We start from the raw sequence: 56,329 nt of genomic DNA on the forward strand, positions 1-56,329 counted from the left end.
TGGCCGTTATTCCCTGGGAGTGATGGCGCTACTGAAACACCGGCCGGCCGAGGGGGATTGTTCCCCTTCGGCGCACGCGGAAATCTTCGACGACGATTTCAAGGATATGATCATGGATGCCCCGAACATCGACACGCTGGGCGTTGCGCTTGTGGTGAAGGGCTTTGCGCCCAACCTTGCTATTCTCGATATCAACAACTCCCTGTCGGTCCCGCACAATTTCGATCTGCCTGCGCCGTGGAACCTGCCGTCGCGCATGTTCCGCTTTCCCATCGAGGTTTGCCGCCCCGATGACAATCAGCCGCGTACCCTCGGCCTTCGCCATCCTCTCTTGGCCGACCATCCCTATGTGCGCCACGTCGAGGCCATGCTGGGTTTGGAAATCGCCCGCAACGGCGCGCCGAACCGTCACGACTATTCCACCGCGCCGACCGCCTGCTGGTGGCACGCCGTCGATCTGATCATGGCGGGGAATTGGCGAGAATTGCTGGAAACGCGGGAATTCACCGAGCCGCACTGCATCATGCGGGCTGTGGCCTTCGGATGCCGCTATTCCCATCACGAGGACAAAAAGGCGTCCGGCTACATCTCGATTGCCGACACCCGAAAGGTCATGGACGCGGCCGGCGCGCAAGAACCCGGCGAGCGCAGCACCACCATCCGCGCCTTTTCGGCCCCGAGCCTTTGCCGTCAGGAAAAGGGCGCGGAGCATTGGCCGATTAATAGCGGCCGCTTGTCCGCCGAGATCGTGGCGTGGGGGATGATCTTCGGCATCGAGGACGGCTGGTTTCGCCATGATCGGGCCGGTTTCCTCCAATGGTCCGAGCTTGGGCGCGAGCGTTACGCAGCCGGCGATAGCGCCTCCTATGTGCAGGCAAGCGGTCAAGCCGCGTTCGCCTTTTAGTCGTTGGCACGAGCGGGAAAGGAAAACGCCAGTGAGCAAGCAGACGCTTACCATCATCCAAACATTCCGCGCCGAATGCAGGATCACCGTGGAGATCGATGCGGCCGGTCACGAGAGCGCCATCGAGGGGTTTCAAAGTGGCGACGTCGAGATTCCGGACTTTGACGATCCATGGTGGAAGATGGGAGTGAAATTTGCAAAGTGAGGACCACGAACGAGCCGCTACACGATCACCCTTCTGAAAGGCGAGAGGAGAGACGACGAGGCCGTCATCGGGTTCGACCCTGTCACTCGTCCCGTCGTGGAGGGGCAGCAGCGCCAGTGACCGCTTTGCGCCCGCATCGAGCGGGCGCAAAGCGGTGCGAGAGGAGCCCCAAAGGCCCTCCCCTGCTCGCCCGAGGCGAAGCGCGACGCTCCATTCGTTCGCTCAGCGCAGTGGCATCTTGCAACTCCGGCTCAAACGGACTAAATGTGGTTACGTAACCACGACTCTCGGAGGCTTGATATGGCCATCACCACACTTTCAGGCCGTGAACTCAATCAAGATCTTGGCCGCGCAAAGCGGGCCGCCAACGGGGGGCCTGTCATCATCACCGATAGGGGGCGGCCAGCGCATGTGCTTTTGTCGTTTGACGAGTACAAGCGGCTCACCGGCAAGATGCGGACGCTCGGTGACATGCTGGCCGCGCCAGGGGCGGAAGACGTCGACTTGCCGCTCCCGCAGCGCACCGAGCATGCCCGGCCGGTCGATCTGTCCTAATGCTGTTGCTCGATACCAATGTCGTGTCCGAACTGCGCAAGGTTGCGAGCGGCAGGGCGCATCCCAACGTCGTGGTCTGGAACGAAACCGTCGATCCGGCCGAGACCTTCATTTCGTCTGTTGTGCTGCACGAGCTGGAAATTGGTGTGCGGCTGGTGGAGCACAATGATCCCGCCGCCGGAAAAGTATTGCGCAACTGGCTCGAAAATACCGTCCTCACGACGTTTTCGGGTCGTATCCTGCCCCTGGACGAGGCGGCGGCCGTTCAGGCGGCCCGATGGCATGTGCCTGATCCCAAGCCGATCAACGACGCCTATATCGCGGCGACGGCCTTCACCCGTCGCATGACCCTGGTGACACGCAACATCCGGGATTTCGACGGCATGGGTGTCCCACTCGTCAATCCGTGGGACCTCTCAGAATAGCATTCCGACGATTCGATCCCGCCGTTATGTCCAACGGCGGATGGAGACGATGAAATCGATTCACGCTTTCGCTTCCAGCCAACACTCTCTTTGTGGCCGACTGTATTATGGTGATACAGACCGTTTTCCAGCCGCAGCGCCGTGAAGACGGCGCGGCCGCGGCCGCAGCGAGCCCCAGGCGAGCAGGTGGAGGAAACCCGCTCTTCCGCAATAGCGTCGAAGGGCTTTTCGGAGCCTCGTGGGAAACGGGTGGTTTTCGGTGGTGGTGGTCTTCTGCAGTGTTCCGCCGCGCCCGCTGCTATTCCCAGGCGACGGTTTTCGGCTTGTGAAATAGTCGATTTATTCGTATAATTCGACTTAGTTGAAGGAGGCCGCCCATGCAGAAATTCACCACCGTCGATCTGCTGCGCGACATCAAGACCGTCACCATGGCGGCGGACCGCCAGCCGGTCGCCATCACGCAGCACCGCAAGCCGCGCTACGTCCTCATGACCTACGATGAGTTCGAGGCGATGAAAAGCCGGGGAGATCCCCGGCGCGTTTATGCTGCGGGCGAAGCGCCGAAGGAATTGGTCGATCTTATCATGCCCGAACTGGACCGCCTGATCGCGGAAGGGCCGGACGCCGATGGCTGAGATTCCGGCCAACGGCTCCATCTTTCGCTATCCGTATCTCTGGGCGTGGCAGCGCGACAAGGGCGAAACGGAAGGGCGTAAGTCACGCCCCGTCTGCATGGTGCTGGCCATCCCCAAGGGTACGCAGACCCATCTCGTGATTCTAGCCATCTCCGGCACGCCGCCACGTCCCGATCAAGCCGCGCTCGAAATCCCGCAGCTCGAATGCCGGCGCGCTGGCATCCGTGACTGGAAGGACGCCTGGATCACCGTTTCGGAGTTCAACCACGATATCGCGGAAATGTCCTTCTATTACGATCCCAACGCCGAGATGCTGGGCAGCTTCAGCAAGGGTTTTCTCGCCAAGGTCGCCGCGGCCTTTAAGCCGTTCCTTGCCGAGCCGGCTGCGCGGGTGAGCAGGACGGAATAGACCGAGCCTCAATCTGTTGGCTCTTCTCTTCTTCGTGCTGATTTTTCCCGGTGATGCAGACCGTTTTCCAGCCGCAGCGCCGTGAGGACGGCGCGGCCGCGGCCGGAGCGAGCCGGCTTGTCGGTGAGCGGAGCAGGCGGAGGAAACCCGCGCTCCCCAATAGCGCCGAAGGGTTTTCCGGAGCCTCGTGGGAAACGGGCGTTTTTTCATGAATGTGATGTTCCTCGGTATGCTGTCAGGCCATCGCCCGTTCCGGTCGGCCGCGCTCTATGCCAATGGCACGGAGCCTGCCTGCGGCCGTCTCCGCCGATCCCGGTAACGATCGCTTGTCCGGTCGGTGGCTTGCGCCCCCGGCACTGAGGCCCGACGCCGGGCCGCATCTCTGTTTCCGCCCCATGACAGCGCCGGCCTTTCGGATCAAGGGGCAGGCGCGGCACAGCCGCTTGTCGCGCCGGCAAAAAAATGGCTTTCCGCCTGCGGCTGAACCTTCCGTTTTTTCCCCGTCACGACCCCTTGATCCGCCCGACCGGAGCCGCAGGGCGGGCTGTCGCCCTCCCCGCTCCGTCCGGGGGAATGTCAGAGGCCATTCCCCCGGAAAGACCGGGGAGGCTTCGCCCGAAAGGGGCTCCCCCTTCGGGAAACGGGAAAACAGGAGACAGACAATGAGCGCAGTCAAAGCCTTCCTGATCGAGCCGATGGCAGGCACCATTCGTCCGGTGACGATCAACCTTGAAGGCAGCTATGCCGAGATCAAGGATTTCGTGAAATGCGACATGATCGATATCGTGCGGGTGAACGGCTTCGACATCATCGTCGATGACAACGGGCTGGGCGACACCGTGCCGTGCCTGACGGAAGTCGCAGGCGCGCCGACGCCGCTGGCCGGAAATCTTCTGGTCACGAAATCCGACAGGCTGGGCGAGCTGGTGGACGTGACCGAGGCCATCGAGGGGGTTGCGACGCTTTTCGCCATTGTCCGTCCGGTCCTTCGCCCTGTCATCGTGGTGTCCGAGCGACCCGGCGTGATCGCAGCCGAGATCGCCCGCATCGAAATCATCCTCAACCGCAGCGCGCCGAGAGCCGTGGAAGCCGTCGAGGCGTAAGCGACAAGCCTCATTATAGAGCGGGGCGGCGATGTCGTCCCGTTTCGCACCCTCCCCTCCCCGCCAGCCGAAGTGATGCCATCGGAGGAACGGACATGGACGACCGGGAAGAACTGGACCGCCTGGTAGGCGAACGCGAGCTCCCTACCCTGACCCCCGATGGTCAACGGCGTGCCGACTATCGCAAGGCGCAGCGCCAGCGCCGGATTCCCAGCGTCCAGCCGGATATGTTCGGTGCGCCTGCGACCGAGCATTTCCATCGGAATCCGAAGCCGCCAAAGGCGGAGGACTGGCCGCTCGACTATAAAATCACGCGGTTCCACGATCTTTCGCCGGAGGAGCAGGCACAGCAGCTCGCCGCCGATCCTCACACGCCTTGGGCGCGCACGACCCGCAAGGCGCTGACACCGGAAGAAAAGGCCGCGATGATCGCCAGCGCGGCGAACTGGCTCCGCCTCGGCCAACGGGTGCGCATTACCGGCACGTCGCCGTCCATCGATGGCACCAACGAGCGGCGTGTCGGCCGCGTCGGCATCGTCTGGCGCTTGTGCGGCGAGCCATTTGCCGATTACGTCCATATCAATCTCGACCTGATCGGGGAGGAGCGCAGCGAGAAAGTCGTCCTTATCGAATTGCGCGACGTGGAGCCCACAGAGGGCGAGGACTAAGGAGGGGCTTGCTGGTGTTCCTCTCCCTCGGGGCCGCAGCGCGAGTGCCTGGTCCTCACCGCGTCGAGCGGGTCGGACCAGGACGAGGAGCGCCCCGAAGCCCCGCCCCTCCCCCTGCCCGCCCGACAAAGCGGCGCGCCGCGAGCGGGCGCAGTCGGTTCCGCCTCCCCTCCGGGACGTTATGCTGATGCTCCCGCGGCTGCGCTCATTCCGCCCGCGTCGCATCGAGAATTCCCGAAATCCCGACCGACGGCCGGCGCTATACTGATTTCTCCGATGCTCTCCTTCTCCCAGGATAGTGCAGTGCTCGCTCTGCTCCGCAATGGCCCGATCAGCAGCTATTGTCCGCGATCGCCGCCGTGGGGCGGGCGGCAAAAAGCTTGGGATCGCGCCGGCCGCTGTCATCGAGCCCGCGGTCAACGCGTCGATGCTCTTGACCGTGTCGATGACGGTCCCGTTCTCGGGCAGCAGGGCATTGAGCGGTCGCCGGTAGATGTCCGGGTTTTGCGGCACGAGGATCAGGCCCGAACCGACGCGCCGCGCTTCGCCGATCGTCATCAGCTTCTTGACGCTTGCACCTTCGCCGACGTCGAGCAGGCGATCACGGCGGTTCGGTCGATCCAGCTGAACGGGACGCCGCCGCCCGGCCTGCCGCGTAGGCGCGGATCGCCCTGTTGTAGGGCAGAGGCGAAAAATCTATCAAAATCAATGTGTAACCGTTCGATTTTGTCTGGGTTTCCTATCGGCGGGCTCTACGAAAATGCGGGCGAGCGAGATCAGCCCGTGCGTGATGGCACATAGGGGAAAATTGCTTCTGATAGGATTGTGTTCCTAGTTTGTTCCGCTTCGGATCTGTAGTCAGTCTGCTTGGGGTCCGTCGCCCTTAAGAAAGCTGGGACACCGCCTTTTCAGGGCGGCCGCGCTCTATGCGCGCACGGAGCCAGCCTGCGGCCGTCTCCGCCGATCCCGGTGACGATCGCTTGTCCATCGGGCGCTGCGCACCCGAAGGAGAGGCCCGTTCCGGGCCGCGTCTTCGTTTCCGCCCCATGACATCGTCGGCCGCTCGGATCAAGGGGCAGGCGCGGCAAGCCGCTTGTCGCGCCGGAAAAAAAGCGGCTTTCAGCCTGCGGCCGAACCTTCCGCTTTTTCCCGTCACGACCCCTTGACCCGAACGACCGCCGCCGTGGGGCGGGCTTTCGCCCTCCCCCCTCTGTCGGGGGGAATGTCAGAGGCCATTCCCCCGGACAGACCGGGGAGGCTTCGCCCAAAGGGGGCTTCCCTTCGGGAAACGGGAAACCAAGGAGACCGACAATGACCGACACCAATACAGGAACCGAAACCATCACCGTGGCCCTGAACAAGCTGGACCGCGATCCTCTGAACGTGCGCAAGACCTACACCAGGGAGGGCATCCAAGAGATGGCGGCGACCATCCGTGCCGATGGCTACCGCATTCTGCAGAACCTGATCGTTCGCAAAGGCGACAAGCGCGGCCGCTTCTATGTCATCGCTGGCGGTAGACGCCTCGCCGCCCTCGACCTTCTGGCCGACCTGGGCGAAATCGCCAAGGATTTTGCCGTCGAATGCAAGGTGCGCAGCGTCGAGGACGCCACCGAAATCAGCCTGATCGAGAACACGCAGCGCGAAGCCATGCACCCGGTCGATGAATACGAGGCCTATCGCGTCTTGGCCGAGGCCGGAAAATCCGTCGAAGACATCGCGGCCCGCTTCGGAACCACCGAAACCATGGTCCGCAAGCGTATGGCGCTCGGGCGGGTTTCGCCCATCTTGCTCGACCTCCATCGGCAGGAGGAAATCAGCTTCCAGCAGCTTTCGGCCTTTACCGTGGCCGACGATCACGAAAGGCAGGTGGAGGTCTGGAATAGCCTGCCATCGTGGAATTGCGATCACCGCGCCATTCGTGCGACCCTGCAAGGCGAGGCCGTAAAGGCCACGGACAAGCGCATGAAATTCATCGGCGGGCTCGACGCCTATGAAGCCGCTGGTGGAGCCGTCAAGCGCGATCTCTTCGATGAGCAGAACGGCGGCTATGCGCTCGACGTCGCTCTTGTCGAAAAGCTGGTCGGCGACCGGCTTGAAGCCGAGGCTGAAACGGTTCGCGAGGAAGGCTGGAAATGGGTGGAGGTCGTGCCGGTCATCCCGGACGAAGCCCATCGCATGCACCGGGTCTATCCCACTGACGTTCCGTTGACGGACGAGGAACAGGCCGAGGAGGAACGGCTGGAACACGAACATGACACGCTGGCGGAGCAGATCGAGGCAGGGGTGGCCGACGGCGAGGCCGAGCCGCGCATCGAAGCCATTCGGGCGAGGCTGACGGTTTTATCGATGGCGCAGGAAGCCTACGCCCCGCAGGACATCGCCAAGGCCGGTTGCTATGTCACGATGGACTATTACGGCAATGTCGAAATCGAGCGCGGTCTTGTCCGGCCCGATGATGAAGGCGTGGACGGAGACGAGGGGGAAGACGGCGACGAAAGCGCCGAAGGCGATAACGAGGAGACGGAAGCAGGTGAGATGACGGTTGCGCAGCAGCCCGAACAGCGCGCCGAACCGACGTTCAAAATTCCCGCCCTGCTTGTGCAGGACCTTACGGCGCAGAAGACCGCCGCCATTCGGGCCGAGCTTGCGCATAATCCGGACGTCGCCCTCGCCGCCGTGGTGCATGCCATGCTGGTGAACCTCTTCGGCAACTACGGCGGCAATGAATATACGTCCCTGGAGGTGACGGTGAAAAGCGAAAGGCTGGAAAACTGCATTGCCAATCCAGCGGAGTGCAAGGGCATCGTAGCGCTGGACGAACTCAAGGAAAACTACGGGCATATCATTCCGGGCAAGCCGAGCGATCTTCTCGAATGGTGCCTTGAGCAGCCGACGTCAACGCTCCTCGACCTCTTGGCCTATGCGGCGGCAAAGTCCGTCAATGCCGTGCAACACCCGCACTATGACCGGAAGTCGCAGCGCGCCCATGCTGAACGGCTGGCACAGGCCCTCAAGATCGACATGACGCAGTGGTACGCCGCGACCGGCGAAAACTACTTCGGCCGGATCAGCAAGGCGGGGATCAAGCAGGCGGTCACCGAAGCCGCTGGCGAGGATTTCGCGCTCGGCGTTCCCGGTATGGAGAAGGCGAAAGCCGTGGAATATGCCGAACGGAAGATCACCGGAACCGGATGGCTTCCCGCGCCGGTGCGGATTGCTCTCACCGCCGAGCAGGAGCGCGAGCGGATGGCGGAGGCCGATGGCGAAGATGACGGCGTTTGCCCGTTCGACATCGATGACAAGCCGAACGCCGACCACCAGCAGTTCCCCGAAGCAGCCGAGTAATCGGTTGCGACAGGTCGCGCCAGTCTCCGGCGCGGCCTGTTCCACTCGCTGAATTTCCCAAAACCAGCCGCAACGAAACGCCGGCATTGCTCCGGCGATTGGCGAAGTGAGCCCTGCGGCCCGGCCCGGACAGGTGATCCTATGACCTCCCCCCGTCTCAATTCCATCGTGAAGCTGTTTGAAACCTGCCGCTACAAGCATGATCTCTACACCGTCTTTGGAGACTGGTGCGAATGCTCCGCCATATCCATGAGCAATGCCGTCGATCTGGTGAACTTCGAGAAGCGCGAGGCTCGATATGTCGAAATCGCTCGAAAATACGGGAGCGAAACCATGGCGACATTCTCGAAAATATTCGGTGAGGTGGTCATGGCGCTGGAGGAAAAGCCGCAAGATATTTTGGGCATGACATTTCACGCGCTCGAATTGCACAACAAGGCGAGGGGACAATTCTTCACGCCGCACCCCATCTGCCAATTGATGGCCCGCATCATCGCCGGGGGCGCCGAGGACATGCAGAAGGCGATCGCGGAGCGTGGCTTCATGCTTGCGCAGGAACCCGCCGTAGGGAGCGGCGCAATGATCGTCGCGCTTGCCGAGGCCATCCTTGAAGCGGGCTTCAACTACCAGCAGCTTCTCCATGTGACCGCCGTGGACATCGACCCGCGCGCCGTCCACATGGCCTATATCCAGTTTTCGCTCCTTCATATTCCGGCGACCGTCATCGTAGGCGACAGCCTGGCGATGCGGTTCCGGGAGGAATCGCACACGATGGCCCATGCCATGGGCGGTTGGTCGACCAAGTTGCGGCGCGCAAGGGAAAACGCCGGGGCAGGGGTAGGGGAAGAGGAAAGGGCTCTTCCTGTTGCCGTACCGCGACGGGCTGCGGTGGTTGCCGCTGGCACTGCCGCACCGAAGCAAGGAGCCTCCGCCCCGGCCGTTGAGGGGAATGGGCAATTGCGCTTGTTTTAGACCGCAGCGCATAGGCTAGAAGCTCCGACCGGATTGACCGGCCGGAGCTTCTTTGAGAGGGGGGGCTAGCCGGCCCCTCTCAATCTCTCCCCCATGAAAGGGGCAGGGCAGAGCCCCGCCCCTTCAAGCCCCACCCATGAAGGGGGTGGTCCACCCCCTCCAAACCTCCCCGGCCCAAGCGGTCGCGGCCCCTTGCCGGGGCCGCGGGCTCATCTCTCTCTCTGAATTCCTAGAGTCGCATTCGCCCCTGCGCCGTAAAGGACGAGCGGTCCCCCCATGTGTGGACGGCCCGTGGAATGCAAGACTTTTGCTTGTAAGCGACCAATTAGGTTCAGTCATGTGTCCGGCCTATAATCGTGGCATCAACGCCACTGGCCCTGATGAGATCCGCAGACGGAGAGCCAATCAAATTGTCGCGCTCGAGGCGCTGGGGGAACCCCGGCTTTCCTCCGTCCCCGGTCTAACCGGTTCGCCATCAAACTAAGTCCTTCACTCCTCCATCCGGCCACACTTGGGCCGAATGGATCTTTTCAGGCGGTGGCAAAACGATAGTTTTCCCTCCGCCTGAGTATTGCCCACGCGATGCGTGCGGTTTTGTTTGCGATCGCTACCGAAACCAGCTTGGCGGGCTTGCGATCTAACAAGCGAGCGATCCAGGGAAATGACGCAGCGTCAAGACGGGCTCTGCGCACGACGGCGGTGGCGCCGACTACCAGCAACCGTCGGATCGTGCGATCGCCTTGTTTGCTTATCCGGCCAAGCCTCTCCTTCCCACCGCTACTGTTTTGTCGTGGGGTCAATCCAAGCCAGGCTGCGAACTGACGGCCAGATTTGAACTCGGTGGCGTCACCGACCGAAGCTGCGATCGCCGCTGCCGTTAGGAAACCGACGCCGGGAATGGTCATCAAACGCCGGGCAGCCGCTTCGTTGCGGCACCACCGCAATATAATCCTATCGAGTTCAGCGATCTTGTGGGTCAGCTCCTCCAATTGCTTCCTTATGTGTTCGAACGGTTGCCAGGAGGGCTCTGGAAGGAATTCCTGGGCAGCGCTCAGCGCTTCAATTGCCGCTCTCAAGCCTAATCTTCCTTGCGACGTGACAATCCCGAATTCCGCGAGATGCCCACGCAAGGCGTTGATAAGAGCGGTCCGCTGCCGCACCAGCAGATCCCGCGTCTTATGCTGCATCAGGAGTGCCTGACGCTCACAGCTCTTCACGGGAACGAAACGCATCGTGGGACGAGTCACGGCTTCGCAAATGGCCTCGGCATCCGCCGCATCATTCTTGCCGCGCTTGACGTAGGGCTTCACATAAGCTGGCGGCATTAGCTTGACCTCGAAGCCCAGGCGGACGAGCTCACGTGCCCAATAGTGTGACGTCGAACATGCTTCCATGCCGACAAGGCAGCGGGGCAGGTGCTCGAAGAATTGTAGAAGCTGATTCCGGCGGAGCTGGCGACGGATGATGACATCGCCGGCTTCATCGACAGCATGTAGCTGGAAAACATTCTTGGCCAGATCGAGGCCGATAACACTTATCTTCTCAAAAGCCATGACGTGGTTCCTTGTCCGAATTGTGCCGACTGAGAATAGCACCTTTGCGCTGAGGTCTCGGAGGGCCGTCCACATCATCAAAATGCTGACGCATTTCGGTTCCCCCACCCGCCGCCTCCGGCGGTCGCTTCGCGATCCTTGACTGCTTGGGGCGCCAATGCGGGCTCCTTTTCGTCAGAGCGAAAAGGAGGCTTCTATGACGGAACGAAAAATCACCATTATCGACGGTGGCAGCGCAGAATACTGGAGGCAACGGACAGAAGGCTTCCGGTTGATCCACGAAGCGGAGCATGCTGCGCGGCGACTAGCGGATGCGCCGATGTATCTTCACGGCGGCTGCGACGAGGACGGCGACGTGATCGCCATCGAAAACCTCAGCCCCCATGACGGCATGGAAGATGCGATCCGGGCGATCGAGGCAAACGAGACTGCCGTGAGCATCCTGGTGGCGCAAGGTCGCACCAAGATAGGCAACTGCGAGATCAGGGCGGTGCTCATTGCGATGGCGCCCGATTACGATGGCATCTAGGATCCGGAACGCAATCCGCTCTGGGGACCGGACACCGACTGAGATGCAGGCGAAAGGCGGCTACGGCCGCCTTTTGCCTTTACCTCGACAAGTGAGCCTGATCAGCCGGTTCGACCGGCCGCCCAGGCTGATGAAAGAGGGCAAGCCCCCTCTCAACGCTCTCCCGATGGAGGAAGGGGCAAGCCCCCGCTCGCGTATGTGATATCGTTTGAGGCGGGGCGAGATGCGGTCGTCAGTCACGATTTCTGCAGCTTAACAGCTGTTAAGTTGCGTCTGGATTTGGCCAACTTGTCAGCTGGAGGAATCCGGCGTCACGTCAGCGCGAACTTAACAGCTGTTAAGCCGCTCAGGTCTGGTCACTGGAATACCATTTTACAGAACCGAGCGCCTCCGCAGGATCCGCCATGTTAATCTTTCGTTAACAAAAAACACCTTGAAGAATCGGAGTCTGTCTGGCATCCATGACGGAAATGATCGCGTATCGCGTCCAAAACCGTCAAGAGGAATAAATGCTTCAACCGGCTTCTCGAAGCGTCACCGATACCGCATCGAAGATCGGCAATTACACGTCGAAGCTGTCGGCGGAACTGCATGAGATGCGCGAAGGCTTCTATCCGCCGACCGCGAAGAAGACGTTTGCGCGCACCTTCTCGACAACAGACCTCGTTCGACTGCTGAAAGTTCCTGAAAGCACGTTGCGGCAGCTCACCATCGAGGGGAAGGGGCCAGTACCCGAGCGGGCGGACAACAATCGACGCACCTATACCGTTGATCAGGTGAGAGAGCTGCGCGCATTTCTCGCGGAACTTCGTCCAGACGATGCTCAAACTCTGCTGCCCCATCGGCGTGCGGGGGAGAAACTGCAAATAATCGCGACAGCGAATTTTAAGGGCGGCAGTTCCAAAACGACGACCTCCATCCACCTTGCCCATTTTCTCGGCCTTCAAGGCTACCGTGTTCTTTGCATTGACCTGGACCCCCAAGCGTCAATGACGGCATTGTTCGGTCTCCAGCCGGAATTCGATCTTGGCGAGAATGAAACGGCCTATGCTGCGATCCGGTACGACAACGACCGGCGGCCTCTGGCAGACGTTATCCGGACCACGTATTTTCCGGGGGTCGATCTCGTGCCTGGAAATCTGGAACTCATGGACTTTGAGTTCGACACCCCTTCCTACCTCTCGCAGAAAAATCGTGATGATCTCGGACTGTTCTTTGAGCGGCTCAACAACGCGATCGCTGGCGTAGAGGATCGATACGACATCGTAATTCTCGATACGCCGCCGTCGCTCGGCTACTCCACGCTTGCAGCACTTTATGCGGCTACGTCCCTGATCATCACGGTCCATCCCGCCATGTTGGATGTTGCGTCGTGCAATCAGTTTCTCATCATGATTTCCGATCTCAGTGAAACATTGGCGGAGTTCGGTGCCCGGTTCGAGCACGACTTCTTCCGTTTCCTATTGACCCGCGTAAACCCGAACGATGGGCCGCAGAAATATATGTCGGGTGTCATGCGCCGTCTCTTTGGAGGCGACGTTCTGGTTGCCGATGCATTGGAATCGACTGCCATCGCCGGTGCTGCAGTCGCCAAGAAGACCCTCTACGAGCTTGAAGCAGGCGAGGTCGGCCGAGAAGCGCTCAAGCGGGCTATCGAGAGCGCCGACCGCGTTAATTTCGAAATTCTTGAACTCGTTCACAAGGTTTGGGGGCGTAGCGCATGAAGAAGAGCATACTCCAACGGATGGCGGCGGATGCCGAAAATCGCGGTGATGCAGCTCCTGCAAGCGATGGGACGGACAGGATTGGCCTTACTCGTCGCCACTCATCTCCAGTCGTCTCCAACGTAGGAAGGGCGCTTTCCCACCTCAGCGAAGACGTTATTGTTTCTCTCGATCCCTCGAAAGTAGAGGCTTCGCCCTTCAAGGACAGGTTTGAGTACGATGCAGAAGCCGATGAAAAATTCGGTGCCTTGAAGTTCTCAATAGCCACGGAAGGCCAAAGAATCCCAGTCCTTGTCCGGCCTCATCCGACCAAGAGGGATCACTATCAGCTTGCTTATGGGCGCCGTAGGCGCGACGCCGTCTTGGCAATCATGGCGGAGGCTGATCGTCCCGAAACCATCAAGATCAGGGCCTATGTGCGTGACCTGACCGATCGCCAGTTGATCGAGGAGCAAACGCTTGAGAATGGTCCGCGAGAGGATCTCAGTTGGATCGAGAAAGCTATGTGGGCCGTGCAGCTGAAAGCCAGCGGCATTTCTCAGCGTGAAATCGCTTCGATCATGGGGCTATCCGAAGTCGCGGTCTCACAAATGTTCCGCGTAACGTCCGCCATTCCGGAAGACATCATCTTTGCAATAGGTCGTGCTCAGTCAGCGGGCCGCCCGAAATGGACCGCGTTTGCAGAACTGCTGAAGGACGCGAGCAAGGTTGACGCCGTCCGAAAAATTGTCCCCACGGCCGAGTTTCAGCAGGCAGACGGTGCTGGGCGTATTTCCCTGGCAATGCGGGCGACCACCTCGCCGGTGTCTCAGGCGGAAGAACACCTACAGGAAGAAATTCTTGACTTCGTCATTGGCGGCCGCGTTTTCGGCCGCATGAAATCTACCTTTTCGGGAACGATCGTGACGATCCCGAAAAAGGAGCAGGTCTTTGCGCGGTGGCTGGCAGAACGAATGCCGGAGCTGATGCGTGAGTTCAACGCGGCCGATCCCTCGCAGTAAGCGGGATTTCGGCTGAGAGGTTCAATTGGTCGGAAGGAGAGACCGCCGCAAAAGAAAAAGACCCCCAAAGCGTTACCGCCGTGGAAGTCTTCCTCTGATCTAAGCACCCAGAGAATCGCATTTCCACGAATCACAGTCAAGAGCCTTTGGCGCCGTTTTGGTGAGTGGATTTCTTTTGCCTTTTGAGAGGTGAAGGAAAATGCAGACAGGACGTGTAACGACGCCTCATGGGCGTCCGATGACGCTTGCCTTAGTGAAAGGACAGCTCGCGACGGCCGATCGCAGCCCGAGTAAGGCGGTCAACAAATGGAAAGTCTTCAACGACGTCGGCGAGGCGAAGGAAGTCTTCGGCCTGCAAGACCGTTCGATTACGGTGCTGCAGGCGCTGCTGAGCTTCTATCCGAGCGACGAGCTTTCCGACGAAAGCGGTGGTCTGGTCGTGTTCCCGTCGAATAACCAGTTGTCCCTGCGCGCGCATGGCATCGCCGGGACGACCTTGCGCCGGCATCTTGCCGCGCTGGTAGACGCAGGATTGATCGAGCGTCGCGACAGCCCGAATGGCAAGCGCTATGCGCATCGGGGTCGGGGAGGGGAGATCGAGGCGGCCTTCGGCTTCAGCCTCGCACCCTTGCTTGCCCGCGCCGCCGAGCTGGCGAGCCTCGCGCAGCAGGTTGCTGCCGAGCGTCTTCGGTTCAAGCGCGCCAAGGAGGCGTTGTCGCTTTGCCGGCGTGACGTCCGCAAACTGATCTCGGCCGCCATGGAAGAGGGTGCGGACGGCGACTGGGCCTCCATAGAGGCAATGTATATCGACCTCGTCGCGCGCCTTCCGCGCTCTCCTCGGCGTGAAGATGTCGCTGCGGCGCTCGATGAGATGGAGCTTCTTCGCGAGGAAATCATCAACCGATTGGAAATTCAGTTAAAAGCAGAAAAAACGGACGCCAATGATGACCATAACGGACGTCACATACAGAATTCAAAACCCGAATCCTTCCATGAACTTGAACCTCGCTCTGAAAAAGAGAAGGGCGAGATGCCGAGCCGGAAACCGAAACGGATCACCGAGCCGCTGAAGGCTTTCCCCTTGGGTGTTGTGCTGAAGGCATGCCCCCAGATGGCGGATTACGCTCCGAGTGGCCAAATTGAGGGCTGGCGTGACCTGATGACGGCCGCAGTGGTGGTGCGGTCGATGCTGGGCGTCAGCCCGTCGGCCTATCAGGAGGCGTGTGAAGCAATGGGGCCTGAAAACGCGGCCATTGCCATTGCCTGCATCCTCGAACGGGCAGAGCACATCAATTCGGCCGGCGGTTATCTGCGCGATCTCACACGGAAGGCGGCGCGCGGCGAATTCGGTCTCGGGCCAATGTTGATGGCTGCGCTGAGAGCGAATGGAGGACCCGAGAAGCGGAGCGCGTGACGGATCCGCTTCTCGGCCCCGTGTCAGGAGATGTCGGGAATCCGGTCCGCGATCTTCAGGAGATAGTCGTCGATCGCCTCCTCGACGTAGCTGTTGAACTTGCGCCGCTCGATGGCAGCAAGGATCTTCAGCTTCTTGTGGACCTCGGCGCGGATATGGATGCCGGTCGTGACTTTTTCGGTATCGCGGAAGCGCTTGCCGGCGATGGGATCGCGACTTTCGCCCTTGACGACCAGGTCGCGGAACTGGGTTCGGCCGACTGTCGGTTTTGACGAGGCGGCGCTTTCATCGTCGGTGTTCGCCGGGGGAGGGGAGGAGGCTGGTTTTCCGCGCACCGATGGCCGGTCGCGGCCCGTTGAAATCAGCCCGAGGACGAGGTTCTTGTTATCCGATCCTTCGCTCATAGCAGAGCCTCTTTCGCTGTCGACCTGTAGAGGGTGAGGAGCTCGCCGAGTAGGGTTTCCATCTCGGCAATTGCCTTCTGGTCGGATTTCGCGACGGTCTGGAGCGTGCCGGCGGCGCCGATCGACTGGTAGGATGCCCGCCGGGCGATCGGCCGGGATGCAAGAGCGACACCGCTCTCCCGGAGGATTTCGCGCAGCGGCTCGTGGGCCTTCGCCCGGCCGGTGACAAGATCGTGCTGGTTGATGACGATCATCGTCGGCAGCTTGCGTTTCTGGTCTTCCTCGACCACCGGAATATGGTTCAGCGCGAGCTGCATTCCGGCGACCACATCGTCCTGGGTGGTTTGCAGCGGGATCAGAACGATGTCGGCGCAATAGAGACCGGCGAACAGGTTTTCGTTCGTGGTTCCCTCGATATCGATGAAGACGATCTTTCCTTCGAATTGGTGCTCCAGCGCCATCTTGTAGATCCGGTTCGGGTCGAGGCAGCTTTCCGCCTCCAGCCGGTCCGGCCAGACGTTCATCTGTTTCGACATCGTGACCCAGCGCATGGTGTTGGCCCGGCTGTCGGCGTCGATGAGAAACACGTTGTTGCCTGCATGGGCGGCCGTGCCTGACAGCGCCCTGACGAGCGTTGTTTTGCCGGTCCCGCCCTTTGGGTTGGCGATGGTGACGATCATGTCGGCTCCTTCAAATAAATAAACTATAATTACTCTCTTATCTTTTTTCCGCAACTAAATCATTGCCCATTGTTCGTTCACCATTGATGATTGACGATTGATGCTTGCCCAATGACAACGGGCAATGGTGAATGAGCAATCATCAATTGCCCGTTGTTAACGGGCAAACGGAGCGTGGTTAAGTGTCAATAATTAATGAGTAATTGGCAATTGCTCGCGATATCGCTGGCAACGATCGCATTAATAACGGGCAATTGTTCGGGGGACAATTGCGCGCCGCTATCGACGTGACATGATGGCGAGACTGAGAATGCATGGTCGAGCGAAGCAGGTCATTGAAGAAAATATAGTTGTCATTCATTATGGCAGGATAGTCAAGTTTGTGGTACAAACTTGACGTCGCCGCGCCTCCGGCAGGGCTGTGGTTCGCGCCTCTGGCGCTCAGGGTCGCCTCCGGCAACCTGGAAAGCGGGAAGGAAACGATGCGAAGCGAGGTGGTCAGGGTCCGTCTACAGCCGGAGGAGCGAGATGCGCTGGCCGTGCTTTGCGGAGAGGACCGCACCGCCAGCGACGTCATCCGGCTGCTGTTTCGCGACCAGGCCGGTCTACCGCTCCCGGTCGGTCCGGCCGAGGCAGACGCCCTCCGCGGCACGAACGAGGAGCTGCGGCGCATCGGCATCAACCTCAATCAGGCTGTCCGGGCGATGAACGAGGGGCGTGTCGGCTATGAAGCGCATCTCGACGCGGCGCTCCGTTACCTTCTCGACGGTGTGTTTCGGCTGCGCGCCGACGTCGACCTGATGCTGCGGATCAGCCGCAAGGAGCGGAGGGGGGCTGGCCGTGGCGCATGATTGGTCCGGACTGCTCGGCGAAATCCAGGCGTTGTCCGCCCGTCGTGCATCTTTCTTGATTGATGACGAAGAGGAGTTGCGCCGGCGCCGCGCGGTTGGCCTCGCCATAGCGGGTGAGGCACCGAAGCAGCGTTTCATGCCTACCGGGATAGCAAGCAAGGCGCGCACAGGTCCAATTTCGTCCAACGAGCCGACGATCGCGTCGATCCTGCAAAGGCCGCAGTCATCACAGCAGGGCGTCATCGCGCTGGTCGGGGCCATCGGCGCTGGCGGCAACCGGGAGGACGACGATGAGCGGCGCAAGTCCGGCGGGGGAGGGGCCGGTGCTTCGTCCGTCACTTCGTCTCATAAGGCGCGGCCAATCTCCTCGCTGCGCGCAGCAACGAATGGATCCTCAGCGGAGACCGCAAGCCGCGCGGCGATTGCCGCCGGCGCGCAGCCGGCGGTGATCAAGGTGACGTCAACCGTGTCCAGCAGGGGGTCGGCCGCGGGTCTAATGACCTATCTCGGAACGCGGGAAATCGAGAAGGAGAACGGTGAGAAGGGCAAGGTCGACATCCCGGTCTACGATCAGGACGGCCTTGTCATCGCAAGCCGTGCGGACCGGGCAGCAGTTCTGGCCGAATGGGGCTCGGACTTCCGCGATGCCTATGCGGTCGACGCGCTGGCCACGTTTTCCATCACGCTTGCCGATCCGGTCGACGATGCAGCGCTTCACGACGCCCTGAACACTGTCTTCGGCTCGAAGCCTTTCCTCTATTCCCGGCATCCGGATGGCAAGGTCTCCGTCTATGCGGTGACCGACCTGCCCGCGAAGAAGATCGCCGGCGCGCTGAAGGCACGCGAGAAGGGGGAGGGTCCGGCCCGCGCTGTCGAAAATGCGGAGAATGATTTCGTGCGCCGACTGGCCGACGCCGGCGTCTCCGCCGAGGTCCGCATTCTCGGGGCGGCCGTCTCGGAAAAGTCCGGTCGTTACTTCCTTGAAAAGTTTCTGCGCACCGAGAAGGCCGTAACCACCAGCGAAGGCGAGCCGGTCAAGCGCGGGACCGGCGTCAAGGAGCAGGCTGAAGGCATCTGGCCCGCCTGGTCCTGCCACATTCGCACCGTTGAGCCGCGCAACGGCTTTCATGTCATCTTCTCGGCCCGCGCCGGGACTGATCCGGAGGCGATGACGCGCGCTGTCCGGGATTTCCTGAGCGAACAGGTCGCCGGCCACCGGTGGATCACCGCGCATCATCCCGATACCGGCCATGTGCATGTCCATGCGATGATCGCGGCGCATGATGACGTTGGCAAGGCGCTGCGCCTGACCAAGCCGGAACTCTATGAATGGCGGGAGCGTTTTGCGGCCAAGGCGCGTGAGCAGGGCATCGCCATGGTCGCCACCCGGCGCTCGGATGTGGCGGCCACACGGCCTTACAGCCAGTCGCAGGCCGGCGCCTACGAGCGCAGCAAGAGCGATCCTCGCTATCTGAAGACGCCCGCCGTCACCAAACGCGTCGAGCGCAAGAGGGCCGGCGTCGTCGATCGTGCCTCGCTTACCGATGGGAACCTGGCGCTTGCGCCGAAATGGCAGGCAACGGCGAGCGCCTTAAAAAGGGCCGGGGCGGCGCCGTCGGTGATCGCGGCGGCTGACCGTTTCGCAGCCGCGGCGACCGAAAAGGCTGTCCAGCCAGCGCCGCGCCATGCCAATGGCTTTGTCCTCCTTCGTCTCGAGAGTGAGCAGGCCGCCGATCGCGACACGATTGCTGCGATTGTTCAGCGGGTGGTCGGCGTAGGTAGCACCTTCGTTTTGGCCGGTCGTAAGGCGATTTATGTCCTGGCGCCCACAACGGCGAGCGTCAGCAAAATAGAGCGTGAGCTGGCCAAGCAGAACGACGCGTTCGGCCCCGTTGGCGAAACATTGGCCGTCACCAGCGACATCCAGGCCAAGCTCCTGAAACAAGGTATTCGCGCCGGCGTCGCGATTGAGGCCGCTGGTTCTGGGAAGGACGGAGTGCCGTCGCCCTGGCTTCAGAAACGGTTTGATGCCTTTACTCAGCAATCCGGTGCGCCGTCGAACGAGTCGTTGGCAGAGCTCAAAAGCTTCATCGCAAACATTCAACGCCAGGAGGAAAAGACCATGCCCTTATCGCTGGAGCAGTTCGACGAGCGCGTGTCGCGGGCGAACAAATCAATGGACCGGCTGGAGACCATGGTCGACAGCGGTGCGGAACGCCAGGCTGTCGAGGAGATGCGGACGGAAATCTCCGCGCTCTTTGCCGAGCAGCGCCGTGACATCGAGATGCAGCAAGTGCGGTCGGTCGCTGACACCGCAGGGGGAGGGGGCAAACCGTTGGCGGCCCGCGCCGATGATGCGCGAACCCAAGATCGGGCCGTGCCGCAGACGGTCGATCCTGCTATCGCTGCCCAGCAGCAGGCAATTGCCGCCGGTCGTGCCGCTCGTGCGGCGCGGGAGCAGGCAGGCGCGGCCAAGGGCGCGCAGGACGAACAACGCCAGCGGATCCTCCGGCACGCCGAACAGGAACGCCAGCGCGGCAATGATCGCGATGGCGCGGAACGATAGGCTCCATACTACTCGTCCATCAAACCGCCAGCGAGGTTACCGCCCCGTTTCTCGGTTCCTTCTCGTGGATTACGAGTTTGCCCCAATCTGTGCGTCGATCGCCTTATACGCACGGCACGCAATTCGGCGAACCGCTGGGGCCAGTCAGTTCCTGAAGACGATGCAGGCGCCTTCGCGCTTGCGGACTTCAACGCACACGGCCTCGGCTTCTTGCCGGGTCGGGCGGCCGATACGGGCCGTGTATCGCAGCCTTGTCCCGAAGGCACGGTTGCGTTCCTTCTGGATCAGCGGCTTTTCCTTATTCAGCGGCGCGGGCAGAGATCGAATGGTCGACAGGAACAGTCTGATTGCCACCGGCTTCTGGAAATGCCCCGCCAGTTGTGCGCCCCACGGCGCCCAGGCGCCTTCCGCTTCAAAATCCAGGGCCTTGAGGCGCCGCGTGCTGGCAAGTGCGATGCAGGCGTCCTCGAAGGACTTTTGCCCGTCGAGTCGCAGATCGATGGCGGCAGGCGGGTTGTCGCGCCAGTCCTCGGCCGCATGTGCCGTGATTTCAAGGACATAGTTGCGGGTCTCCGGCGGCAGGCTTCCGGTTTTCAGGAACGTCCGCAGTCTGCCTTCGCCGGCATTGTAGGCGGCGGCGGCCAGACCGAGGTTGCCGAAGCGGTCTCGCAGGTCATCGAGATACTCAGCTGATTTCTTCAATGCCTCCAAAGCGTCGAAACTGTTCGATAGGCCGCGCAGTCTTGCAGTGGAGGGAACGAATTGCGCTATTCCTTCCGCGCCCTTTGGGCTGACGGCATCTGGACGGAACCGGCTTTCCGTCCAGATCAGCCGTGCAAAGAAATCTGGCGGTAGATCGTTCTCGCCGGCGAAACGGGCTAGCGCCCTGCATATGTCGCGATTAAAGGTGGCCTCGCGGACGCATAGCGTTCCAGTGCTGGTCGCTATTGAGTAAGTACAAGGCGGCGCGCGCCATTCAATCTGAGCGATCGCGGCATTCGTCGGGATGCAGGAGGCCAGCGCCCCCGCAGCCAGCAGGGCAAGTCTTCCCCTGTCCCATCTTCGTCGCCCGCGCCACATCGCTCCCTCATACCACCAATGCGAAACGAGAGGGAGATGCCTACTTATCGCGCCGATTGTATTTGCCTGACAATGCCTGACCCTCGACGCCATGGTGAGAGTGGCGGCCAATCCGTATGGGCGACCGCAAAGCAAGTCGACTGCCGAGACCTTGGCGGGGAGGGGAGGGCTACAGGCCCGCGGCCCTTGTGAGGTTGATGCGAAACCGGTCGCGGCGGCGCTGGTAGCGGCGGGTCATTTCGGCGGAGGCATGGCCGAGCTGCTTTTGCACATGGCGTTCGTCGACTTCGGCCGAGGAGGCGAGGCCGGCACGCAACGAGTGCCCGGCAAACATCTGGCCGCGCTCGGCCGCGGAGAGGTCGTCGCGTACACCGGCCGCCAGCCCGTCTTGCCGCGCAGTGTCAGCAGCGCGCCCTTGTCGAAGATTTCGATCCAGCCCGAGGAATCTTCCGTCTGGTCGCGGCCAAGGTCGAGCCCGGTGATTTCCGAGCGGCGCAGGCCGCCGGAGAACCCGACAAGCAGCATGGCACGATCCCGCATGCCGCGAAGCGTCCCCCTTTCGAGCGTCTCAAGCATGGCGATCAGGTCTTCCGGCAGGATTACCTCCTTCTGCCGGGGCGGGGCCGCGTGTTTTTTGCGGATGCCGGCCAGCACGGTGGCAATGGCGCGGTCCTTGCGATCGAGTTTTTCGCCGCGCTGCGTATAGTTCCAGCCGATGGCGGAGAGACGACGCTCGATCGTCGAAACGCTGTCCTCCTTGCCGCCGCGCGTCGGTGCGCCTGAAGCGCATGCCGTGATGTAGAGTCCCACCACCGAAGGATCCGGCGGGAGCGAAGAAAGACTCTGCCGCCGGCACCAGGCGGAGAAACGCTTCCAATCTGATGCGTAGCCTGGCGGGTGCTGGCTGAGCTTGCCGCCTCGACATAATCGCGAGCGCGATCGGTGACGTCCTGCAGATGGACCCTAAGCGGAGGGGAGGGGCGCGCACTATAGCGCGTCCCAACGCTTCGCTCTTCAATTGTCATGCGGCACTGATGTCCGTTTGTGAGAAGTCATTGCCTTTGAAGAGCAACGGCTCACCCGTCATGAACGCGAGAGCGTAGGAGAAGCAATCCCCGTAATTTAGCCCAGCCGGGTGGCGGCCCTTACCGTAGCGGCGCCAAGCGCGGCGTGCCTGATCCGCATCGCCCGGAGATACGGGTACGACCTCGGCACCGATCTTGTGGAGCCATAGATCCAGTTCGCTACCGCCAGCCTCGCCAAGCCTCGTTTCAAGCACCATTGCCGCTTCAAGCACGGTGGCCGCCGAAATCAAGCGTATAGGATCGTCGGCGATGCGCTCTTCGAAGGTCAAGGCATCCGGTTCGTCCAGCGCGATCGCAACAATCGCCGAGGTGTCGATGACCATCAGCCGGGTAGTCCGTTCTCGTCATAGCCGACAATCTCATCTGCACTACGTGTGTCTAGGACTGGAAGGCTGCGCCAGCGTCGTCTGCTGGCCGCGAGATCCTCCAGCAGAGCTGCCTTGCGAATACTGGATCCGAGGCGGCGTAGACGCTGTTCAAGCGCTGTCCGCGTCGCGAGAGTGATACTTTCGCCGGTGCGCTCCGCGAGCGTGCGCGCCAGACGTTCGGTTTCCGGATCTTTTATACTAAGGGCCATCTTCAAAGGTTCCTGATGATCTATATTCTACCTATATAACTCGTCCAGCCCCGAATTGCACGCATCATAAGCGGGGCGCCGCTCGGCCGGTCGTCGGTGGGCGCTTCGTCACGCTGCTCGCCCTGAGCGACGTGTTCGGCGTCAACCCGGATGGGGTCGCTAGAATGTCGGAGGCCGCTATTCGAATGGCGCGCGGCGCACGCGCACCATGTCACCGCCGCCCCATGGAATGGCCACCGATCCGTTGCTGCGCAGTTCGGCTGAATATGAGCGCCTGGCCACTCAGATCCTGGCGGACCCAAGGTGGACAGCCGCACAACGCCTACCGCATCGCAAACGCGACAGGGCTCGTGCGCGGCTGATTGATGCGGCGCATTCCAGGAATGGGTGACCCGCTACCGGGTCTCCGCCCGAGAGGACAGCGAGTGCGAAAAAATCGAGTCACACAGAAGACCATGGAGCGCGTTTCGCGGGTCGGGATGAGGCGTTGTTCGTCAAGCGTAAAAAACCGCAGAGCGGGCTTCCTTGGCCGAAATCGGCGATTGCCCGGAAGAAGGTGCCTGTGAGCACCCGGTCGGTCGCCGCGACCGCCGTCAACGCCGGTCGGGATTGCATGCGAGGCGCTAGACCGCTGCAGTCCGCTGATCAAGCGCACAACGAGTCCGCCCAATGGCTGCGAATTTCGACGACCACAGACGCCTGAAACGGACTGTCCGGCGATCAAATGCGAGCGACAGTGTCGCTAGTCCTAATTCAATGGACTGTATGTCTTTGTTTTGTAACAATAGTAGGTCACCCTAATTGAGTGGATTCGACCAGGATCGCAGGATTCTATTCTGATTTGCCGGTTAAGGTAAGGGTGACGGCCGATGAGCCGTAAACGCGATAAGCTCATGGTCGATGACGCGGTGTGGTTGGATGCCGTGTCGCGCGAAAAAGTGATCCGACCCTTGGCATTATTGCCGCGCCTTTCACCTTTGCACGTAGGCGCGGCATGCCGTGAGCTGAAGATAAGTCGAAGTCGCTTCTACGTACTGTTGAGCCGGTATCGTGCCTCGCCGGTCACGAGTTCATTGCTGGCGGACAGCTCGGGTCCACCGAAAGGCAAGACGCTTTTGTCGCCTGAGATCGAGGAGATCATTCAGACGGCGATTGCCGATACCTACCGCAAACGAGAGCGGCCGACTGTCACCGCACTTTACGATCGGGTGGAAGAACTCTGTCATGAACGTCGGCTTCATCCACCATCATTGAAAGCTGTCCGGGCTCGAATAGACCTCGCCGATCCCAGAAGCCTGATGCAGGCGAGATAAGGCGCGAAGGCAGCCCGGCAGAAATTCGATGCCGTCGTCTGCGAGTACGGTGCCGATCACGCCCTCCACATCGTCCAGATCGATCATACCTTGGTAGATTTGTTCATCGTAGATGCGAGAGATCGACGGCCGCTGCAGCGTCCCTGGTTGACATTGGCCATTGATATCGCGAGCAGAATGGTGGCCGGCTTCTATCTCAGTCTGGAGCCTCCGTCGTCGACGTCGGTAGCCTTGGCGATCCAGCATCTGGTGATGCCAAAAGCACCTTGGCTGCAGGCGAGGGGCATTGATGCCGAGTGGCCGGTGTTTGGACTGCCCGACATTATCCACCTCGACAACGGGCGGGAGTTTCATGGCAAAGCTCTCGTTAGAGGAGCACCTGAGCACGGCATCGAGCTGGTGCACCGCCCCGTCGCCCGACCGCATTACGGCGGGCACATTGAGCGGCTGATCGGCACGATGATGGGCGCTGTGCATCTGCTGCCCGGATCCACCTCGAGCAACATAGCCAAGCGAGGCTCCTACGATCCGCAAAAGCACGCGGCGATGACGCTGGACGAATTGGAGAGGTGGTTGGCCCTTCAGATCGTCGGCCGTTATCACGCTGAAGTTCACAGCGCATTGCTGCTCCCGCCGCGAACCGCCTGGAATGATGCTGTCGCGGCCCGTGTCGATCCCTTGCGCCTGCCGCACGATCCAGACCGGTTTTTGCGAGATTTCCTGCCCTTCAAGGAGCGTTGCATCCGCAGGGATGGCCTGCATCTGTTTGGAATTCGTTATTGGGATGACGTTCTCAGTCCGTTGGCTGGCCGGTCGGCGCGCCAAGTACGGGTCAAATTCGATCCGCGCGACCTTTCCTGTGTCTATGTTGAACAGGAGGACGGCTCTGTCTGGCCCGTCCGATTTGCGGCTCTGGACCGGCCGCCTATCACCCTAGGGGAACATCGCCTGGCGCGTGCAGCGCTCAGAGAGCGCGGGGTTCGTTCTGTCGATGAAAAATTGATTTTCGACACCATCGCGGAGCAACGGCGACTGCTGGAAAGCGCCGTTCAGCAGACCCGAAGCATGCGCCGCCATGTGGAACGAACCGAACGAGCACTCGCCGTTGGCGGGGAACCGTCCCGCCCGCCGGAGACCGAGGCTGAAGACGAGACCTTCATCGACTTGTCGCCCTTAACTGTAGAGGAGTGGTCGTGATAGAATATGCGCATCTGCTACCGGCCTATCAAAGCCAAGCAGCTCTTGGCGACGACGAGCGCGTGGCCTGGATCCGGTCTGATCGGTGGCTGGAAACGGCGCAAGCCAGATCAGCACTGATGCGTTTGGAGGATTTGCTGTCCTATCCTCCGCGAGATCGCATGCCTTGCCTGCTTCTCTATGGCGACACGGGCATGGGAAAAACGAAGATCATCCGTAAATTCCTCCGCGATCACGCGGCCTCCTTCGATCGAGCAAGCGGTGTGACCACCATGCCGGTCGTGGCGATGCAGATGCCGGCGGAGCCGGTCGAACGGGACATCTACGGCGAACTCCTGAATGCTATGGGGGCGCCGGGGCCCGCGAGCGATGCGGCTTTTCGGCTCAAGGGAATTTGCAGAAGCCTGATGCGCAGCATGGGTGTGCGGATGCTGATCATCGACGAAATCCATGCCATGCTGACCGGTACCTTCCGCCAGCAGAGGATCTTTCTCAACGTCATCCGCTTCCTCGCCAATGACCTGAGGGTTCAACTGGTTTGCGCCGGTACAGATCTAGCCCGACAAGCTTTGCTCACCGATCCCCAACTTGCCGAGCGCTTCGAAGCGTTTCATCTCGAACGCTGGTCGAACGATCAAAAACTGGCGCAACTCCTGTCGAGCCTCGCTTGCATTCTGCCGCTGCGCCAGCCATCGCAACTGGGCGCGGCTGCCATCCGCAGGCGCGTTCTCGACCTAACGGAAGGAGTGACGGTGCGGATTTTTCGACTGATGGAGACAGTCGCGACAGACGCTATCCGCAGCGGCCGGGAATGCATCACTGTTGAAAGCTTCGATCGCGAGGATCTCGTCTTGCCGCTCGTTGCCATGCGCCGTCACGCGGAACGGCAACTCGGGCGACGGGTCGGCCGATGAGGCGAATACCGCTGCTGCCGATCGCGCCGCGTCCTTACGATGGCGAGTTGATTTCATCATGGCAAGAGCGCGTTGCCTGCCGCTATGGATGCACGGCAGACCAAATCGACCTCTGGCTTGAATGCGGGGACGATGACCTCGCGAGGAGGTTTTTGAAGCGCGACTTCCATCCGAGAGCCCAGATGCTCAAGGCTTGGGCACGTTCCTGCAGACTGCGGCCGGACCAAATCGAGGCGATGGCACTTGGACGCATGATCAGACCCGCAGTCTGGTATGTTGATGATCGCCGAGAACGCGGAACGTGCGCCGAATGTCTCGATGAGGACGCTGCGGAGGGCCGTGATCATTTCCTCCGCCTTAAATGGGGTCACGTTGAAGCTGCCGTCTGCGTGAAGCATCGCCGCACGTTGCGGACTTACTGCGAGTGCTGCTTTGCTCGTGGTTGGTTTCGGTTTGACTGCCTGCGGGGGAGGGCGGTGCTTGTCTGCAGAGCGTGCGCGAGCCCGGTGTCGACCACGACGCGGGAGACCGAGGCTCCGGTTTTTTTGGACTTCCAGATAGAACTGGCCAAGGCCATTCAGGCGATCGTCGAGGGCCGGCATGTCCTCTCAACTGACGATCTGACGGTCGCGATGCAATTCCTATGGATGCCAACTCACTTCAAGGGAAAGCCATACATAGCGTGGTTGCGAGGTGCGTTCGGATTGCATCCGCTTGCTTCCGCTTTCCAGAACTCTCTTTCAGATTTGTCGGTTGCCTGGCGCATCGCCACTCTGTTGTCGGCGGCGCAGCTGCTCGACTTGGTCGGAGCAAGACAATTGTTCGGGGAGCCGCCCACTTTCATGGAGCAGGCGTTCACCGGATATCTCCGTGGCTCGCCGTCGTCGGCGGCCGAAAGGCCGGCGCCGGCGACGAAAATTTCTTCCGTAAAGCTCCAACTGCGGTCGGATGCGGAGTACCGTCGGCTGGCCGAAAAAATTCTCGCCAGCGGTGAATGGAAAGAAGTTGCCCAAATGAAGGGTCGGTCGCGCGACAGGCATGTTTGGCGTCTCATGAGCGAGGCGCTTAAGAGCGCACCAGTCCAAAGCGGCGTGCTTCCTCCAGCAAGTTCCTGACGGAGGACGGCTGCCATTTCCGGCCGCCGCGGGGCGGTCGCTCGTGCATCTGATCCAGTTGGGCGGCGATGTCGCGAAGCGAAAGATCCGGATCGGCGATCGTGATTGCGGCGACGAGCTTCATCAAATGGTCCTCGGGCGCGCGACGAGGAGAGCGAGCCAGCAGTTCCGGCTTGGCAAGCTTCTCACGAACCAAGCGATGAACCGCTCGCCGCAGCCGCTCGATGGTCCAGTCATGACCGCGACGATTGAGGATACGCACGACGTTGTCCCAGCTGTGCTGAGGTCTAAGTTGCCGTACGGTCGGCAGCCATGTCTGTGCCGATGCAATCAACTCGTCGAGGTAGGCGCGCTCGCGCGCCGCAGAAACCGCGCGGATCGCCTCAGGGCGGCGTTCCCGAAGGCCGGGATTGCCAGCAAGCCGGCCGCGCGCCTTGGCGGCCTTCATTCCGGATTTCGTTCGTTCGGCGATCAGGGCCCGCTCGAGCTGAGCAACGGCGCCAAGCACTGCTAAGGAAAACATCCCCTGTGGCGTCGAGGTATCAATCGGGTCACGCAACGAGCGGAAATGCACACCGCGCTTTTCGAGGTCTTCGATGACATCGAGCAAATGGCTGACCGATCGGGCAAGGCGGTCCAGGCGCACGACGACGAGAACGTCGCCGGCGCCAAGGTCCTTGAGCAGTTTTGTCAGCACGGGCCTTGCGCGCGACGCACCGGATCCGTGCTCCTGGTGGATACGGTGGCAGCCGGCCGCCCTTAGGTCGTCGACCTGCGCGTCATTGAGTTGATCGTCAGTCGAAACGCGGGCGTATCCGATCAGCCTTTGCGGCAGGGGAGGGGGAGTGAGGTTTGCAGCTTTCGCCATCGGATTTTTCTGGGGTTTTTGGGGCGGCTTGTACAAATAAGCAATGTGCCAGAAAACGGTCCTTTGCAAGCGTGTTTTATGATCTAAATAAAGGGCCGCACAGCGCGAAATCGAACCTGAGGGCGGCGTCGGTTCGTCGCAGGTCCAAAAGTCGCCCAGGAAGGCTTCTGTGGCGGAATCGCAGCAAAACTGGCTGTTTTGAAGGAGATCAAGCTCGCGCTGTCGCTGTATGCTATCTTCGACGCTGAGAACTGAGAGGCGGGACTTTGTGACGGCAGCTTGGGATGACCGCAGTCCACTCAATCAGGGCAGAAAAATCCACCAATCCTGGTTGAGAATCGGCCCAAAAGCCTTGGTTTTCCGGCGAATCCACCGATCCTGGAAAGCCGACAGACGCTATTTCTTTAATAAAGACAATAATAAACGATAATGCAAGATTATCATTCGTTCTGAGATGCCGACAGGTAGGGCGGTTTACAACCAAATCGGTAGCAAAAAGCGCCGCTGCGTGTTACTCTGTTTGCATGAAAATCGCTGCTGATTTGCTCGAGATCGATCTGCCACCAGTGCCGAAGGTGCCGGCCTGGGCGCGCTCGCGCGGCGAGATTTCTTACGATGTCGACGGTGCTTACATGGCGGGTGCAGCGTTGAATTCGTTGGATAGTTTAGTGCGGCAGAGTTGTCCTTGGGCCGGTGCCTGGCGCCAGCGACTGGCCCTGCATAGTGCTAGCGCGGCGGTGAACTTGACCGGTCGGCGCGAGGACGAATCCGCGTTGCGCGATACCCATTTTCTGCGCGGCAAGGGCGATGATCCTGGGCCAGCCGGGCACCTGCTGATGGCCTGGCGCCGCTTGGCCAGCCGGACCACCAGTTGCGACGCAGAGTTGGTACGCCCGGTGGTCGAACAGCATTTTGCTCTGCAGTGGGATGACGTTCTTGCCGAGGTTGTCGCCAATGCCGAAGACCTGACGGCGTCGTCGCGGCCGGCTCCAGCCTTGGCGGCCGAGATTGCCGCTGCCGTCTACCGGGCCCGGCCCGATGCCGAATTGTTGGCCTTTTGGCTTGCTGACATGGTCCTCGCCCAGAAGTTCAGATGGCCTGTTCCGGTGCCCCTGCTGATGGGGCAGGTGGCTTCGCCGACCTTTAAATCGGGCGAACACCGCAAACGCATCCGGCCGGGAGGAGAAGGTTGGGGCAAGGCGGTGTTTTGGGCCTACGCCACGGCGGCGGCAGAAGCCTGCGATCTCGGGTCAGAGCTGGGGCAGCGGGCGGCAATACTGGCTTCGGCGGCGCCAAAGTTGCGCGCTAAAGGTGCTGGCGACGTCATCAAACTGCTACTGTCCGATGACGCGGTGCCGGGCTCCTGGTCCAGCCCAAGACTGTCGGCGCGCGGGGCTCGGCGGCTATTCGATCGCTTGGGAGAGTTGGGGGGAGTGCGCGAACTCAGTGGCCGGCCGACGTTCCGGCTCTACGGTTTGTGAGGCAGGGCAACGGGATGGCCAGGCGCAAAAGGACAGATGCCGAACCGCCGATCTTCGATTCCGAACTGGTCGATATGCCGGCTGACCTACGCTGGCGCGAATGGATGAACCGCATCGAAGCCGTACTGTTCGCGGCGCCCAAGCCGGTGGAGCGCGAGGTCCTGGCGCGGGTGATCGGTCGTGACGCCAGCATCGACCTGCTCATTGACGACATCCGTGAAAGCCTGCGGGGCAAACCCTACGACCTGGTCAGTGTCGCTGGGGGCTGGGCGTTCCGCACCCGAACGGCCTATGCCGATGCCATCGCCACGTCTGCTGCGGTGCCGGACCGGGCGATCGATCTGACTCAGAACGAGGCCATGGTGTTGGTGTCGATCGCCTATCACCAGCCAGTCACGCGAGCAGGGGTGTCGGAAATCCTGGGGCGGGAGGTGTCGCGCGACGTCATCGGGGCGTTGCGGGACAAGAACATGATCACCGCGGGACCCCGCAGCCCGACGGCCGGGGCGCCGTTCACTTATGTGACAACCAAGGGGTTTTTGGAGCATTTTGGGCTAGCTACGCTTCGTGATCTTCCCGAAATTGAGGCGCTCCAAGATGCTGGTCTTCTCTCCAGCGACCATGGCCAGCACGGCGACGTTCCGATTGGCAGTGACCGCTCCGCTGACGAGGCATAGGATTTTGGGAGTGTCAGTGCCACGGTTGTATGGATGCTCGGAAGCGCTCAACCACCCGCCATCTTCGCCGCACCGCAACTTAGACTTTATATTTCATCAATCGAAATATCGAGATAGCGCTCCGGATCGCAACGACAGCACTATGGCATGACGCGCATATCCCACGTCCCATAAGGAAAGTTGGAAACAGCCGAGTTGGCGCTCATCGCGGCGATCAGGCGGGGTCAACCTGGACCGTGACCTTCGTGATGTTAAACTTTGAGACTGCGCCGCCGATCGCCTTCGCGGGATCAAATAGCGCTAAGTTCATCCCGTCGCTGACCGAGCTGCGGTAAACGACGCCGTCATAGCCGTTCTTCTTGATGAACTCACAGAGATACTGGCTGGGAATGTAATCGATTGCGGCCCCACGAGGCAGCACAGGGCGTGTCAACTCATCCCCAAGCCGCTCCAGAAACGCAATGTCCGCCCGCAGCTGACCGATCGCGCTCGCATCGGCCAAAAGGAAGGGCGACACCAGCTTGCGCGGGTTACGCAAATCCACCGCGCGCAGCGGCATAGGAATTGTGAACTCGGCGACGCACGCCACCTCGCCGGTATGAGGCCGGACTTCCGCGGCCGCGGTCTCTGGAATTGAACCGAGATACAAATATGGAATGCCGGGCGGGTTCGCGCGCCCGTGTGATGCAAGCCGCTTTGGCGGAGCACCCATTTCTCCAATAAGATAAACTGTGTCGTCGGACAGGATACGCGCCCGGTACCACTTCGCAGGCATGTCATCCGTCGGCAAATGGCCAAGCAACTCCCGCAGCCGATCCGCGTCCAGGACCTCGTCCAGGAAGTACCGGTTCTTCCACATCAGTTCATCGCGCAGATTTTCCCATTGCGCGAGAGCTTTGCTGTCATAGGCGGACGACGGCGCGAACGGCTTGCGGACGATGTCGCCGTCATCGAGAATCTCAGCGAGTAGCTCCTTCGAATGCGCAACGTCCATTGCGGCATGGCTGAACAGCTGCCAGTCATCTTTCATCCATTCAACTAAGGTTTTGCCCGCGGAATCTGCTTCGTAGATCCCGATTAACAACTCGAAGATGTCAGCGAGGGCACGTGGTTCAACCAGGATAACGGCTGTCGACCCGCAGAAGTCACAGTCCCCCATTCCATGGCTGAGCGAGGGGATGATGTCGCGGCGAAGGCCACGGTCGTCGAAGCATTCGGGGCAACAGAACTTCGGCATGTGATTGCCCGCTACTCGGAAAAAAAGTCTGCGAGCGTCTCGATATGATGGCGCATCGAAAGCTTCTTGACCTGCCCGAGCCCCGGGAAGTGGCCTTTTTCATGCAACTCCCGAAATTCGGCGATGGCTGTGCTAGCAAACAGTCTGGAGGTTCCGGAATCCAGCTTAGCGATCAGTTTTGCCAGCGCTTGGGCAAACTTACCGCCCGGATCAGTCGGCGTGTCCTTTGTCGTTGATACGAAATGATAGATGTACATCACCTCGTCCTTGTCGGGGTCGAGGAACGTCAGGTGGATCGCGACAGCGTACGCGGGGCCGCCACCTTCAACATAGTCGTCGCCAACGATTAGGAAGTCGCCGAACCCGTCCATGTCTTCCTCCTCGAATGTGAGGTGGAGGTCTGAAAACAATTCGACTGCTGGATGATCGGCGTTGCGCCGCCGTTCGAACCCGTCACGAAGAAGGATACGGGTTTTGCTGCCTTTCAGGTGTTTCCGGTAGAGCTTGTGGCAGTGCTTTTCGAAGAAGACGTGTCGAGTCTCAGAGAGGTCATTCCCGAGCGCTTCTGCTAGCGCCTTCGCTTCGGTGAAACCGGCATGGATGAATACAGGACGATGTGCCTGGTGCTTGGTGTGACAGGCCATCGCGTCATCGATATTCATGTCGTTGGTGAGCAAGATGCCGGCGCTAATGCCGTCTTTATTTAGAAATCCATTTCCCAGAAGGGTCGAGATGCTCACGCCGTCCTCAGCATGATCGCCATAGGCTGGATTAATGATCACGATCGCCTCGCCGCCGGCGTCGCAGATCGCCGTCAGGGTTCTCTCTAATCCCTTGAGCGCCTCCCGCACCGGCTCAATGATGGGCACGAACCCCGATCCAGCCATCAGTGCTGCGGTTTCGCGAATGGCGATCAGCTCGAACTGCTTGCCACGAAAATAGGGGTGATACATGCGTTAGGCCCAGGCCATCGACTCGCCCAGCGGCGTAGAGATCGCTTCTACCACATGGGCATGGTCTGCACGGCGCACCGGAATTGAAAGAGCGGCAGCGTGGAGCGAGCGCGGGAGCCGGTCGACGAGGTAAGCTAGTGGCGCCAGATCGCGGGTGCGTTTTAAGGTCCGCACCACTTCGCGGTGAACCGCGACGGGGTCCAGATGCGCGAATAGCGCCCGCATGGCGGCGTGGCGCTGTGTATTGGGAACATCAGGAACGGCAATGCTAAGCGCTTTCAGGATACTCGCAGCTTCTGCTGAACGAAGCGATTCGAACACCGTAGCCGGGCAGATTCGCTCGGGACAATCTACTGCGTCACGCACGGTCGCGATGCGGTAGCGATGCGACAAGCACAGGATACCGACATCCTCCGGAAGGATCAGTCGGACGCCGTCCACATGGCGCTCGCTGACTACAACGTTCACAGATGCGAATACGCGTTTGTAGTTTTCCACTTGGTTGATCAGACGCGCGAGGGAGTCTCGCTCGGATTTGATCTCGTAGACCGTCGAGGTTCCGTTGAGAATGACAAGATCGGCTTTGCACGATCCGGCGCGAAATTCGTTTAGCATTGAGGCGGTGCGCAAGGAGTGTTTGCCCATCAGTATCTTGTGGGTCAGCGCTGACCGATAGATATATTCATCGCGTAGTCCGGCGACCCTGAGAATCGAGAAAGCGGCCTCAAAGGCATCCCCGACTGTGGCTTCTTTCGCGCACAGCTCGGCGAGGCGGGTCTCGCCGAGTAGACGTCCAAACAGCGCAGAGCGCCCCTTCCGGGCCAGTTGCTGGAACACGGCCGAAGAGAACAGGCGCGTCAGCGCTGAAAGTTCTGTTGTACTTACGGTCACGTTTTTCCCCGACGCGCAGACTTAGGCCGCGACTGAGCCAGTTTAGCTTAGCGGCCCTACAACGCAAATCGATAATGCTCAATGGGTTACCTCACCTATCAAGCCGCCATGCTCATATTTGCCGGCAATGCTGGATATCGCGGTCCGGACGTTGCGACTGCCATTGCTGAGAGCATCGGCTCCCGCGAGGCAATTCTCGCGGTCAGTCAATGCGACGTCATCTTCAGTTGCGTCGACACCCACGAGGCAAGGCAGATTGTTGACCTGATCGCGTCTGCCTTTCTTATCCCCTTGTTCGACGTGGGCGTTGTCATTCCGACGCGGAAGGTGGGGAACGACGGAGTAGCAATAGCCGACGTTTGTGGCCGGATCGACTACGTCCAGCCTGGGGGTTCTACTCTTGCTGACCGGCGCGTATTCACTCCCGAGAGCCTCCGCGCGGAATGGCTGCATAAGGCGAACCCAGGCGCATTCAAAGAAGAGCAAGAAGCCGGCTACATCAAGGGGCTGACCGAACAGGCCCCTTCCGTTATCTCGCTCAATATGCGGGCAAGTTCGGCCGTCGTGATGGAGCTCATCGCTCGTACCTTTCCCTTCAGGCACGATGCGAATGAGCTTTATGCCCGGACCACGTTCAGCCTGGCGGCAGCCGAGGAGGAATACACCCCGGAGAGCGAATTCGATCGAGACCCCGACACGGAGCTAGCCCGAGGCGCAGAAGAGCCGCTGCTGGGCATTCCCGCGCTCGGCAAGCCAAAGGGCAGAAAGTGATGAGCCTGCCCCGCTGGTTTCATCGTCTGTGGGATCGGTTCGGCCCCGCGCGTCGACTTCAAACTGTCGTGGGAGACGAGTTGCCCTCCGCGATGCCGTCCAGGGACTTGGTGCTTGCTATCGATGATGGCGAGCCATGGAGTGTGGGCATGATGTGCCCATGCCGCTGCGGCGCCATGATCGAAATGCTTGTGGTCGATGCCGGGAAGCCACGATGGGACATCGCCGTAGATGCCAAGGGTCGGCCGACTTTGCGTCCATCCGTCTGGCGGAATACCGGATGCAAGTCGCATTTCTGGCTGCGTTCGGGCCGGATAGTTTGGTGCGGCAATTCCGAAGCGGACTAGCGCTTTGACTAGCCAGGGTCGATACAGAGAGCCGGGTAGTTGGGTTATCGCATACACGAAAAAGCATGTGAAACACCGCGCGCCCTGGGCATTCTCCCTAGGTCTTAGGAGGCTGGCGGCTTTGGAACGGCAATCGCCGCGTCTATTTCAAGCAGCGCATTGACCACGCTCTCCAGCAACTGCAGACCTTGCACGGCTTGTGGGTTCCTGCCATCGACGCCAAGGCGCTCAAGGCCACTTTGCACCAGGGTCGAACCGAGGTGCGAACCGGCATTGCGAAGGTCAATCATACCAAACAGCGGCCCCATCATCTTCCTGGCCTGTTCCTCGGTTAGGACGGTACCCAACAAGCGCTCAATGGCCTTTAATGACCCTGGCTTCTTCTCGCCCTTGGCCAATGGGGGGCATTGCGCCAGCACCACATCAACATCAACCCGTTCGGTGAAGAGCTGGGTCAATTGCTTGGAAAGTTCCAGCAAACCTTCCGTCTCCGCACTTCGGAACCGATGGGCTCGCGTGAACAAGTCCGGCACCTGGGCATTCTCACGAAGCAGCTGCTGACCATACCGCTCGCGGAAGCTCGAAGCGACACTATCGACGGCCTTTTCAATAAGGGCTTCTGGCGCCTTGGTCGAGGCCGGCTGGACCATCATCTGCGCCTCAAAAAGCTCCTTGGACACACCGCCATCCGGGGTGACGTTGTGGGCGGCCCAAATTCGCTGTTCCCATGGCTTGAGCATGCCGATGTCCTTGGCGAAAACGGTGATCAGACCAAGGTCGTTGACACCGAAATGGACGGTGTCTGAGGTCGCACCCACACCACCAGTATCTCGCGACGCCCAATGAAGCCGACCACCACGATGCCGAAGCAAGGCATTGATGATCCCCGGGTCAAAGTAAAGCCAACCGATGTCTCCATGCAGCCGCGCAGCGGCCACCCGGGTACCATCCGGCTTGGTCACGAAAGAAACCTCATCGGCTGGCTTATCACCGCGGACACGAGGGCTGAATGTTCCCGGCTCCAGCCATTCAGTTCGCCATATGGCGCCTCTGGTGAAGAACGATCCGCGAGGATTGGGCCAACCTGCCGAGGTGGTAGTGTATTCGAGCAGATCTCGCCCCTCAGCCACGTTGATTGGCTTGCGAGACCAGCCGTAGCCGGGATCCTTCTCAGTCACTGCCGTCCGCTCGGCATAGCTCGAGCAAAAGAGACGCATCCCCCGTGCTGCTAGATAGTCGTTGAGGAATTCAGTTTTGATCTCGATGGAAACCGGCTCCCCATTATCGCCTCGGGCCAGCCGTACGACCTCCGGCCACCCTTCTTCGGGCCGGTACCAGCGATCGCCTTCCTGGATAAGCCGGAGCGCCACAACCAGATCAGGATGCAGATGCCAAATCTCCTTGCTCGGCTCCTCGAGGTGCTGGGCAATGACCAGGTTGATGCCAAGTTCGGTGTCTCCCCAGCCACGGAACACATCCGATGACTGGTAGCCCCATGATTCCATACCTGCCCGATGGGGGTTCAGCCCGACATCGTTCCATCCCATCGTGTCTACATCAGCGGACTTGGCGGAATGAACCGCGGCGGTCGCTGTCCCGTGGAATTCGGCTACAGAGATGACCCGAGGCGGGAGATCGTTAAGCGTCGACTCCGTCACCCTCCGCAAGGGGGTCCAGGTGCGCGCCGCGAGCTTCGGCAAGTCAGCCAGATTGAAGAAGGTCTGCTTGATCGTCATAGGCGCTCCTTTGCCTGGCGCAGACCAGGAATCGGTGCCGCGATCGAGATGTGGACCAAGATACGCTCTGCGGCAACGGTGGAGCCTGGGAAACCCCTGCTCCCTTGCTTGGGTGAGCCCTTGGGGTGGACTGAGCGAGGTTGAAGTGCCCACTATGGGATGCCCGCTCGCGCCCCCAGGCGTTTTGCGGCGATTGCCAACACATATTTGCGGCGGACGCTCGCCTCGCCGATCTTGGCTATCTCTTCGAACTAGCCATGGGCAATCCGAGTTGAGGCGTTGTCTGCATCGATCAAAGCAGCGAGACGAACGGTCAAGGGCCGGTCGCGGTCCTGGTTGGATAAAGTAGTTGGGCGCTATGGCACTTAATATAGTGAAAACGTTGTTTTTGCCCATTGTGCCGACAGGGCGCTGAGGAGATTGTTGTCCTACGATCCAAGAGGGGGCACCTATGTCTGTTCTAGATATTCCTCTCCGAAAGGCCCTTCAGTTATTCTATGCGCCCAATTCACTGCGTCGATCCATTTTGAAAGAGGACATTCGACTTGATCGTAAAAAGGAAGCCGGCGGCACTAGAAGTCGAGGCGGCGACTTCTACCTACCCTTTTGGTCAGACGTTAAGATGCACATCTCTGGCCGAGGCGACCTAGCGCAGCTGACCCAAGATCGCATCCGATCGAACAGGAATTTCAAACGACTTTATCCGCTACTGACCAATGGAATTCTCGAACTGCTTAGCGCAAAGCTGCGCTGGTCAAACGAGCCCGTGGAGATCGTTCCTATAAGCATGCACGGCAACCTGCGTATCGAAACTTTGGGAGCCACAGTTCGGATAAGGGATGCACTCCATGCGCGCGTCCGGGGGGAATATACACGTGTGGTATACCCATACTTCAGTGAAGAGCCGCCGCTCTCGGAAGAAGGAGGGAGGCTAGGGCTCTGGGCAATGCAACAAGTCCTAACTGAAGCAGACTCCGCTGACATGCGTGTTATCGATGCACTGCGTCGTACTTTCTTCTCTCCGCAAATGACGCCGTTGCAGGGCAACGAGGAGGCAGTTTTTCATGAAAAGTACAGGACGTTGATTGGCGAGTGGGAGCGACTGAAGCTGGAGTGAGCGAATGCGCGAATGTCGTCTAGGCTGTTTAGCCTTTCACATGCCATAGACAGCGCCCTTATGAGGAGAAGTCATGGTGACGGCCCGTGCCTAAGTCCGGTAGCCACAAATCGCAGCACTATATCCCAAGGAGCTACCTTTCCGCCTGGTGTGATCCGCATACGCCTGCTGGAATGCAGCCCTTTGTGTGGACCTTTGATCCCAGTGGCGGCGTCGGCCGCAAGCGAGCACCCCAAAACCTCTTCACCGAGACCGACATCTACACGATCCTCGGGCCGGACGGTTCCCGGGATCTGCGGATAGAGTTTGAACTGTCGAAACTTGAGCAGGGCCTGAAGACACTCGTCACAGACTTCGTAGCCAGCCACCGCCAGTTGCCTCGGCTTCGGCAATGGCAGTTGATCGCCTTCATCGCAGCGATGCACGGGCGTACGCTTGAAGCGAGAGAGATCCAACGGACGCTTTGGCAGCAGACCTTGGACGCGGCTGAGAAAAAGGCCGTTGCTCTAGGTATATCCGCAAATTCCGAGGCGCAGCTAAACAGCATTCGAAAAGCGGTGGCGTCGCCTATGCAGTTTTTGTTACCGGGAGCCATGATGGATGGTCTGACCATGCTAAGTGAAGTGACGATGACTATTATGTGCTCCGTTGAGCCCGACTTCATTACTTCAGACAGTCCGGTAACTTGGTTCGATCCAACTGTGCCTAGGGAGAGATTCTTAACTCACAAGAGTTCTCTAGCGAATCCGGGCATCGAGGTGGTGATGCCGCTTTCGCCGCAGCATACAATTATCTTGCATTACCCAAGAACACCCTTCGAAAAGCCGGTCCGTTACGTCAGTGCTGGTTCGGCGACCGTCGCTGCCCTAAACAAGCGCACGGCGCACTACGCCCACAGGGCCGTAGTGTCATGGAGAGACGGGTCTGACCCCGAATGGCGAATAGGGGCGCCGGACCGGTCGGATTGACGTCACTCAATGCCAGGATGTTGCTGGCGAATGTCTGCTTTGGGGATTGGTCGAGGGGCGTTGAACGGCAGGAATGGGGGCGCATTGCGGACGGAAGAGGGGCCAGCGACAGGCATTGGACGCTATATTTGCCTCAGCAGTGGGTTGACAGTCCACCTAGCTGGACCCATTTTGTAAACAAATGGAACGGGAATGCTCGTTCGGCGTCGGGCCTCGGGGAATACCTCGGGGCCCTTCGCTTTTCTCACGGGAATATTTTCAGCCCGTAGCCGCGTATTTTCCCAGCCGCACTCCGACGGAACTTGGGTTCTGCAAGATCGTAGGCCCGGTTTGGCTGGTCAGGAGCTATTATGTGCCGGGCGACCGGGTAGGCCAAAAGGTCGGCCATCTGCAGCCCCGCTGAATTATGCTTCTTGTCCATGAAGCGGATGTCGAGGTTTGGCATGGGTCCAACCTGGTTGCCGCCAGCGGCAATACGCCTGAACTCGAGCTCTAGGTCATCGTCCTCTTTCCGGCCTCGCTGTTCGACCAGTATCCAGGTCTTGCGGTGATCTTGCCCTCGTTCGGCCAAGAACCGCTGCAGGCGCTCCATGCAGAAAGTTAGCGCAATTTTGTATGGATTGTCGGGATCATGGTACTTCTGCACATGACGTTGCTTATCAATTGCAGCCGCTATGAGCGTGACCGGCGCCTGTTCGACGACATAATTCACAGTTGCCATGAAGCGGTCGCGCACGGTCTGATTGAGCAAGATGGAAAAGTCACCGGACGACTTCCGGATCTCGCGGCTATGTAGAACAACGCCGTCATGGCCCCAAAACTCGAACTTGAGTGCCTGCACAAGCGGTACCATTGCTGTCCGGTAGGCCTCTTTCTCGAAGATGCAGAAGGTGAGCACAAACACCGGATTCTGCGGATTTATGCTGACAAGCCCGTGGTCGCCGCTCTCATCGACGTAGACTATAAAATCACTGAATTCCATGCACCCAGCGTTGCACAGACGCGAGATTCTGCCAATGCAATGGAAGCGTGACGGCACTCATGCACGGGGAGTCGGGCCGGATTCGCATAATATTTGTTGGGGAACCCACAGTGCCTCAGCGGCGGCCACCAACATGTGCGGCCCTGCTAACGGCAATCGGTCGGCCGCATGAGAATGGAATGATCGGTCTCGTCCACCGCGGCGCCCGCCTCACGACGCGCCAGCACTTGGTCAATGGGCGACGCAGACTACGACGTCGTCCTAACTGGAATTAGCATGTGGTGCCGCATGACGAGGTCGGCGCGCTCGACTATGGCTAGGCCATTGCGCTTTTGCCGGCGCCACCGGTTAAGGCGGCAACGCGATGGGGGGGCCGCGCGCCGATACCGGTCTTTTGTACGCGAGCGACGGGATGGCTAGTTCAGACTAACTTCAAAATTCGGTGCGGGCGCGGAAGGCCGACGGACTTGCGCTCCACAAGCGGGCAATCAATCTGGAGTCTGCCTGCTATGATGCCTAGTTTTTGCGCTTCGCGCTTAGCGTAGATGTGCGTAATCGCACGTCTTCCCATATCTTCGTGCGGAACGCGGATTGTGGTGAGCGGAGGCTCCAGATGACGGGATGAGGATGCATCGTCGAAGCCGATGACCGAGAGGTCGCGCGGAATCGATAGCCCAGCTTCCTTTGTGGCCTCGTAGCAGCCGATGGCCATCTCGTCGCTGGCACAGAAGATCGCCGTGGGTGGCTCGGGCAGAGCGAGCAGTTCGCGGGTGCAATCGTGGCCGCCTGAAAGCGTCCAGTTGCCTGATCGGACGAGTTTGGCGTCGAACGCTATGTCGGCGGTCTTGAGGCCGCGCTTGTAGCCGCGCAGACGGTCCTTGCTAGCTTCCATCCAGCCTTCGCCGTTAATGAAGGCAATGCGCCGGTGGCCGGAGGCCGTCAGGTGGCGCACGGCCGTTTCGGCGCCCAGCGCATGCGCCGGCAGGATGGCCGGAGCAATGTCGCCTTTAGTGTGGCAGTTGATGAGCACGACGGGAACCGAGCTCATACCAACGGCTGTCATGATTGACCGATGTGGGCCCAGTCGCGCATTCCGATGGACATGATTGTTTCGGGCTGATCGATGAGGTTGTTCCAGGCTTGGCATGACGCGTCGATGATGGCGTCGTAGGTATCGAAGACGCGGTTGGAGAGCCAGTTCTGCCTGAGGTATTGCCAGATGTTCTCGACCGGGTTCAGTTCGGGAGAGCGCGAGGGCAGGAAGATCAGCGTCATGTTCTTCGGGACGACGAGTTTGCCCGTGGTGTGCCAGCCGGCGCGGTCGAGCAGCAGAACGGCATGAGCGCCGCGCTGAACATGCCGGCTGATCTCGTCGATGTGGAGTTGCATGGCGAAGGTGTCGGCAAAGGGCAGCGCCAGCCCGGCGCCCTTTCCCTTTGCCGGGCAGATAGCGCCGAACAGATAGGCGTTCTGGTAGCGCTGATCTGCCGGTTGCCGTGGGCGGGTTCCACGCCTTGCCCAAAGCCGGGCGATCCCATTTTTCTGCCCGATCCGGGCCTCGTCCTGGAACCAGATTTCGATCGGCTTGCCCTTGGGGAGATGGCAGATATGGGCGGTCAGCGCCCGCGGCCAGTTTTTTTAAACGCCGCCACCGTCGCGGCGTCCTGACCAGGATGCAGCGGGCGTGCGCTCATGTGGGAGAAGCCGAGTTTCTTGAGAAGCGTGCCGACATGGCGCTCGTGATACTCGATACCGAACCGCTCCCTAATGACGCGCTGAAGATCTACTCGGCGCCAGCGAACAACGCCGTCTACATCCGGGTCGGGACCGGTCTCGACGATCTCGGCGAGTTCGACCTTCTGCTCTTCCGACAGCCGCGATGACGGACCGGGTGACCAGTGGTCGAAAAGGCCATCGGGGCCGGCTTCGTTGAACCGATGAACCCAGTCCCGAAGCGTCTGGCGGTCCATGCCGCCGATCCGGGCGGCGTCGGCGCGGCTCATGCCGTCAAGCACGGCTGCTAGTGACAGAAGTCGTCGGCTCTGGTTGGCGTCCTTGCTCCGTGACGCCAGCCGCCGGAGTTGAGAAGGGGTATAGTCCTGTCGCAGTCGAACCGATCCGGGCATGGGCGAATTTCCTTCGCCGACATCGAATCAGCAACTCAACAGTTTGGGAATCCCCCGCGAGTCAGACGTCAGAGCCGTTGGTATCAGTTTCTGCGGCAGGGTATACTGGCGCGTGAAGAAGGCCGCGAACACCACGCCCACCACCCGATGTGCGAACAGCAGTTCGAGCGCCGCGGCGCGCAGGCGCTCGTCGTTCTGGGTCGGCAGGACGACAAGCACGGCGCCATTTTCCCAAGCCAGCTGCCGTGCCGATTCGATCGCCTTGTTGGTGATGGGGTTGGACGTGCTGTCGTCGATGATAAAGCCGATGGCCTGGATGCCGCCCTGACCGACCGGCGCGCGCATCCAGACGCGATAACCCAGCGTTTCGGCCGCCTCGCGGACGAGACCGCGCGTCTTTTCGGTGACCCGCGTGCCGCCGGTTTCGTTGAGCACCATCGAGACGGTGGCCTGGCTGACTCCGGCAAGCTTGGCCACGTCGACCATGGTTGGTCTCGTGCTGGCTTTTTCCGTCTTGCGTCTGTTCATCACCCTCTCCGCCAGAAGGACATATCGCAGGATTTTGTGGAAGGAAACTGCCCCGAAGCGCCGGTTATAGAAAACTGACCTGTGCTTGACAGTGGTTATAAATAACTAATAGCATTACCACGTGCTGGAGGAGCGCAGGGACGATCCTGGCGACGGGATATGTCCGATGTCGGTGCCATTCGAGGAATGGCGTGGGAGGAGAACAAGATGACGATTTCGAGAAATTGCGCGACTGGGGTTATCATGACCAAACCCAACATCTTGTGGATATGCACTGACCAGCAGCGCTGGGACACGCTTGGCATTACCGGCAATCGCCATGTGCGAACTCCGGTGCTCGACAAGCTCTTCGGCGAGGCAGCCTGGTTCTCCGGGGCCTATTGCCAGTCGCCGGTCTGCACGCCCAGTCGCGCGAGCTTTCTCACCGGCCGCTATCCGCGTACGACCCGGACGCGCCAGAACGGGCAGGACATGCCGGCCGACGAAATGCTGGTGACGCGGCTGCTCGCCGAGAATGGCTATACCTGCGGTCTATCGGGCAAGCTCCATATCTCGGCGGCCAATCCGAGCGTGGCGCCGGTCATCGAACCGCGCATCAATGATGGCTATGCCGCCTTTCACTGGTCGCATCATCCGGGTTGTCGGATGGTACTTAATGACTACGGCAGCGCGCAGAACTGGCCACTCAACGAATACAATCTATGGCTGCTCGAGCGCGGCGCCGAATACCGGGCTGACCCCTATCGGGGCTCCAGATATGTGAAGGCGGGGCCCGAGACAAAGAACCACCAGACCACCTGGTGCGCCGACAAGGCCATCAATTTCGTCAAGGCGCATGAGGCGAACGACCGGCCCTGGCTGTTCTCGGTCAACTTCTTCGACCCTCATCACCCCTTCGATCCGCCCGCCGAGTATCTCGATCGCTACCTCGACCGGCTCGACGAGATCGAGTTGCCGAACTACCGGCCGGGAGAGCTGGAAGAAAAACCTGCCTTCCAGAAGATCGACCACCAGGGAGCCTATGGCGGCAATGCCGGCATGCCCTACGACGAGATGACCGATCATGACCACAGGCTGGTGCGCGCGGCTTATTTCGCCATGTGCGACTTGATCGATGACCAGGTCGGCCGCATGCTCGACGCCCTGCGCGATACCGGTCAGCTCGACAATACCATCGTCATCTTCATGTCCGACCACGGCGAGCTGCTGGGCGATCATGGCGTCTATCTCAAGGGGCCGTTCTTCTACGAGCCCAGCGTCCATGTTCCCCTGGCGATCTCGTGGCCGGGCCATATTCCGGCCCGCCGAATCGACGGGCTGGTCGAACTGACCGATATCGCGCCGACCCTGCTCGAGGCGGCGGGGCTCGATATCTGGCCGGGCATGCAGGGCCGCTCGCTCTGGCCGCTGCTGTCGGGCACCGAGACGCAAACCGGCGTCGCGGATGTCTACTGCGAATATTACAACGCCATGCCCTGGCATAAGGCCGCTTGGTGGCGGGGGGGTGGTGGGCCACGGCGCGGGGGGGGGTTGGGGGGGGGGGGGGGGGGGGGGGGGGGGGGGGGGGCCAGCGCGTCCTTCAAAACGCTTTCGTCGCCAGGAATGGCGGCGAGGTCGGTCAGCTTGTCCAGCCAGTGTCGCATTCGAAATTCCTTGTAGATCGTCAGGTGGAACAGATCATACGATCCCATTACGAGTAGATGAATCTAAACGGCAATCTAAAGTTGCATAATCTATCTTATGGAACTCGCTGGATATGGGATTGCTTGATTCATTGTGACCCGCGCGCCGCCACTGACATCTTTAGCCGTCCCAGCTACTAGTCGCTCACGGTTAAGCGTTCTCTGTCTCTGAGGGCGTCGCCACCCTAGTTACCGGTCAGTTGACGCGAAGAATATGCAGTATGCCATTCCAATACCGCCGATTGTCGGGCGGAGGCCGCGGCTCCCTTCCACGCTCGGTGGACAAAGCCCTCAACAATCCGCGATTCCATAAACGATGCGCTTTTGCCTCCTCCGCTCCAGACGACTTGAACTGCATTGCCAATGGACTTTTTTTGGGATCATCTACCTTTGATGCCCAGGTAATTGGCATCATGCTAATCTGGTATGTTCTGCGCCTTTCAGTCCTAGGATTTCGCGCGCTTCCTGAGGCGTTGCGATTTCATAATCCAGATCTTCAAGACATTGACGCACCTTGCGCACCTGCTGCGCATTACTTTCGGCGAGTTTACCTCGACTGATGAAGAGGGAGTCCTCAAGGCCCACACGAACATGGCCTCCCAATTGCGCCGCCGCTGTGGCAAGAGGTATCTGTGCCGCGCCGGCGGCGAGCACCGACCACCGATAGCTATCGCCGAAAAGCTTGTCCGCTGTCTTCTTCATGAAGAGCAGATTCTCGAGATCGGCACCGATCCCGCCGAGGATTCCAAGAACGAACTGGATGAAGACCGGCGCCTTGAACAGGCCCTGCTCTATGCAGAACTTCAGATTGTAGAGATGGCCGACATCGTAGCACTCGTGTTCGAAACGAACATCATGCGGTGCCAGCGGGCGCGCGGCACTGCCGATATCCGCGAAGGTATTGCGAAAGATGAAACCGTCGGAGCCGGTAACATAGTCCTTCTCCCATCCGAATTTCCAACTCTGGTACCGTTTCGCCAGCGGATGGAAGGAGAAATTCATAGAACCCATGTTCATCGAACACATCTCGGGTGAGAAGGTCAGCGCGGGTAGAATCCGTTCCTCAATCGTATGCTGAAGGCTGCCACCGGTGGAAATGTTGACGACCGCTTGGGTCGACTGCCGGATCTGTGGCAGAAAGGCGCGGAACCGTGCGGGGTCGATGGTCACACCGCCATCCTCGCGCCTACGCGCGTGAAGATGCAGGATCGCGGCGCCGGCCTCGGCGGCTTCAATGGCCTGTGTCGCAATGTCATCAGGCGTATAGGGCAAGGCGTCCGACATGGTCGGCGTGTGAATCGCCCCTGTGATGGCGCAGGTGATGATGGTCTTGGATCGGGCCATGACGGTCTCCTGAATTTGCAAGGGTCAAGGAAGGATCGCTACCGCCCGGGTCCAGCCGGCAGAGCCGCGTGCGACCTTGACCGGAAAGCAGATGACGTCAAATCCGATGGCGGGGAGCGCATCGAGATTGGTGAGTTTTTCGAGATGGCAGTAGGCCCGTTCGCGGCCAGCCTTGTGGCCTTCCCAGATGATCGAGGCATCGCCGATATCGGCGTATCGCTTCGCCGTCGCGGAAAACGGGGCATCCCAGCTCCACCCATCGGTCCCGGTCAGGCAGACCCCCATTTTCAACAGATACAGGGTCGCATCGCGCCCGATGCCGCAGCCCCGGTCGATATAGTCTGGCCTGCCGAAGGCTGCCCCGGCGGCGGTGTTCACCAGAACGATCTGCAAGGCGCCAATGTGCAGCCGATCCGCGCTAGCTCGGTATCGATGTCCTTGGGGGTCACGATATAGCCATCCGGGAAATGCCGGAAGTCCAGTTTCACGCCCGGCTGGTAGCACCAGTCCAGCGGCACTTCATCGATGGTCCACGCCCGGTCGCCATGGTTCATCGTCGGATGGTAGTGCCAAGGTGCGTCCAGATGCGTACCGTTGTGGGTGCTGAGCGTCACAGTCTCTACAGCCCAGCCCTTTCCCTCCGGCAACTGATCCCTCGCCAGACCGGGGAACTGGGCGCATAGCATCTGGGCGCCGCGGTCATGGTCGACATAGTCGATCACCGGCACCTGAAACGGCGGATCAGCCGGCGTGGTCGCGTCGATCGGAATTGAAAGGTCGATGATACGTCGCATGGTTCCTCCCCAGATGGCTGTATGTCGGCGGCCGGACTTCGAGCCGAGAGAAGGAGTAGGCTGCGCGACCACCTTCCCGGAGGGCCCATTGGTCCTGTTGCGACATCGCCGGCTCCGGCTATTTCGCTGGAATCACCGGCAACATCACATAGGCATCCCCCGTGCGTATCGTGGTGGTTCCGTTAAAGGTCCCGTCCGGCCGGTCCCTATCGTCATCATGCAGGTAGACCGAACAGCCGCGTTGCGAGACACCGTAGATCTGGGGCATCGGTTCCGGCAGGCCGTTATCGTAGTCTCTCCCGCCGATGCTGAGCGCGATCACATAGCCCTTGGGCACCACGACGGAAGAGGGCCAGATTTCGACATCCAGGTCATAGAATTCTCCGGGCTCCAGGGGCTGGAGCTCGTCATGAGCATGTACCGGCCGGTAAGGTTCGCAGCGGTGAGGATCCAGTTTGCGATGTGACGCCCTGAGCCAGCCCAGCGAAACGGGTGCGTTCGGGTCCACGGCGCCGACGAACAGAACCTCTTTTCCCGAAGGATCGAACACCCGGAGTGTCAGGAAGAGATCGGCGTCGGTCGTGGTTGAAGCAGCCACCAAATGTGCCATCATTGGGCCGGTGATTTCGGTTTCGCGTTCCAACGGAACGCTGCGGAAGGTCAGAACCTCGTCATTCGCTCGGAACGGCACCTCCTGGGTCGCGGCCGGGGGGGTGGTCGACAGGGACATGTCGCGGGAGTTTAGATAGAACTTCGTCCATTCAGTCCTGGCCAGCGGCCATTCATGCTCCTCGCGCTCGACGAACCTATCGAGGTGGCGTACCTGAAGCAGTACCGGCGGACGGCGATCCCATCCATTGTCCGCGCCTTTCAAAAAATGATCGAAAAATTGCTTCTGCAGCCTGACACCATAGTCGGTATAGAACTCGGTCCAGTGTTCCAGCCCATGTAGTTCCAGCCATTTCCTATCGGACCCGGCGCGGACAAATCCCTCAACATTGCCGCGCAGGTGCAGACCCTGCCCTCCCCAGTTGCCGCAAGACAGCACAGGCACTTCGATCTCCTCCAGCTTGGCGATGCGATCCTGGAAGAACTGATCGGTAATCAATTGATGTGCCAGATAGTCCGCTCGGATGTCAGTGCGATTGGACGCGCGCTCGTCATCCGAAAGGTCGACATTGCCCGCGATGGAGCGCCCCGTTACCGGGTTCTTCCGGCCCCTGCTACCCAGCCCGAACTGTGCGTTGGTGACCTGCATCGGATACCAGCGGACAAAGAAGGTGGACATGATGCCACCGTGGCGCACCGCATCACGATAATAGTCGGATGCCCCCTCAAACGGGCAGATCGCAGCCAGATGCGGTGGCTTCAGGCCCGCGACCTGCCACTGGTTCATCGCGTAGTAGGAGACCCCCGCCAAGCCGATCTTGCCGGTGCTCCATGACTGTTCCGCCGCCCATTCGATGCAATCGTAATAGTCCTGCGTTTCTTGCGCTGAAAAGGGATCGACATAGCCCGGCGACATGCCCGACCCGCGGGAATCCACCCGCACGCAGACATATCCGAACGGCACCCACCTTTCCGGATCCGCCGTCTCCCAGTTCGCAAATTCGGTGGTGGTTCCGCGCGTGATTTCGGGATGATGACGGGTCAACATGGCCCATTGCGCGGGATAGCCCTCGGCAAAGGAAAGACCCTTGGCATAGGGACCATGGGACATCAAAACCGGGTAACGGCCCTCCGTTTCGGGGCGGTATACGTCGCAGTAGAGTACAGATCCATCCCGCATGGCAATTGGGACATCCCATTCGACGACCAGCCCGTTGCGACGCTCGCAGCGTGGCGCAACTGTATCAGAAATCAATTTCATTGCGATGTCCTCCCCAACAACGCTAAGACCCTAAGAGACAGAATATACTAACTGTACGTACGTCCAGTTTGTTATTAGTAAGACAGGGAGCTCGTACATGTCAACAGTAAGCATTGCGAGCGCCCCACATTTTATTGAATTTCAGTTCGCGCATAATCCCATCCTTCGAGATTGAGAGGTGGGAATGATGGATCTGGGGCCATTCGACGGCGAGGAGAAGGCTGTATCGCATAGTGCTGATGACAGTCATCAGGACTATGCGCAAGGCGCTGCGGAGCGGGCTCGATCGGGTCCGCGTCGTGTCGAGGTTATCATTGGCGGAGATCGGCGCCGTCGATGGAGCCCGGAGGACAAGGCAAGGATCACTGCGGCGAGTTTTGTGCCCGGCGCCAATATCTCTGCGGTCGCGCGTCAATACGGCGTCAGCCAAGGCCTGTTGCACTACTGGCGGCGCTGCGCCCGCGAGAGCTTATCGGATGCGGAGGAGATGCGTTTCGTACCGATCGTGAAGGTTGGCGACGAACAGCCTGAACCATCTCTCGGGAAGACGCTGACCGTTCGCGTTGAGATGAACGGTGCTTGTGTCATTATCGACGGCGGCGTTGATGAGCGTACGTTACGGACGGTGTTCAGCGCGATACGGGGTTCGGCTTGATCACGCTTCGATCGGATTTACGGATCCTGATTGCTTCCAAGCCGGTCGATTTTAGGAAAGGCATAAACGGTCTGGCGGCGCTGGTGTCGACCGCGCTTGGCGCGAACCCTTATTCGGGCGACGTGTATATCTTCCGCAGCAAGCGCAACGATCGTTTAAAGATGGTGGCTTGGGATGGCAGTGGCATGGTGTTGTTGACCAAGGTTTTGGAAGATCGTCACTTTACCTGGCCTGCCGTTCGTGATGGGGCTGTTCATCTCAGCGCAAGCGAGATGGCGCTTTTATTAGATGGTCTAGACTGGACAAAGGTCGAGCAGAAGCCCGTGAAGCGCCCTACAAAAGTAGCGTGATCTTATTGTAATCCATGGACATTTTAGCTGTTGTGCGGTAGTGCTTGGTGATGCTCAACCGTGGCCAACACTTGCCTCGGGACCCGGACATTCTGGTCTGCATGGTCCTGGAAAGAGACGCTGAAATCGAGCGTCTGAAGGGCATGTTGAAGGCGGCCAACGCGCAGCCTTTTGGGCAGAAGTCCGAAAAGTCCATTACGGTTCTTGAAGGGCAGATCCGTCTCGATCTGGGGGACGCGGAGCTTGACGTTGCGGTGGGTGCGGCCAACGATGAGCCAAAGCCGGCTCAGGCGCCGCGCCAAGCAAGCTCCAAATCTCAACCTCGCCGTAACCTCGGTGCCCTCCCTGAACATCTTGAACGCGTCGTTGAGGTGATTGAGCCATCATCCTTGGAATGTGCCTGCTGCCAGGGGCGGCTCCATCGCATTGGTGAAGAAGAAAGCGAGGCCCTCGCGTCACGGCCGGCCACGCTTTATGTTCTGCGCACCGTACGACCGAAGTATGCCTGCCGGACTTGTGAAACCGGCATTGTTCAAGCCAAAGCGAAACCGCGTTTGTTCGAGGGCGGCTTGGCGACGACGGCGATGATCAGCAATGTGGTCGTATGGCGATATGCCTGGTACCTGCCACTCAACCGCCAGGTCCAGATGCTGAAAGGACAGGGCGTCCGTTTGGACACATCGACGCTTTGCGGTTGGGTGAAACGGTCAGCCTGGTGGCTGAAAACGCTCTACGACAAGCTCTTGGCTTACATTCACAGCCATAACCGTGTGTTTGTGGACGAGACCCGCATGCCTGTCCTGAAAAAAGGCCGGAAACGAGCCAAGGTCTGTCAATTCTGGGCGCATGCGGTAGACGATCGACCATGGAACGGTCCCGCGTATCCTGCGGTTGCCTATGTCTTTGCCCAAGGTCGAGGCAAGGCGGAAATCCAGTCGCAACTGGCCAGCTACAACGGGCTCCTGCAAGTCGATGCGTATAAAGCTTATAAGAGTTTGACCCGGCCCGGTCGTAAAGCCGGAACGATTGAACTCGCCTATTGTCTGGCTCACGCGCGTCGCAAGTTTGTGGATGTCTACAAGAAGTACAAATCCGAGCTGGCCAAAACGGTGATCGAGCGCCTGGCCGAGATCTATGCGATTGAAGCCAGAATCCGCGGCACGAGCGCCGAGCATCGCCTGTCGGTCCGTCAGGCGCAAATCAAAGGCCTGATGGCTGATCTCAAAACGTTGCTGATGGATACGCTCAAGAATATATCCGCCAAAGACCCGGTCGCATCCGCCATCAAGTACACTCTGGGGCTCTGGTCTGGCCTAACCCTATTCCTGGATGACGGCAGGCTTGAGGTCGATTCCAATACCGTCGAGCGTAATATGAGAAGTATTGCGCTTGGGCGCGTCAACAGTCTGTTCGCCGGCAGTGACGGCGGCGCCGAGACGTGGGCCATTTTGGGTTCTTTGCTGACCACAGCAAAGTTGAACGGCCTCGATCCCTATACGTGGCTCAACGACGTGCTTGAACGCATCGTGTCGGGCGAGATAAAGTCGACCTCCTTGGAGCGTTGCCTGCCTTGGCATTGGAAACAAGAACATGCCGAAGTGAATATGGCGGTAGCAGCGTGAAACGACCCAGGCGTGCGAAACTTCTGACCCTCGAGCAGCTGGAAGCCTGGTTCAACAAGGCTGAGCCGGTGCCGCCTTGTGGCGGCGTCTCGATGATGAATGGCTTCCTGACCGGTTTGGCGGCTGGCCCGGTCTTCCTGCTGCCCAATGATTGGATGTTCCATGTCATCGGCGATCACGAGAAAAAAGCGCTCATCGGAAACAAGATCCAGGCGGTGATCGATACGATCGTCGATCATTACAACCTCATAGCCCACCAACTGACGGCGCCCGGCCGCTATGCGCCGATGTTAATGCGGACTGACGAGGGCGAAGTGCTTGCGGGCGACTGGGCCGACGGGTTCTTCGGCGCCATTAGCCTGAACCTAGAAGATTGGGCACCGCTGTTCGCTCAAAAGCAGACCGGCGAACCAATCATGGGCATCCTCATTCAATGCACAAAGCCCGATCTGATCGAAATAATCTCGACGGCGTTTCCCAAGCCGACTAAGGCCATCCTTAAAGACGCCTGGCGTACGCTCCCATTCGCGGTCGAGAGCATTTACGCGCACTGCAAGCCGATGCGCTTCAACCCAAGCGCTCCCGCCAACGACGCTTAGTCCAGGTTCAGGATCGGCGTCACGCCCATACCTGTGGGGCGCTCGCAACGGATACTGTCAACAGAAGTTAGACCTCAACGCGGTGCGCAGCAGAAGCGGACGGCCATTGTTGATGCGGCGGAAGCTCTATTCGCCGAAAGTGGCTTCGATGCCGTGTCGGTCCGCAACATCGCCGAGGCGGCCGCAGTCAAGCTGAGCGTGGTGACCTATCACTTTCCCAACAAGGAACATCTGTTCGAAACGGTAATATGCCGGCGGAGCCAATCCCTGTCCGAGCTGCGTCGCAAAAGGCTTGCGCACGGCCGGAATTCAGACACTTTCGACCTTGTTGCCTTGGTCGAATGCTACACATCGCCGTTGCTCGACCTGATCGCCAGCGAGGACGAAGGCTGGAGGCATTATTCGCACCTGATTGCTCAGATCTCACAATCCCGACGTTTCGCAGACCTCATCTCGCATCAATACGATGAGACCGCACACATTTTCATCGACGCGCTGCTTGACCTTTACCCAGCGGCGAATCGGGAGATGGCGATCCGGGCTTTGGTCTATCTGGTATCAGTGATGCTCGGCGTGTTCTCGTCCAGCGGACGCGTAGAGACTTTGTCAAAAGGTCAGTATAGTTCAGACCCTGCCGCAGCGTTTTTAAGCATGAAATCCTTTATCGTCGGCGGCGTAGAAAAGCTACTAGCAATGTGAATATTTTTCCCTGAACTTACTGAAATAACCGCTTAGCATCCGTGCTTAAGTGTCTTTATAACCAATACTTCAAGCGTGAAGGAATTTGTTCCTCCGTGTAGAACTCGTCCAATTCTCCACTTTAGGTTTATATGATGTTAACTGAACGGGCCCGGCGGCCGGACCCGTTCAGTTGCCTCACGCCGTCGACCACGGACGGTTGTCGCTGAACCAGATGCTGCCGGCGGCCACGATCACGACGACAATGCCGGCTATCAGATGTGCACCCCTGGCGGCAGTCACGGCTGAGAAGCCGAGTGCCCGGGGGGCAACCAGCGCCCAAATGCCAAGTACGAGGTTGAGCCATTCCTCCACCTCATGGAAAGCGTAGAGTGCAGCGGCGGCGACAAGAGCGACGGCCGCGCCGACCACCCATGCGTTCCAGGCGGCATAGGTCTCTGCGGTGAAGCCGAGCAGCCAGGGCGAGATCAGAAGGCCAAAACCGGCAACGATATTGACGATATCGAAAGCCGTCCGGTAATTCGAATTCAGGGACTTCAGCATCGTTCATTTCTCCTCATCGGTTGGTTGCATCATCAATGGACCGCCTCGGTCGGCAAGGCGGCGGATGCGGCGGCAGCCTTCGAACAGCCGTCGACGCAAAGCTCGGACGTCGTGGACGGGGCCGGCAGGAGACGCGCTTCGGCCCTTTGGGGGAGCAGGAACGGCGCCAGTTCGTTCTCCTTGAACGCTCCTTCTGCGATCTCCTGCAATGCGAGATCGCTCGCATTCCGGTGTGGCAAAGCAAGTCTCGGTTCGGCGCCACGGTTAAGCGCACGAGTTCGCGCTGCCGCAGCAAGCACCAGCACGAACCGGTTCGGAAGAGCCTTCTCACAATCAAAGATGACATACGGATCCATGGCTCACCTCATGCGGCGTGGCGATCGTTCATTGTATGAACTGGCCCGTTTTCAACGCCTCGCCCAAGCGCGAGCATCGCCTGCTCGACCTCGTAAAGGCGCGACGGCCGGTCGTTCTCCGGCATGCCTTCGTTGGTCGCCTGATCCGCCAGATATTCCGTCCAGGCCCAGTTCATCAGGATCGAACGCTTCGCGTCGAGCGATAGCGCCGGATCGCGAACGACGTCCATCGGGGCGAACCAGCTGGCCGGGCCGGACGCATCGTCGCGGTCTGCCGCGCCATCCATGGCCTGCCCGTACCTTTCCTGAAGTCGAGCAAGACCCAGCCGATCCAAGGTCGCATCAGCAAAGGCATGGGATGGGCGAGCCGATTGGCGACCATTCCTCTTCTTGGCCGAGGCAACAGCCTTGTCTGCCGGCCGTTCCACGACGTAGGTCAGCCCTTGTCGCCTGGCATAGCGGATGGCGGATTACAGTGTGGGGAATTCGAGTTCCACCTGCGCAAGTGTGTCACTGCCGCCGGTATAGCCCATCAAGGGTTCGACAAACGGCGCGGAGCGACGCTCGAAAACGAGCCGCCAGCCCTTTGTTCGCGCATTCCCTGAGGTGGTCACAGAACGCGACGGCTTGAAGATGCGCGCCACCGCGTCGTCGGGAAACGGCGAGCGTCCGAAGGAAAGGTTGCGCCGGTTGTCATTTAAGGCGCGGGCAGCGGCAGTCGAGGTTTCTATTTCTGGTTTTGTGTCTCTTGCAGTCTCCATTCTTCATCCCTCCCGGTTGGCGAAGGATACTGGCGGCCGCCAGTAGGCCGGCCCCCAGGGTTAGTTGAACCGATCAGCTCTTGATGGCGATGCGCTTGACCTGCGACTGCGCCTTCTCGGTCTTGGGCAGGATCACTGTCAGCACGCCATTCTTGAAATGCGCGTCGACCTTGTCTTCCGCGATCTCAACGCCGAGCGGGATGCGGCGCTCGAAGCGGCCATAGTATCGCTCGGAGAACTGACGATCCCTGTCCTCGTTCTCTGAGCGCTTCTCGCCCTTCAGCGTCAGCGCGCCGTCGTTGAGCAGGACTTCGATGTCCTTTTCGTCAAGGCCTGGCACTTCGGACGTCACCTTGATCTCCTTGTCGGTGTCGGAGATCTCAACGCTCGGCCAGCCGGTACCGAAGGCAGAACCGCTACCGAAGGTGGGCAGGCCCGAGCCGAAGCCGCGGAAAACATCATCGAACAGTCGGTTCACTGTAAGCATCCGAGGAGCGCCGCCTTGAGCGGTTGAGATGAATCTGTCGTTTTGTCGCTATGGACAGGCATAAGGACAGTTTTCGGACACCGGTGAGCCGGCTTGAAATCATCGACACAAGGCGTCGGCGGCGCTTTACCGCCGAGGCCAAGTTCAAAATTCTCGAGGAAGGCTTTTCTGGCGATGGTCGCCAGGTCTCCGCGACGGCAGAGAAGCACGGGGTTTCGCGCTCACAATTGTACCGTTGGCGTCAGTTGGCGCAGTCCGGCAGCCTTTGCCGCAATCGGATCGAAGGCTTCGTGCCCGCAGTGATCACACCGGACGTGCCAGCTCCCGTTTCGGCCGCATCGGCTTCGGTAGTGGGTAGCGGTCGCATGGAGGTGCTGAGCACGAACGGTCGACGTGTCATTGTCGATCGAGAGGTCGACGTCGATGCGCTGCTGCGCATCCTGCGCGCGCTGGAGACGTTGCGATGATTCCGATCCCGACAGGCGTCCGGGTTTGGCTGGCGACGGGCTATACGGATATGCGATGTGGGTTCCCGTCGCTAGCGTTACGGGTGCAGGAAGTGCTGAAGCACGACCCGCTGGGCGGTCATCTGTTCTGCTTCAGGGGTAAACGCGGTGACCTGATCAAGGTCGTTTGGCACGATGGCCAGGGGGCCTGCCTGTTCACGAAAAAATTGGAACGAGGCAAGTTCATCTGGCCTTCTGCCGACGGTGGCGCGGTGCCGATCTCGACGGCGCAGCTTTCCTATCTGCTGTCAGGAATTGACTGGCGCGCGCCGCAGGAGACCTGGCGCCCCAGCCGGGTCTGACTGCATTCTTGCATTGAAAATGTTGAGAAATCTGATTCAATGTCGCTATGACATTGCCGCCGCTTACCCTGCCATCGGACCTTGCAAGTGCTCATGCGGCGCTGCTGGCCGAACGTGCTGCGCGACTGCAAGCTGAGGCGGAAGCGGCCAACGCAAAGGCCCGGCTATCGAGCATCGAGGCGCTAAACGCACATCTGCAATTGCTGCTTGGCAAACTTGAGCGCGAGAAGCACGGCCCGCGCCGTGAGCGCACGCAGCGGCTGATCGATCAGTTGGAATTGCAGCTCGAAGAGCTCGTGGCGTCGGCCGCCGAGGATGAACTGGGCGCCCAAGAGGCCGCGGCCAAAACGCAGTCCGTACGCGCCTTTGCCCGCAAGCGTCCGGTGCGCAAGCCGTGGCCTGAAGACGTCGAGCGCGAACGCATCGTTGTCGAAGCGCCGACGGCATGCGCCTGCTGTGGCGGCTCGCGGCTGTCGAAGCTGGGCGAGGATGTGACTGAAACGTTGGAGGAGATCCCACGCCGCTTCAAGGTTATCGAGACGGTGCGCGAGAAGTTTACCTGCCGCGATTGCGAGGCGATCAGTCAGGCTCCCGCACCGTTCCATGCCACTCCGCGCGGCTTTATCGGTCCTCAGTTGCTGGCGACGATCGTCTTCGACAAGTTCGGGCAGCACATCCCGCTGAACCGCCAGAGCACGCGGTTCAAATGTGAGGGTATCGATCTGTCGACCCAGACCCTGGCCGATCAGGTCGGTCACGCTACCTTCGCCCTCAAGCCGATATTTGATCTGATCGAGGCACATGTGTTCCAGGCCGAGCGGCTTCACGGTGACGACACGACGATCCCAATCCTGGCCAAGGGCCAATGCACGACCGGGCGAATATGGGTTTACGTGCGCGACGATCAGCCATTCGCCGGCCCTGCGCCGCCGGCGGCGGTCTTCTACGCCTCCTGCAATCGGCGCGGCGAGCACCCGCAAAGGCATCTGGCCGACTTCAGCGGCATTCTTCAGGCGGATTGCTACAACGGCTTCAATCCGCTGTTCGATCTGACGAAGAGGCAGATGCCGGCAACGCCCGCGTTCTGCTTCGCCCATGCGCGGCGGAAGTTCTTCGAACTGGCCGATGTCGCTCGCAATGCTCGGCGCGGCAAAGGTACCAAGCCGATCTCGCCGGTAGCCCTCGAGGCGGTGAAGCGCATCGATGCTCTGTTTGCCATCGAGCGCGACATCAACGGTCTGAGCGCGGCCGAGCGGCTTGCGGTCCGGCAGGAGAAGAGCAAGCCGCTACTTGGCGATATGGAGGAATGGTTACGCACCGAGCGGGCCAGCCTATCACGCTCATCGCCGGCGGCCGGACCGATCGACTATATGCTGTCGCGCTGGGCTGACTTTGCCCGCTATGCCGACGACGGCAGGATCTGCATGACGAACAATTGCGCGGAAAGAGCGTTGCGCGGCGTGGCTTGCGGAAGAAAGGCTTGGCTCTTCGCCGGTTCCGACCGCGGCGCAGATCGCGCTGCCATCATGCTCACCCTGATCATGACCGCACGGCTGAACGACGTAGACCCGAAGGCTTGGCTCGCCGATGTCCTTGCTCGCATCGCCGACCTGCCGGCCTCGCGTTTGCCGGAACTGCTTCCCTGGGAGTGGAAGCGGATACGCCAGGGCAAAAACTCCGCCCTCATGCTGGCAGCTTGACGATGGCCTCTTCTCTCGTCCGTCTGAAGGTCACCCTTGATCATGTCGAACCGACCGTGATGCGGCGCATTGTCGTGCCGTGGCGCATCCGGCTCAGCCGGCTGCATGAGGTATTGCAGGCTGCGATGGGGTGGACCAACACCCACCTCT

57 protein-coding genes and 5 pseudogenes (2 of these 62 running past the window's edge) are annotated in these 56,329 nt (G+C 60.1%); 39 read left to right on the top strand and 23 right to left on the bottom strand.

Annotation, left to right across the window (positions count from 1 at the left end; genetic code table 11):
- The 12 genes from AABF56_RS34495 to AABF56_RS34550 form a co-directional block, all read left to right on the top strand.
- A protein-coding gene (locus tag AABF56_RS34495) for a DUF736 domain-containing protein (protein WP_272809275.1) crosses the window boundary here: on the top strand, positions 1–23 show its 3' portion. 298 nt of this gene lie to the left of the window's left edge; the window shows 23 of its 321 coding nt (coding positions 299–321); its start codon lies beyond the left edge, outside the window; it ends in the stop codon at positions 21–23.
- Positions 23–904 (top strand): hypothetical protein, encoded by an 882-nt coding sequence (locus tag AABF56_RS34500; RefSeq protein ID WP_272809274.1) that lies wholly within the window; start codon positions 23–25, stop codon positions 902–904. The genes AABF56_RS34495 and AABF56_RS34500 overlap by 1 nt, the downstream gene beginning before the upstream one ends.
- Positions 905–935: 31 nt before the next feature.
- Positions 936–1,109 (top strand): hypothetical protein, encoded by a 174-nt coding sequence (locus AABF56_RS34505; protein WP_272809273.1) that lies wholly within the window; start codon positions 936–938, stop codon positions 1,107–1,109.
- Between the two features lie 300 nt (positions 1,110–1,409).
- Entirely contained in the window at positions 1,410–1,664 is a 255-nt protein-coding gene (locus tag AABF56_RS34510) for a type II toxin-antitoxin system Phd/YefM family antitoxin (RefSeq protein WP_272809272.1), read from the top strand.
- Positions 1,664–2,089 carry a type II toxin-antitoxin system VapC family toxin gene (locus AABF56_RS34515; protein ID WP_272809271.1) on the top strand — a complete coding sequence of 142 codons (426 nt, stop codon included), beginning with the start codon at positions 1,664–1,666 and terminating at the stop codon, positions 2,087–2,089. The genes AABF56_RS34510 and AABF56_RS34515 overlap by 1 nt, the downstream gene beginning before the upstream one ends.
- Positions 2,090–2,466: 377 nt before the next feature.
- Positions 2,467–2,724 carry a type II toxin-antitoxin system Phd/YefM family antitoxin gene (locus AABF56_RS34520; RefSeq protein ID WP_272809270.1) on the top strand — a complete coding sequence of 86 codons (258 nt, stop codon included), beginning with the start codon at positions 2,467–2,469 and terminating at the stop codon, positions 2,722–2,724.
- A complete protein-coding gene (locus AABF56_RS34525) occupies positions 2,717–3,133 on the top strand; it encodes a hypothetical protein (RefSeq protein WP_272809269.1) in 417 nt (138 codons plus the stop codon). Before AABF56_RS34520 ends, AABF56_RS34525 begins: the two co-directional genes overlap by 8 nt.
- Before the next feature lie 662 nt (positions 3,134–3,795).
- On the top strand, positions 3,796–4,236 hold the full coding sequence (locus AABF56_RS34530) for a hypothetical protein (RefSeq protein WP_272809268.1): 441 nt from the start codon (positions 3,796–3,798) through the stop codon (positions 4,234–4,236).
- 95 nt (positions 4,237–4,331) lie between these two features.
- Positions 4,332–4,904: a hypothetical protein gene (locus tag AABF56_RS34535; RefSeq protein ID WP_272809267.1), complete on the top strand. Its 573-nt coding sequence runs from the start codon at positions 4,332–4,334 to the stop codon at positions 4,902–4,904.
- Positions 4,905–5,207: 303 nt separating this feature from the next.
- Positions 5,208–5,705: a hypothetical protein gene (locus AABF56_RS34540; RefSeq protein ID WP_272809266.1), complete on the top strand. Its 498-nt coding sequence runs from the start codon at positions 5,208–5,210 to the stop codon at positions 5,703–5,705.
- A 510-nt stretch (positions 5,706–6,215) separates the two neighbouring features.
- On the top strand, positions 6,216–8,252 hold the full coding sequence (locus AABF56_RS34545; RefSeq protein WP_272809265.1) for a ParB/RepB/Spo0J family partition protein: 2,037 nt from the start codon (positions 6,216–6,218) through the stop codon (positions 8,250–8,252).
- A 141-nt stretch (positions 8,253–8,393) separates the two neighbouring features.
- Positions 8,394–9,224 carry an N-6 DNA methylase gene (locus AABF56_RS34550; protein WP_272809264.1) on the top strand — a complete coding sequence of 277 codons (831 nt, stop codon included), beginning with the start codon at positions 8,394–8,396 and terminating at the stop codon, positions 9,222–9,224.
- 530 nt (positions 9,225–9,754) lie between these two features.
- Here AABF56_RS34550 and AABF56_RS34555 read toward each other — a convergent pair.
- A complete protein-coding gene (locus tag AABF56_RS34555; RefSeq protein ID WP_050746837.1) occupies positions 9,755–10,777 on the bottom strand; it encodes an IS110 family transposase in 1,023 nt (340 codons plus the stop codon).
- 196 nt (positions 10,778–10,973) lie between these two features.
- Here AABF56_RS34555 and AABF56_RS34560 point away from each other — a divergent pair, with 196 nt between their 5' ends.
- The 4 genes from AABF56_RS34560 to repC all read left to right on the top strand — a co-directional run bounded on the left by AABF56_RS34560 (position 10,974) and on the right by repC (position 15,445).
- Positions 10,974–11,306, top strand: a complete 333-nt coding sequence (locus tag AABF56_RS34560) for a hypothetical protein (protein WP_272809263.1) — start codon at positions 10,974–10,976, stop codon at positions 11,304–11,306.
- 509 nt (positions 11,307–11,815) lie between these two features.
- Positions 11,816–13,030 carry a plasmid partitioning protein RepA gene (gene repA, locus AABF56_RS34565; protein ID WP_272809262.1) on the top strand — a complete coding sequence of 405 codons (1,215 nt, stop codon included), beginning with the start codon at positions 11,816–11,818 and terminating at the stop codon, positions 13,028–13,030.
- Entirely contained in the window at positions 13,027–14,031 is a 1,005-nt protein-coding gene (gene repB / locus AABF56_RS34570; RefSeq protein ID WP_272809261.1) for a plasmid partitioning protein RepB, read from the top strand. The genes repA and repB overlap by 4 nt, the downstream gene beginning before the upstream one ends.
- A 199-nt stretch (positions 14,032–14,230) precedes the next feature.
- Entirely contained in the window at positions 14,231–15,445 is a 1,215-nt protein-coding gene (gene repC / locus AABF56_RS34575; RefSeq protein ID WP_272809260.1) for a plasmid replication protein RepC, read from the top strand.
- 23 nt (positions 15,446–15,468) lie between these two features.
- Here repC and AABF56_RS34580 read toward each other — a convergent pair whose 3' ends face one another.
- Both AABF56_RS34580 and AABF56_RS34585 read right to left on the bottom strand, forming a co-directional pair.
- Positions 15,469–15,849, bottom strand: a complete 381-nt coding sequence (locus AABF56_RS34580; RefSeq protein ID WP_272809259.1) for a hypothetical protein — start codon at positions 15,847–15,849, stop codon at positions 15,469–15,471.
- Complete coding sequence (locus AABF56_RS34585) at positions 15,846–16,529, bottom strand: ParA family protein (protein WP_272809258.1); 684 nt, start codon at positions 16,527–16,529, stop codon at positions 15,846–15,848. Before AABF56_RS34585 ends, AABF56_RS34580 begins: the two co-directional genes overlap by 4 nt.
- Before the next feature lie 380 nt (positions 16,530–16,909).
- On the opposite strand from AABF56_RS34585, the gene mobC reads away from it, so the two are divergent.
- Both mobC and AABF56_RS34595 read left to right on the top strand, forming a co-directional pair.
- The gene (gene mobC / locus AABF56_RS34590; protein ID WP_272809257.1) at positions 16,910–17,380 is read left to right on the top strand and encodes a plasmid mobilization relaxosome protein MobC; all 471 of its coding nucleotides are present in this window, start codon (positions 16,910–16,912) and stop codon (positions 17,378–17,380) included.
- Positions 17,370–19,946 carry a relaxase/mobilization nuclease domain-containing protein gene (locus tag AABF56_RS34595; protein ID WP_272809256.1) on the top strand — a complete coding sequence of 859 codons (2,577 nt, stop codon included), beginning with the start codon at positions 17,370–17,372 and terminating at the stop codon, positions 19,944–19,946. Before mobC ends, AABF56_RS34595 begins: the two co-directional genes overlap by 11 nt.
- Positions 19,947–20,090: 144 nt before the next feature.
- On the opposite strand, the gene AABF56_RS34600 is transcribed toward AABF56_RS34595, so the two are convergent.
- The 4 genes and pseudogenes from AABF56_RS34600 to AABF56_RS34615 form a co-directional block, all read right to left on the bottom strand.
- Complete coding sequence (locus AABF56_RS34600; RefSeq protein ID WP_272809255.1) at positions 20,091–21,026, bottom strand: lytic transglycosylase domain-containing protein; 936 nt, start codon at positions 21,024–21,026, stop codon at positions 20,091–20,093.
- A gap of 169 nt (positions 21,027–21,195) precedes the next feature.
- A pseudogene (locus AABF56_RS34605) lies at positions 21,196–22,051 on the bottom strand (tyrosine-type recombinase/integrase).
- Positions 22,048–22,434 carry a type II toxin-antitoxin system VapC family toxin gene (locus AABF56_RS34610; protein WP_272809254.1) on the bottom strand — a complete coding sequence of 129 codons (387 nt, stop codon included), beginning with the start codon at positions 22,432–22,434 and terminating at the stop codon, positions 22,048–22,050. Before AABF56_RS34610 ends, AABF56_RS34605 begins: the two are co-directional and overlap by 4 nt.
- Complete coding sequence (locus AABF56_RS34615; protein WP_272809253.1) at positions 22,434–22,688, bottom strand: type II toxin-antitoxin system VapB family antitoxin; 255 nt, start codon at positions 22,686–22,688, stop codon at positions 22,434–22,436. Before AABF56_RS34615 ends, AABF56_RS34610 begins: the two co-directional genes overlap by 1 nt.
- Positions 22,689–23,557: 869 nt before the next feature.
- On the opposite strand from AABF56_RS34615, the gene AABF56_RS34620 reads away from it, so the two are divergent.
- From AABF56_RS34620 to AABF56_RS34635, 5 genes and pseudogenes are all read left to right on the top strand, one after another.
- Positions 23,558–24,001, top strand: a complete 444-nt coding sequence (locus AABF56_RS34620; protein ID WP_272809252.1) for a DNA-binding domain-containing protein — start codon at positions 23,558–23,560, stop codon at positions 23,999–24,001.
- Positions 24,002–24,178: 177 nt separating this feature from the next.
- The gene (locus tag AABF56_RS34625) at positions 24,179–25,198 is read left to right on the top strand and encodes a transposase (RefSeq protein WP_336314414.1); all 1,020 of its coding nucleotides are present in this window, start codon (positions 24,179–24,181) and stop codon (positions 25,196–25,198) included.
- A complete protein-coding gene (locus AABF56_RS34630) occupies positions 25,195–26,112 on the top strand; it encodes a TniB family NTP-binding protein (RefSeq protein ID WP_272809251.1) in 918 nt (305 codons plus the stop codon). The genes AABF56_RS34625 and AABF56_RS34630 overlap by 4 nt, the downstream gene beginning before the upstream one ends.
- Positions 26,109–26,462: pseudogene (locus tag AABF56_RS37860) on the top strand (TniQ family protein); the annotation flags it as partial. The gene AABF56_RS34630 and the pseudogene AABF56_RS37860, both read left to right, overlap by 4 nt.
- A gap of 156 nt (positions 26,463–26,618) precedes the next feature.
- A complete protein-coding gene (locus AABF56_RS34635) occupies positions 26,619–27,227 on the top strand; it encodes a hypothetical protein (protein WP_272809250.1) in 609 nt (202 codons plus the stop codon).
- Here the strand turns inward: AABF56_RS34635 and AABF56_RS34640 are convergent.
- Complete coding sequence (locus AABF56_RS34640; protein WP_272809249.1) at positions 27,178–28,095, bottom strand: recombinase family protein; 918 nt, start codon at positions 28,093–28,095, stop codon at positions 27,178–27,180. The genes AABF56_RS34635 and AABF56_RS34640 overlap by 50 nt on opposite strands.
- A gap of 524 nt (positions 28,096–28,619) precedes the next feature.
- Between AABF56_RS34640 and AABF56_RS34645 the strand changes: the two genes are divergently transcribed.
- Entirely contained in the window at positions 28,620–29,576 is a 957-nt protein-coding gene (locus AABF56_RS34645; protein ID WP_272792123.1) for a DUF1403 family protein, read from the top strand.
- 14 nt (positions 29,577–29,590) lie between these two features.
- On the top strand, positions 29,591–30,253 hold the full coding sequence (gene scpB / locus AABF56_RS34650; RefSeq protein ID WP_272792124.1) for an SMC-Scp complex subunit ScpB: 663 nt from the start codon (positions 29,591–29,593) through the stop codon (positions 30,251–30,253).
- Positions 30,254–30,467: 214 nt separating this feature from the next.
- Here scpB and AABF56_RS34655 read toward each other — a convergent pair whose 3' ends face one another.
- From AABF56_RS34655 to AABF56_RS34665, 3 genes are read right to left on the bottom strand one after another with little or no spacing between them, the layout of a single operon-like run.
- Positions 30,468–31,490, bottom strand: coding sequence for an RES family NAD+ phosphorylase (locus tag AABF56_RS34655; protein WP_272792125.1), 1,023 nt, complete (start codon positions 31,488–31,490; stop codon positions 30,468–30,470).
- A gap of 11 nt (positions 31,491–31,501) precedes the next feature.
- Positions 31,502–32,443: a sce7725 family protein gene (locus AABF56_RS34660; protein WP_272792126.1), complete on the bottom strand. Its 942-nt coding sequence runs from the start codon at positions 32,441–32,443 to the stop codon at positions 31,502–31,504.
- A 3-nt stretch (positions 32,444–32,446) separates the two neighbouring features.
- A complete protein-coding gene (locus tag AABF56_RS34665; RefSeq protein WP_272792127.1) occupies positions 32,447–33,334 on the bottom strand; it encodes a sce7726 family protein in 888 nt (295 codons plus the stop codon).
- Positions 33,335–33,415: 81 nt separating this feature from the next.
- On the opposite strand from AABF56_RS34665, the gene AABF56_RS34670 reads away from it, so the two are divergent.
- Positions 33,416–34,105, top strand: a complete 690-nt coding sequence (locus AABF56_RS34670; RefSeq protein ID WP_272792128.1) for a hypothetical protein — start codon at positions 33,416–33,418, stop codon at positions 34,103–34,105.
- 185 nt (positions 34,106–34,290) lie between these two features.
- Positions 34,291–34,452 (top strand): DUF6527 family protein, encoded by a 162-nt coding sequence (locus AABF56_RS34675; protein ID WP_338341959.1) that lies wholly within the window; start codon positions 34,291–34,293, stop codon positions 34,450–34,452.
- Between the two features lie 104 nt (positions 34,453–34,556).
- On the opposite strand, the gene AABF56_RS34680 is transcribed toward AABF56_RS34675, so the two are convergent.
- Positions 34,557–36,188, bottom strand: a complete 1,632-nt coding sequence (locus AABF56_RS34680; protein ID WP_272792129.1) for a hypothetical protein — start codon at positions 36,186–36,188, stop codon at positions 34,557–34,559.
- 451 nt (positions 36,189–36,639) lie between these two features.
- On the opposite strand from AABF56_RS34680, the gene AABF56_RS34685 reads away from it, so the two are divergent.
- Complete coding sequence (locus tag AABF56_RS34685) at positions 36,640–37,305, top strand: hypothetical protein (protein WP_272792130.1); 666 nt, start codon at positions 36,640–36,642, stop codon at positions 37,303–37,305.
- Between the two features lie 86 nt (positions 37,306–37,391).
- On the top strand, positions 37,392–38,273 hold the full coding sequence (locus AABF56_RS34690) for a DUF4238 domain-containing protein (RefSeq protein ID WP_272792131.1): 882 nt from the start codon (positions 37,392–37,394) through the stop codon (positions 38,271–38,273).
- Positions 38,274–38,517: 244 nt separating this feature from the next.
- Here AABF56_RS34690 and AABF56_RS34695 read toward each other — a convergent pair whose 3' ends face one another.
- From AABF56_RS34695 to AABF56_RS34710, 4 genes are all read right to left on the bottom strand, one after another.
- Entirely contained in the window at positions 38,518–39,255 is a 738-nt protein-coding gene (locus tag AABF56_RS34695) for a DUF3800 domain-containing protein (protein ID WP_272792132.1), read from the bottom strand.
- A 421-nt stretch (positions 39,256–39,676) separates the two neighbouring features.
- The gene (locus AABF56_RS34700; RefSeq protein WP_272792133.1) at positions 39,677–40,303 is read right to left on the bottom strand and encodes a substrate-binding domain-containing protein; all 627 of its coding nucleotides are present in this window, start codon (positions 40,301–40,303) and stop codon (positions 39,677–39,679) included.
- 11 nt (positions 40,304–40,314) lie between these two features.
- A protein-coding gene (locus AABF56_RS34705) for an IS630 family transposase (protein ID WP_272792134.1) occupies positions 40,315–41,381 on the bottom strand; the annotation gives its coding sequence in 2 pieces (ribosomal slippage) (positions 40,315–40,895 and positions 40,895–41,381; 1,068 coding nt in all).
- Positions 41,382–41,408: 27 nt separating this feature from the next.
- A complete protein-coding gene (locus AABF56_RS34710) occupies positions 41,409–41,909 on the bottom strand; it encodes a LacI family DNA-binding transcriptional regulator (RefSeq protein ID WP_272792135.1) in 501 nt (166 codons plus the stop codon).
- A 207-nt stretch (positions 41,910–42,116) separates the two neighbouring features.
- On the opposite strand from AABF56_RS34710, the gene AABF56_RS34715 reads away from it, so the two are divergent.
- Complete coding sequence (locus AABF56_RS34715) at positions 42,117–43,568, top strand: sulfatase family protein (RefSeq protein WP_338341955.1); 1,452 nt, start codon at positions 42,117–42,119, stop codon at positions 43,566–43,568.
- Between the two features lie 434 nt (positions 43,569–44,002).
- Here the strand turns inward: AABF56_RS34715 and AABF56_RS34720 are convergent, their stop codons facing one another.
- The 3 genes and pseudogenes from AABF56_RS34720 to AABF56_RS34730 form a co-directional block, all read right to left on the bottom strand.
- Entirely contained in the window at positions 44,003–44,935 is a 933-nt protein-coding gene (locus tag AABF56_RS34720; protein ID WP_272791945.1) for a 3-keto-5-aminohexanoate cleavage protein, read from the bottom strand.
- 24 nt (positions 44,936–44,959) lie between these two features.
- Positions 44,960–45,729 (bottom strand): annotated as a pseudogene (locus tag AABF56_RS34725) (cyclase family protein).
- Between the two features lie 118 nt (positions 45,730–45,847).
- On the bottom strand, positions 45,848–47,599 hold the full coding sequence (locus AABF56_RS34730; RefSeq protein WP_272809218.1) for a CocE/NonD family hydrolase: 1,752 nt from the start codon (positions 47,597–47,599) through the stop codon (positions 45,848–45,850).
- 184 nt (positions 47,600–47,783) lie between these two features.
- Between AABF56_RS34730 and tnpA (AABF56_RS34735) the strand changes: the two genes are divergently transcribed.
- From tnpA (AABF56_RS34735) to AABF56_RS34755, 5 genes are all read left to right on the top strand, one after another.
- The gene (gene tnpA / locus AABF56_RS34735; protein ID WP_272809219.1) at positions 47,784–48,254 is read left to right on the top strand and encodes an IS66-like element accessory protein TnpA; all 471 of its coding nucleotides are present in this window, start codon (positions 47,784–47,786) and stop codon (positions 48,252–48,254) included.
- Positions 48,251–48,604: an IS66 family insertion sequence element accessory protein TnpB gene (gene tnpB, locus AABF56_RS34740; protein ID WP_272809220.1), complete on the top strand. Its 354-nt coding sequence runs from the start codon at positions 48,251–48,253 to the stop codon at positions 48,602–48,604. Before tnpA (AABF56_RS34735) ends, tnpB (AABF56_RS34740) begins: the two co-directional genes overlap by 4 nt.
- Before the next feature lie 50 nt (positions 48,605–48,654).
- Positions 48,655–50,226, top strand: coding sequence for an IS66 family transposase (gene tnpC, locus AABF56_RS34745; protein WP_272809239.1), 1,572 nt, complete (start codon positions 48,655–48,657; stop codon positions 50,224–50,226).
- Positions 50,223–50,825 carry a YecA/YgfB family protein gene (locus AABF56_RS34750; protein ID WP_272809221.1) on the top strand — a complete coding sequence of 201 codons (603 nt, stop codon included), beginning with the start codon at positions 50,223–50,225 and terminating at the stop codon, positions 50,823–50,825. Before tnpC (AABF56_RS34745) ends, AABF56_RS34750 begins: the two co-directional genes overlap by 4 nt.
- A 153-nt stretch (positions 50,826–50,978) precedes the next feature.
- Positions 50,979–51,524: a TetR family transcriptional regulator gene (locus AABF56_RS34755; protein ID WP_338341956.1), complete on the top strand. Its 546-nt coding sequence runs from the start codon at positions 50,979–50,981 to the stop codon at positions 51,522–51,524.
- A 177-nt stretch (positions 51,525–51,701) separates the two neighbouring features.
- Here AABF56_RS34755 and AABF56_RS34760 read toward each other — a convergent pair whose 3' ends face one another.
- From AABF56_RS34760 to AABF56_RS34780, 4 genes and pseudogenes are all read right to left on the bottom strand, one after another.
- Positions 51,702–52,067, bottom strand: coding sequence for an SPW repeat protein (locus AABF56_RS34760; RefSeq protein ID WP_272791942.1), 366 nt, complete (start codon positions 52,065–52,067; stop codon positions 51,702–51,704).
- Between the two features lie 32 nt (positions 52,068–52,099).
- Entirely contained in the window at positions 52,100–52,423 is a 324-nt protein-coding gene (gene rpoZ, locus AABF56_RS34765; RefSeq protein WP_272791941.1) for a DNA-directed RNA polymerase subunit omega, read from the bottom strand.
- Between the two features lie 8 nt (positions 52,424–52,431).
- Positions 52,432–53,184: pseudogene (locus AABF56_RS37865) on the bottom strand (NADH dehydrogenase ubiquinone Fe-S protein 4).
- Positions 53,185–53,257: 73 nt separating this feature from the next.
- Positions 53,258–53,662, bottom strand: a pseudogene (locus AABF56_RS34780) (Hsp20/alpha crystallin family protein); the annotation flags it as partial.
- 59 nt (positions 53,663–53,721) lie between these two features.
- On the opposite strand from AABF56_RS34780, the gene tnpA (AABF56_RS34785) reads away from it, so the two are divergent.
- The 4 genes in view from tnpA (AABF56_RS34785) to AABF56_RS34800 are tightly spaced (at most 47 nt apart) and all read left to right on the top strand, a layout consistent with a single transcriptional unit that may run on beyond the window.
- Positions 53,722–54,138, top strand: coding sequence for an IS66-like element accessory protein TnpA (gene tnpA, locus AABF56_RS34785; protein WP_272791938.1), 417 nt, complete (start codon positions 53,722–53,724; stop codon positions 54,136–54,138).
- Complete coding sequence (tnpB, locus tag AABF56_RS34790) at positions 54,135–54,479, top strand: IS66 family insertion sequence element accessory protein TnpB (RefSeq protein WP_050747117.1); 345 nt, start codon at positions 54,135–54,137, stop codon at positions 54,477–54,479. Before tnpA (AABF56_RS34785) ends, tnpB (AABF56_RS34790) begins: the two co-directional genes overlap by 4 nt.
- A gap of 47 nt (positions 54,480–54,526) precedes the next feature.
- Positions 54,527–56,179, top strand: a complete 1,653-nt coding sequence (tnpC, locus tag AABF56_RS34795) for an IS66 family transposase (protein WP_272791937.1) — start codon at positions 54,527–54,529, stop codon at positions 56,177–56,179.
- Positions 56,180–56,181: 2 nt separating this feature from the next.
- Positions 56,182–56,329: the 5' portion of a plasmid pRiA4b ORF-3 family protein gene (locus AABF56_RS34800; RefSeq protein ID WP_050747119.1), read on the top strand. 437 nt of this gene lie beyond the right edge of the window; only the first 148 of its 585 coding nucleotides appear in the window; it begins with the start codon at positions 56,182–56,184; its stop codon lies off the right edge, out of view.

Source organism: Shinella sp. WSC3-e (assembly GCF_945994535.1).
GTDB classification, from domain to species: Bacteria; Pseudomonadota; Alphaproteobacteria; order Rhizobiales; family Rhizobiaceae; genus Shinella; species Shinella yambaruensis.

Coding starts and splice junctions, on each gene's coding strand:
- AABF56_RS34500 (WP_272809274.1), top strand. CDS start 23: ATGGCGCTACTGAAACACCGGCCGGCCGAGGGGGATTGTTCCCCTTCG.
- AABF56_RS34510 (WP_272809272.1), top strand. CDS start 1,410: ATGGCCATCACCACACTTTCAGGCCGTGAACTCAATCAAGATCTTGGC.
- AABF56_RS34515 (WP_272809271.1), top strand. CDS start 1,664: ATGCTGTTGCTCGATACCAATGTCGTGTCCGAACTGCGCAAGGTTGCG.
- AABF56_RS34520 (WP_272809270.1), top strand. CDS start 2,467: ATGCAGAAATTCACCACCGTCGATCTGCTGCGCGACATCAAGACCGTC.
- AABF56_RS34525 (WP_272809269.1), top strand. CDS start 2,717: ATGGCTGAGATTCCGGCCAACGGCTCCATCTTTCGCTATCCGTATCTC.
- AABF56_RS34530 (WP_272809268.1), top strand. CDS start 3,796: ATGAGCGCAGTCAAAGCCTTCCTGATCGAGCCGATGGCAGGCACCATT.
- AABF56_RS34535 (WP_272809267.1), top strand. CDS start 4,332: ATGGACGACCGGGAAGAACTGGACCGCCTGGTAGGCGAACGCGAGCTC.
- AABF56_RS34545 (WP_272809265.1), top strand. CDS start 6,216: ATGACCGACACCAATACAGGAACCGAAACCATCACCGTGGCCCTGAAC.
- AABF56_RS34550 (WP_272809264.1), top strand. CDS start 8,394: ATGACCTCCCCCCGTCTCAATTCCATCGTGAAGCTGTTTGAAACCTGC.
- AABF56_RS34555 (WP_050746837.1), bottom strand. CDS start 10,777: ATGGCTTTTGAGAAGATAAGTGTTATCGGCCTCGATCTGGCCAAGAAT.
- AABF56_RS34560 (WP_272809263.1), top strand. CDS start 10,974: ATGACGGAACGAAAAATCACCATTATCGACGGTGGCAGCGCAGAATAC.
- repA (WP_272809262.1), top strand. CDS start 11,816: ATGCTTCAACCGGCTTCTCGAAGCGTCACCGATACCGCATCGAAGATC.
- repB (WP_272809261.1), top strand. CDS start 13,027: ATGAAGAAGAGCATACTCCAACGGATGGCGGCGGATGCCGAAAATCGC.
- repC (WP_272809260.1), top strand. CDS start 14,231: ATGCAGACAGGACGTGTAACGACGCCTCATGGGCGTCCGATGACGCTT.
- AABF56_RS34580 (WP_272809259.1), bottom strand. CDS start 15,849: ATGAGCGAAGGATCGGATAACAAGAACCTCGTCCTCGGGCTGATTTCA.
- AABF56_RS34585 (WP_272809258.1), bottom strand. CDS start 16,529: ATGATCGTCACCATCGCCAACCCAAAGGGCGGGACCGGCAAAACAACG.
- AABF56_RS34600 (WP_272809255.1), bottom strand. CDS start 21,026: ATGTGGCGCGGGCGACGAAGATGGGACAGGGGAAGACTTGCCCTGCTG.
- AABF56_RS34610 (WP_272809254.1), bottom strand. CDS start 22,434: ATGGTCATCGACACCTCGGCGATTGTTGCGATCGCGCTGGACGAACCG.
- AABF56_RS34615 (WP_272809253.1), bottom strand. CDS start 22,688: ATGGCCCTTAGTATAAAAGATCCGGAAACCGAACGTCTGGCGCGCACG.
- AABF56_RS34620 (WP_272809252.1), top strand. CDS start 23,558: ATGAGCCGTAAACGCGATAAGCTCATGGTCGATGACGCGGTGTGGTTG.
- AABF56_RS34625 (WP_336314414.1), top strand. CDS start 24,179: ATGGTGGCCGGCTTCTATCTCAGTCTGGAGCCTCCGTCGTCGACGTCG.
- AABF56_RS34640 (WP_272809249.1), bottom strand. CDS start 28,095: ATGGCGAAAGCTGCAAACCTCACTCCCCCTCCCCTGCCGCAAAGGCTG.
- AABF56_RS34645 (WP_272792123.1), top strand. CDS start 28,620: ATGAAAATCGCTGCTGATTTGCTCGAGATCGATCTGCCACCAGTGCCG.
- scpB (WP_272792124.1), top strand. CDS start 29,591: ATGGCCAGGCGCAAAAGGACAGATGCCGAACCGCCGATCTTCGATTCC.
- AABF56_RS34655 (WP_272792125.1), bottom strand. CDS start 31,490: ATGCCGAAGTTCTGTTGCCCCGAATGCTTCGACGACCGTGGCCTTCGC.
- AABF56_RS34660 (WP_272792126.1), bottom strand. CDS start 32,443: ATGTATCACCCCTATTTTCGTGGCAAGCAGTTCGAGCTGATCGCCATT.
- AABF56_RS34670 (WP_272792128.1), top strand. CDS start 33,416: ATGGGTTACCTCACCTATCAAGCCGCCATGCTCATATTTGCCGGCAAT.
- AABF56_RS34675 (WP_338341959.1), top strand. CDS start 34,291: ATGCTTGTGGTCGATGCCGGGAAGCCACGATGGGACATCGCCGTAGAT.
- AABF56_RS34680 (WP_272792129.1), bottom strand. CDS start 36,188: ATGACGATCAAGCAGACCTTCTTCAATCTGGCTGACTTGCCGAAGCTC.
- AABF56_RS34685 (WP_272792130.1), top strand. CDS start 36,640: ATGTCTGTTCTAGATATTCCTCTCCGAAAGGCCCTTCAGTTATTCTAT.
- AABF56_RS34695 (WP_272792132.1), bottom strand. CDS start 39,255: ATGGAATTCAGTGATTTTATAGTCTACGTCGATGAGAGCGGCGACCAC.
- AABF56_RS34700 (WP_272792133.1), bottom strand. CDS start 40,303: ATGAGCTCGGTTCCCGTCGTGCTCATCAACTGCCACACTAAAGGCGAC.
- AABF56_RS34710 (WP_272792135.1), bottom strand. CDS start 41,909: ATGAACAGACGCAAGACGGAAAAAGCCAGCACGAGACCAACCATGGTC.
- AABF56_RS34715 (WP_338341955.1), top strand. CDS start 42,117: ATGACGATTTCGAGAAATTGCGCGACTGGGGTTATCATGACCAAACCC.
- AABF56_RS34720 (WP_272791945.1), bottom strand. CDS start 44,935: ATGGCCCGATCCAAGACCATCATCACCTGCGCCATCACAGGGGCGATT.
- AABF56_RS34730 (WP_272809218.1), bottom strand. CDS start 47,599: ATGAAATTGATTTCTGATACAGTTGCGCCACGCTGCGAGCGTCGCAAC.
- tnpA (WP_272809219.1), top strand. CDS start 47,784: ATGATGGATCTGGGGCCATTCGACGGCGAGGAGAAGGCTGTATCGCAT.
- tnpC (WP_272809239.1), top strand. CDS start 48,655: ATGCTCAACCGTGGCCAACACTTGCCTCGGGACCCGGACATTCTGGTC.
- AABF56_RS34760 (WP_272791942.1), bottom strand. CDS start 52,067: ATGCTGAAGTCCCTGAATTCGAATTACCGGACGGCTTTCGATATCGTC.
- rpoZ (WP_272791941.1), bottom strand. CDS start 52,423: ATGGATCCGTATGTCATCTTTGATTGTGAGAAGGCTCTTCCGAACCGG.
- tnpA (WP_272791938.1), top strand. CDS start 53,722: ATGGACAGGCATAAGGACAGTTTTCGGACACCGGTGAGCCGGCTTGAA.
- tnpB (WP_050747117.1), top strand. CDS start 54,135: ATGATTCCGATCCCGACAGGCGTCCGGGTTTGGCTGGCGACGGGCTAT.
- tnpC (WP_272791937.1), top strand. CDS start 54,527: ATGACATTGCCGCCGCTTACCCTGCCATCGGACCTTGCAAGTGCTCAT.